Annotated in this window: 52 protein-coding genes; 44 read left to right on the top strand and 8 right to left on the bottom strand. The window is 55.0% G+C overall.

The window, feature by feature from the left end:
• The 6 genes from GFC01_RS10630 to rsmI all read left to right on the top strand — a co-directional run.
• Window positions 1–297 (top strand): Orn/Lys/Arg family decarboxylase (locus tag GFC01_RS10630; RefSeq protein ID WP_479723383.1); only part of this gene is annotated, 297 nt, incomplete at its 5' end.
• Window positions 294–908: a dTMP kinase gene (gene tmk / locus GFC01_RS10635; protein WP_341473905.1), complete on the top strand. Its 615-nt coding sequence runs from the start codon at window positions 294–296 to the stop codon at window positions 906–908. The genes GFC01_RS10630 and tmk, both read left to right, overlap by 4 nt.
• Window positions 905–1,927 (top strand): DNA polymerase III subunit delta', encoded by a 1,023-nt coding sequence (holB, locus tag GFC01_RS10640; protein WP_152947047.1) that lies wholly within the window; start codon window positions 905–907, stop codon window positions 1,925–1,927. The genes tmk and holB overlap by 4 nt, the downstream gene beginning before the upstream one ends.
• A gap of 29 nt (window positions 1,928–1,956) precedes the next feature.
• The gene (locus tag GFC01_RS10645) at window positions 1,957–2,835 is read left to right on the top strand and encodes a PSP1 domain-containing protein (protein ID WP_152947049.1); all 879 of its coding nucleotides are present in this window, start codon (window positions 1,957–1,959) and stop codon (window positions 2,833–2,835) included.
• Window positions 2,774–3,079 (top strand): initiation control protein YabA, encoded by a 306-nt coding sequence (locus GFC01_RS10650; RefSeq protein WP_152947051.1) that lies wholly within the window; start codon window positions 2,774–2,776, stop codon window positions 3,077–3,079. The genes GFC01_RS10645 and GFC01_RS10650 overlap by 62 nt, the downstream gene beginning before the upstream one ends.
• Window positions 3,076–3,936 carry a 16S rRNA (cytidine(1402)-2'-O)-methyltransferase gene (gene rsmI / locus GFC01_RS10655; protein WP_341473906.1) on the top strand — a complete coding sequence of 287 codons (861 nt, stop codon included), beginning with the start codon at window positions 3,076–3,078 and terminating at the stop codon, window positions 3,934–3,936. The genes GFC01_RS10650 and rsmI overlap by 4 nt, the downstream gene beginning before the upstream one ends.
• Before the next feature lie 89 nt (window positions 3,937–4,025).
• Here the strand turns inward: rsmI and GFC01_RS10660 are convergent, their stop codons facing one another.
• Window positions 4,026–4,280: an AbrB/MazE/SpoVT family DNA-binding domain-containing protein gene (locus GFC01_RS10660; protein ID WP_066666429.1), complete on the bottom strand. Its 255-nt coding sequence runs from the start codon at window positions 4,278–4,280 to the stop codon at window positions 4,026–4,028.
• Between the two features lie 168 nt (window positions 4,281–4,448).
• On the opposite strand from GFC01_RS10660, the gene metG reads away from it, so the two are divergent.
• The 3 genes from metG to GFC01_RS10675 all read left to right on the top strand — a co-directional run bounded on the left by metG (window position 4,449) and on the right by GFC01_RS10675 (window position 7,389).
• Window positions 4,449–5,990 (top strand): methionine--tRNA ligase, encoded by a 1,542-nt coding sequence (gene metG / locus GFC01_RS10665; protein ID WP_152947055.1) that lies wholly within the window; start codon window positions 4,449–4,451, stop codon window positions 5,988–5,990.
• Between the two features lie 585 nt (window positions 5,991–6,575).
• Entirely contained in the window at window positions 6,576–6,803 is a 228-nt protein-coding gene (locus GFC01_RS10670) for a hypothetical protein (protein WP_152947057.1), read from the top strand.
• Window positions 6,796–7,389: a DUF6036 family nucleotidyltransferase gene (locus GFC01_RS10675; RefSeq protein WP_152947059.1), complete on the top strand. Its 594-nt coding sequence runs from the start codon at window positions 6,796–6,798 to the stop codon at window positions 7,387–7,389. Before GFC01_RS10670 ends, GFC01_RS10675 begins: the two co-directional genes overlap by 8 nt.
• Before the next feature lie 150 nt (window positions 7,390–7,539).
• On the opposite strand, the gene GFC01_RS10680 is transcribed toward GFC01_RS10675, so the two are convergent.
• Complete coding sequence (locus GFC01_RS10680) at window positions 7,540–7,989, bottom strand: plasmid pRiA4b ORF-3 family protein (protein ID WP_207707614.1); 450 nt, start codon at window positions 7,987–7,989, stop codon at window positions 7,540–7,542.
• Between the two features lie 656 nt (window positions 7,990–8,645).
• Here GFC01_RS10680 and GFC01_RS10685 point away from each other — a divergent pair.
• The 3 genes from GFC01_RS10685 (at window position 8,646) to GFC01_RS10695 (ending at window position 10,636) form a co-directional block, all read left to right on the top strand.
• Complete coding sequence (locus GFC01_RS10685) at window positions 8,646–9,440, top strand: TatD family hydrolase (RefSeq protein ID WP_341473907.1); 795 nt, start codon at window positions 8,646–8,648, stop codon at window positions 9,438–9,440.
• Window positions 9,441–9,531: 91 nt separating this feature from the next.
• Complete coding sequence (gene cobO, locus GFC01_RS10690) at window positions 9,532–10,065, top strand: cob(I)yrinic acid a,c-diamide adenosyltransferase (protein ID WP_243137464.1); 534 nt, start codon at window positions 9,532–9,534, stop codon at window positions 10,063–10,065.
• Window positions 10,055–10,636 carry a hypothetical protein gene (locus GFC01_RS10695; RefSeq protein WP_152947065.1) on the top strand — a complete coding sequence of 194 codons (582 nt, stop codon included), beginning with the start codon at window positions 10,055–10,057 and terminating at the stop codon, window positions 10,634–10,636. The genes cobO and GFC01_RS10695 overlap by 11 nt, the downstream gene beginning before the upstream one ends.
• Here the strand turns inward: GFC01_RS10695 and GFC01_RS10700 are convergent.
• From GFC01_RS10700 to GFC01_RS10725, 6 genes are all read right to left on the bottom strand, one after another.
• The gene (locus tag GFC01_RS10700; RefSeq protein ID WP_243137466.1) at window positions 10,547–10,819 is read right to left on the bottom strand and encodes an ABC transporter permease; all 273 of its coding nucleotides are present in this window, start codon (window positions 10,817–10,819) and stop codon (window positions 10,547–10,549) included. The two genes, GFC01_RS10695 and GFC01_RS10700, sit on opposite strands and share 90 nt — an antisense overlap.
• Window positions 10,820–10,884: 65 nt before the next feature.
• Window positions 10,885–12,252 (bottom strand): sensor histidine kinase, encoded by a 1,368-nt coding sequence (locus GFC01_RS10705; RefSeq protein WP_152947067.1) that lies wholly within the window; start codon window positions 12,250–12,252, stop codon window positions 10,885–10,887.
• 363 nt (window positions 12,253–12,615) lie between these two features.
• Complete coding sequence (locus GFC01_RS10710) at window positions 12,616–13,278, bottom strand: response regulator transcription factor (protein WP_152947069.1); 663 nt, start codon at window positions 13,276–13,278, stop codon at window positions 12,616–12,618.
• Window positions 13,279–13,832: 554 nt separating this feature from the next.
• Complete coding sequence (locus GFC01_RS10715; protein WP_207707615.1) at window positions 13,833–14,327, bottom strand: GtrA family protein; 495 nt, start codon at window positions 14,325–14,327, stop codon at window positions 13,833–13,835.
• A complete protein-coding gene (locus GFC01_RS10720) occupies window positions 14,314–15,291 on the bottom strand; it encodes a glycosyltransferase family 2 protein (RefSeq protein WP_152947071.1) in 978 nt (325 codons plus the stop codon). Before GFC01_RS10720 ends, GFC01_RS10715 begins: the two co-directional genes overlap by 14 nt.
• A gap of 28 nt (window positions 15,292–15,319) precedes the next feature.
• A complete protein-coding gene (locus GFC01_RS10725) occupies window positions 15,320–17,440 on the bottom strand; it encodes a glycosyltransferase family 39 protein (RefSeq protein ID WP_341473908.1) in 2,121 nt (706 codons plus the stop codon).
• Between the two features lie 1,069 nt (window positions 17,441–18,509).
• Between GFC01_RS10725 and GFC01_RS10730 the strand changes: the two genes are divergently transcribed.
• The 32 genes from GFC01_RS10730 to GFC01_RS10885 form a co-directional block, all read left to right on the top strand.
• Window positions 18,510–19,709, top strand: coding sequence for an MFS transporter (locus GFC01_RS10730; RefSeq protein WP_152947075.1), 1,200 nt, complete (start codon window positions 18,510–18,512; stop codon window positions 19,707–19,709).
• Window positions 19,710–19,858: 149 nt separating this feature from the next.
• Window positions 19,859–21,223, top strand: coding sequence for a uroporphyrinogen decarboxylase family protein (locus tag GFC01_RS10735; RefSeq protein WP_152947077.1), 1,365 nt, complete (start codon window positions 19,859–19,861; stop codon window positions 21,221–21,223).
• Window positions 21,224–21,293: 70 nt separating this feature from the next.
• Entirely contained in the window at window positions 21,294–21,917 is a 624-nt protein-coding gene (locus tag GFC01_RS10740) for a cobalamin B12-binding domain-containing protein (protein WP_152947079.1), read from the top strand.
• A 65-nt stretch (window positions 21,918–21,982) separates the two neighbouring features.
• On the top strand, window positions 21,983–22,783 hold the full coding sequence (locus tag GFC01_RS10745) for a dihydropteroate synthase (protein WP_152947081.1): 801 nt from the start codon (window positions 21,983–21,985) through the stop codon (window positions 22,781–22,783).
• A 55-nt stretch (window positions 22,784–22,838) separates the two neighbouring features.
• Entirely contained in the window at window positions 22,839–23,546 is a 708-nt protein-coding gene (locus GFC01_RS10750) for a Vitamin B12 dependent methionine synthase activation subunit (RefSeq protein ID WP_152947083.1), read from the top strand.
• A gap of 77 nt (window positions 23,547–23,623) precedes the next feature.
• Window positions 23,624–24,376, top strand: coding sequence for a GntR family transcriptional regulator (locus GFC01_RS10755; protein WP_152947085.1), 753 nt, complete (start codon window positions 23,624–23,626; stop codon window positions 24,374–24,376).
• Window position 24,377: 1 nt separating this feature from the next.
• Window positions 24,378–25,004, top strand: coding sequence for a cobalamin B12-binding domain-containing protein (locus GFC01_RS10760; RefSeq protein WP_152947087.1), 627 nt, complete (start codon window positions 24,378–24,380; stop codon window positions 25,002–25,004).
• Complete coding sequence (locus tag GFC01_RS10765; RefSeq protein ID WP_152947089.1) at window positions 25,005–26,891, top strand: ASKHA domain-containing protein; 1,887 nt, start codon at window positions 25,005–25,007, stop codon at window positions 26,889–26,891.
• Between the two features lie 147 nt (window positions 26,892–27,038).
• Complete coding sequence (locus GFC01_RS10770) at window positions 27,039–27,998, top strand: uroporphyrinogen decarboxylase family protein (RefSeq protein WP_194174902.1); 960 nt, start codon at window positions 27,039–27,041, stop codon at window positions 27,996–27,998.
• Between the two features lie 187 nt (window positions 27,999–28,185).
• Entirely contained in the window at window positions 28,186–29,253 is a 1,068-nt protein-coding gene (locus tag GFC01_RS10775; protein WP_194174903.1) for a CobW family GTP-binding protein, read from the top strand.
• A 35-nt stretch (window positions 29,254–29,288) separates the two neighbouring features.
• Complete coding sequence (locus tag GFC01_RS10780) at window positions 29,289–29,474, top strand: hypothetical protein (protein WP_152947095.1); 186 nt, start codon at window positions 29,289–29,291, stop codon at window positions 29,472–29,474.
• A 162-nt stretch (window positions 29,475–29,636) separates the two neighbouring features.
• Window positions 29,637–30,404 (top strand): helix-turn-helix domain-containing protein, encoded by a 768-nt coding sequence (locus tag GFC01_RS10785; RefSeq protein ID WP_152947097.1) that lies wholly within the window; start codon window positions 29,637–29,639, stop codon window positions 30,402–30,404.
• A 120-nt stretch (window positions 30,405–30,524) separates the two neighbouring features.
• Complete coding sequence (locus tag GFC01_RS10790; RefSeq protein ID WP_341473909.1) at window positions 30,525–31,208, top strand: corrinoid protein; 684 nt, start codon at window positions 30,525–30,527, stop codon at window positions 31,206–31,208.
• A gap of 102 nt (window positions 31,209–31,310) precedes the next feature.
• A complete protein-coding gene (locus GFC01_RS10795; protein WP_152947139.1) occupies window positions 31,311–31,991 on the top strand; it encodes a cobalamin B12-binding domain-containing protein in 681 nt (226 codons plus the stop codon).
• A 403-nt stretch (window positions 31,992–32,394) separates the two neighbouring features.
• The gene (locus tag GFC01_RS10800) at window positions 32,395–33,330 is read left to right on the top strand and encodes a uroporphyrinogen decarboxylase family protein (RefSeq protein ID WP_152947101.1); all 936 of its coding nucleotides are present in this window, start codon (window positions 32,395–32,397) and stop codon (window positions 33,328–33,330) included.
• Window positions 33,331–33,445: 115 nt separating this feature from the next.
• Window positions 33,446–33,850 carry a hypothetical protein gene (locus GFC01_RS10805; RefSeq protein ID WP_152947103.1) on the top strand — a complete coding sequence of 135 codons (405 nt, stop codon included), beginning with the start codon at window positions 33,446–33,448 and terminating at the stop codon, window positions 33,848–33,850.
• Window positions 33,847–34,176 carry a hypothetical protein gene (locus tag GFC01_RS10810; protein WP_152947105.1) on the top strand — a complete coding sequence of 110 codons (330 nt, stop codon included), beginning with the start codon at window positions 33,847–33,849 and terminating at the stop codon, window positions 34,174–34,176. The genes GFC01_RS10805 and GFC01_RS10810 overlap by 4 nt, the downstream gene beginning before the upstream one ends.
• Window positions 34,173–35,012: an MIP/aquaporin family protein gene (locus tag GFC01_RS10815; protein ID WP_152947107.1), complete on the top strand. Its 840-nt coding sequence runs from the start codon at window positions 34,173–34,175 to the stop codon at window positions 35,010–35,012. Before GFC01_RS10810 ends, GFC01_RS10815 begins: the two co-directional genes overlap by 4 nt.
• Window positions 35,013–35,093: 81 nt before the next feature.
• Window positions 35,094–35,363 carry a thioredoxin family protein gene (locus GFC01_RS10820; protein WP_152947109.1) on the top strand — a complete coding sequence of 90 codons (270 nt, stop codon included), beginning with the start codon at window positions 35,094–35,096 and terminating at the stop codon, window positions 35,361–35,363.
• A gap of 1 nt (window position 35,364) precedes the next feature.
• On the top strand, window positions 35,365–35,637 hold the full coding sequence (locus GFC01_RS10825; protein ID WP_152947112.1) for a thioredoxin family protein: 273 nt from the start codon (window positions 35,365–35,367) through the stop codon (window positions 35,635–35,637).
• Window positions 35,625–35,888, top strand: coding sequence for a hypothetical protein (locus GFC01_RS10830; RefSeq protein WP_152947114.1), 264 nt, complete (start codon window positions 35,625–35,627; stop codon window positions 35,886–35,888). The genes GFC01_RS10825 and GFC01_RS10830 overlap by 13 nt, the downstream gene beginning before the upstream one ends.
• 22 nt (window positions 35,889–35,910) lie before the next feature.
• A complete protein-coding gene (locus tag GFC01_RS10835) occupies window positions 35,911–36,204 on the top strand; it encodes an HUIPC motif thioredoxin-like (seleno)protein (RefSeq protein WP_152947116.1) in 294 nt (97 codons plus the stop codon).
• 2 nt (window positions 36,205–36,206) lie between these two features.
• Window positions 36,207–37,082 (top strand): TIGR03905 family TSCPD domain-containing protein, encoded by an 876-nt coding sequence (locus GFC01_RS10840; RefSeq protein ID WP_152947118.1) that lies wholly within the window; start codon window positions 36,207–36,209, stop codon window positions 37,080–37,082.
• A gap of 121 nt (window positions 37,083–37,203) precedes the next feature.
• Window positions 37,204–37,416, top strand: a complete 213-nt coding sequence (locus GFC01_RS10845; protein WP_152947120.1) for a thioredoxin domain-containing protein — start codon at window positions 37,204–37,206, stop codon at window positions 37,414–37,416.
• 150 nt (window positions 37,417–37,566) lie between these two features.
• Window positions 37,567–37,782, top strand: coding sequence for a hypothetical protein (locus GFC01_RS10850; protein WP_152947122.1), 216 nt, complete (start codon window positions 37,567–37,569; stop codon window positions 37,780–37,782).
• Between the two features lie 62 nt (window positions 37,783–37,844).
• Window positions 37,845–38,816 (top strand): AAA family ATPase, encoded by a 972-nt coding sequence (locus tag GFC01_RS10855; RefSeq protein WP_194174904.1) that lies wholly within the window; start codon window positions 37,845–37,847, stop codon window positions 38,814–38,816.
• Window positions 38,817–39,045: 229 nt separating this feature from the next.
• Window positions 39,046–39,339: a hypothetical protein gene (locus GFC01_RS10860; RefSeq protein WP_152947126.1), complete on the top strand. Its 294-nt coding sequence runs from the start codon at window positions 39,046–39,048 to the stop codon at window positions 39,337–39,339.
• A 16-nt stretch (window positions 39,340–39,355) separates the two neighbouring features.
• Window positions 39,356–40,375, top strand: a complete 1,020-nt coding sequence (locus GFC01_RS10865; RefSeq protein ID WP_152947128.1) for a CobW family GTP-binding protein — start codon at window positions 39,356–39,358, stop codon at window positions 40,373–40,375.
• A 36-nt stretch (window positions 40,376–40,411) separates the two neighbouring features.
• Window positions 40,412–40,819 (top strand): (2Fe-2S)-binding protein, encoded by a 408-nt coding sequence (locus GFC01_RS10870; protein ID WP_341473910.1) that lies wholly within the window; start codon window positions 40,412–40,414, stop codon window positions 40,817–40,819.
• Window positions 40,820–41,023: 204 nt separating this feature from the next.
• Window positions 41,024–41,854 (top strand): ABC transporter substrate-binding protein, encoded by an 831-nt coding sequence (locus GFC01_RS10875; protein ID WP_194174905.1) that lies wholly within the window; start codon window positions 41,024–41,026, stop codon window positions 41,852–41,854.
• 328 nt (window positions 41,855–42,182) lie between these two features.
• Window positions 42,183–42,851 carry a corrinoid protein gene (locus GFC01_RS10880; protein WP_152947132.1) on the top strand — a complete coding sequence of 223 codons (669 nt, stop codon included), beginning with the start codon at window positions 42,183–42,185 and terminating at the stop codon, window positions 42,849–42,851.
• A gap of 111 nt (window positions 42,852–42,962) precedes the next feature.
• The coding region (locus tag GFC01_RS10885; RefSeq protein ID WP_341473911.1) for an ASKHA domain-containing protein at window positions 42,963–44,865 on the top strand (1,903 nt) is incomplete at its 3' end.

Here is a 44,865-nt window from a genome sequence, read left to right on the forward strand (position 1 = left end):
GGCCGGGCGGGCAGGACCCCGCTTCCCCTGCCCCCGCCGCCTCCTTCCACCGTGGGACGCCTGAGCCCCCGGGAAGCCTGGCTGGCCCCAGCCCGGCCGGTTCCTTTGGACCGGTGCGCCGGTGAGATTAGCGCCGAATGGGTGAGCATTTCCCCGCCGGGTATTCCTTTGCTTTATCCCGGGGAGGAAATTGCGCCGGAGACGGTGGAATATTTGCAATGGGTCAAGACCCTGGGATCGGCCGTCCAGGGTCCGGCCGATCCCGGGCTGGAAACCCTGCGGGTGGTGGTGGGGTGAAGGGTTTTTTCATTGTTTTTGAAGGTATGGACGGGGTGGGGAAAACCACCCAGGTGCAACTTCTGGCGGAATCGCTGCAAAAAAAGGGATGGGCGGTAACGGTGACCCGGGAACCGGGGGGCACGCCGGCCGGGGAGAGGATACGCGGGCTTTTGCTGGACCCGGCCCTGGCCGGATTGACTCCCCTGGCGGAGGTGCTGCTTTACGCCGCCGCCCGGGCGGAGCATGTGGCCCGTAAAATCATCCCGCACCTGGAAGCGGGCCGGGTGGTGATCAGCGACCGGTTTGTAGACTCCACCCTGGCCTACCAGGGTTACGGCCGGGGCCTGGACCTGCCGACATTGTCCGGCATCAACCGCCTGGCCGCCGGATCCCTGGTTCCCGCCCTTACCGTGTTGCTGGACATGCCCGTGGAAGAGGCCCTGGCCCGCCTGCCAGCCAGGGCGGACCGGCTGGAAAGGGAAAGCGGGGTATTTTTCCAGCGGGTGCGCCGGGGTTTCCTGGAGCTCCGTCTCCGGGACCCGCAGCGCTACCTGCTCCTGGACGGCCGTTTACCGCCCCTGGAACTGCACGCGCGCATATTAAGGGTGGTGGAGGAAAGGTTAAAGTGAAGCTGGAAAGGATTATCGGGCATGAACATATTGTCACCGCCCTCCGGCGGATGGTGGAGGAGGAACGGGTGGCCCACGCCTATTTGTTCGCCGGCCCCTCCGGGGTGGGCAAGGCCACCGTGGCCGGGGCCTTTGCGGCCGCCCTGCTCTGCCGCCAACCCCGGTCGGGAGATGCCTGTGGCCAGTGCCGGGATTGCCTCCAGGTGGCCGGAGAAAACCACCCGGACCTGCACCGGATTCTTCCGGATGGTTCTTCCATCAAAATTGAACAGGTGCGGGAAATGCTGCGCCGGCTGGTGCTCCGGCCCTATCAGGGGGAGCGCCAGGTGCATCTGGTGATGGACGCGGATTTGATGACCGCCGGGGCGGCCAACTGCCTGCTAAAGACCCTGGAAGAACCTCCGCCGGGGGCGGTTTTGATTTTAATCACCGCCCGTCCCCAGGCTTTATTGCCCACGGTGGTTTCCCGCTGTCAGGTATTTACCTTCCACCCCCTGTCCGTGGCTGCGGTGGCCGCCATCCTGGACAGGGAGCTATCCCTGCCCCCGGCGGAAGCGCAAACGCTGGCCCGGCTGTCCGGCGGTTGCCCGGGACGGGCGTTGCAGATGGCTGCGGTGGAGGGAGGATATGGGGCGGAAAGGGAAAAGGTGCTGGAACTGGCCGTTATGATGGGCCGGGCGACCGGTGGTGAGGCCCTTTCCCTGGCCGCCTCCTGGGCGGAGGATAAACAAAGGGCTCTGGCGGGCCTGGAATTACTGCAAATGTGGTACAGGGACCTGCTGGTCTGGAGGGAAACCGGGGACGGGGAAATGCTCATTAACCGGGACCGGCGGGAGGCCATTGCCCGGGAGGCCGCCCGTTACGACCGCGGCGGGCTGCTGTCCCGCATCAGAGCCATCGAGGAAACCAGAAACTCCCTGGCAGTGAATGTGAATACCAGGCTGGCTCTGGAAATGCTATTCCTGGGTCTTGCCGGAACCGGCTCGCCGGCGGTTGCCGCCGGCGCGGCCCTCGGGTGAGGTGCCCGGTGTGGAATGGAGGGAATGAAATGTCCTGCCGTGTTGTAGGAGTACGTTTCAGGCAGGCAGGTAAGATTTATTATTTTGACCCCGGGGAGTATAACCTGTCCAGGGGGGATACGGTTATAGTGGAAACGGCCCGGGGTATAGAGCACGGCCAGGTGGTCATAGTGCCCACGGAAGTGCCCGACGAAGAAGTGGTGGCTCCTTTGAAAAAGGTGATCCGGCCGGCCACCCAGGATGACTGGAAAAAAATAGTAGCCAACCGGGAGAAGGAAAAACGGGCCTTCCAAATCGGACTGGAAAAGATTGCCGCCCACGGACTGCCCATGAAACTGGTGGATGTGGAACAAACCTTTGACGGCAACAAGATCATCTTTTACTTTACCGCCGACGGGCGCATCGATTTCCGCGAACTGGTGCGGGATCTGGCGGCGGTGTTCCGCACCCGAATCGAGTTGCGGCAGATTGGCGTGCGGGACGAAGCCAAGATGATGGGCGGGCTGGGTTGTTGTGGCCGGGAGTTGTGTTGCAGTACCTGGCTGTGTGATTTTGCGTCGGTTTCCATACGTATGGCCAAGGACCAGAATCTGTCATTAAATCCCACCAAGATATCGGGTATCTGTGGCCGGCTCATGTGCTGTCTGAAGTATGAGAACGATCTGTATGAACAGGCCAGGGAAGAGCACCCGGAAATTGGCGCCCGGGTGGATACCCCGGACGGGGAAGGGAAGGTCACCGGGGTAAACATTTTTAAAAAGACGTTGACGGTGGAACTCAAGGAAAGCCGCTTGATTAAGGAGTACCCCTTTGCGGAGGTAACCCCAAAAACCAGAGGTGAGCACTGTGCAAACCCTCACCGCCATGATCAGGGAACTGGAGACCAGGATGCAGGGGCTCCTCAATGACCTGCAAAAAATAAAGAAACAGGCCCGTTTGCTGGCGGAGGAAAACGATAAATTGCGGGAGGAGCTGGCCAGGTTTTACGGTAAACCTTTGGAGGAAAACCCGGCCGGGGAGGGGCTGAAAGAGCTGCGGGATCTTTATAACCGGGGTTTTCATATCTGCCATGGGCATTTCGGCCGGACCCGCACGGGGGACTGCCTTTTTTGCGAGGCCTTCTGGAGCAGGGAACGGGAGGGTTCCATGTGAAACCGGGCACCCTGTATCTTTGCGCCACGCCCATCGGCAACCTGGAGGATATTACTTTGCGGGTATTGCGGGTGTTACGGGAAGTGGATCTCATCGCCGCCGAAGATACCCGGCATACCCGCAAGTTGCTGGCCCACTATGATATTCATACGCCCCTGATCAGCTTTCACGAACACAATCGCCTGAAGCAGGGCGCTTATCTCCTGGAACAGCTTCAATCCGGGCGGAATGTGGCCCTGGTTTCCGATGCCGGGATGCCGGGCATATCCGATCCGGGGGAGGATCTGGTAAGTGGAGCCATTGCCCGCGGGATCACGGTGGTACCCTGTCCCGGCCCCAGCGCGGCCCTGACCGCCCTGGTGGCATCGGGCTTACCAGCTTCTTCCTTTTGCTTCGAAGGCTTTTTACCGGCTGTTGCCCCCGCCCGCCGCCGCAGGCTGGAGAAGCTGAAGGGGGAGGAGCGGACCATGATTTTTTACGAAGCTCCCCACCGTTTGTTAAAGACCCTGGCCGACATGGTGGAAGTGCTGGGGGACCGGCCGGTGACCGTGGCCCGGGAACTGACCAAGCTCCATGAAGAATTCTGGCGCGGCACCCTGTCCGGAGCCGGGGAATATTTCAGCGGTCGTCCGTTAAAGGGGGAATTTACCCTGGTGGTGGCGGGGAGGACCGGCAGTAACGGCGGTGGGGCACGACCGGAGCCGTGGGAAAAGCTCACCCCCGCCGAACACGTGCATATGCTCTGTGCCCGGGGAATGCCCAAAAAGGAGGCCATCAAGGAGGTGGCCCGCCTGCGGGGATTGCCCCGGCGGGAGGTATATAATCATATGGTAAAGGTGGATATGGGGGAAAGCTGAGTGGCATGCGGGTTGGCCCGGGGGACAGCAAAAGGGCCGGCTGGTGGATTGCCCCATCAATACCGGCCCCGGCCTTAAAAATTATTCCATTACATGGCCTTGGCGTTTTCAAACATGGCCAGGGCACATTCCCGGCAGACCAGTTTGCCGCGGTAATGCTGTACGTCGGAGGCATTGCCGCAGAAAACGCAGGCAGGTTCATACTTTTTCAAGATGATTTTCTCATTGTCCACGTAGATTTCCAGGGCGTCCTTTTCGTCAATGCCTAGGGTCCGGCGCAGTTCAATGGGAATAACCACCCTGCCCAGCTCGTCCACCTTTCTGACAATACCCGTGGATTTCACGTTCTGTCCCTCCCCTTTCATTTTACTTTGTTCGACATGAAAACTAAATATTATACAAGTAAATGGTACCAGGTGTCCCAGTAAAAGTCAATAGGTTTTTGGATTATTTTGTATAAATTTCTTTTGCCGGGGGAAAACTTGACGATTATTTTGAGGAGGGAGTAATTCTTGCGTAAAACCTTTTACATCACCACGCCCATTTACTACCCCAGCGATAACCTGCATATCGGCCACGCCTATACCACCGTGGCCGCCGACGCCATGGCCCGCTTCAAGCGTCTCACCGGCTGCGACGTCTGGTTTTTGACCGGGTCCGACGAGCACGGCCAGAAAATCGAGCGCACCGCCCGGGCCAGGGGGCAGACCCCCAGGGAATATGTGGATAAAATTGTGGCCGGTTTCCAGCACCTGTGGAAGAGGCTGGACATCAGCAACGACGATTTTATCCGCACCACCGAGGAAAGGCACAAAAGGGTGGTGCAGGCCATTTTCCAGAAGCTGTACGACCAGGGGGACATCTACAAGGCCAGCTACCAGGGCTGGTACTGCACCCCCTGCGAAGCCTTCTGGACGGAAAGCCGCCTGGAGGAAGGGAACTGCCCGGACTGTGGGCGGCCGGTGGAACTGGTGGAAGAGGAGAGCTATTTCTTCCGCATGTCCAAATATGCCGATCGCCTGCTCCAGTATATCGAGGAAAACCCGGAATTCATCCAGCCCACCTCCCGGCGCAATGAAATGATCAGCTTTATCAAAAGCGGGCTGGAGGATCTATGTATTTCCCGCACCACCTTTGACTGGGGCATCCCGGTGCCCTTTGATCCCAAACACGTGATTTACGTCTGGGTGGATGCCCTGACCAACTATATCTCCGCCCTGGGCTACGGCAGTGAGGACGACGGCCTGTTCCGCAAATTCTGGCCGGCCGATGTACACCTGGTGGGCAAGGACATCGTCCGCTTCCACAGCATCATCTGGCCCATCATCCTCATGGCCGCCGGCATCGAACTGCCCCGGCAGGTGGTGGGCCACGGCTGGCTGTTGCTGGAGAGCGGCAAAATGAGCAAGTCCAGGGGCAACGTGGTGGACCCCCTGGTGCTCATCGATAAATACGGCGTGGATGCCATCCGCTACTACCTGCTGCGGGAACTGCCCTTCGGTGCCGACGGCTATTATTCCGAGGAGTCGCTGATCCACCGCATCAACACCGACCTGGCCAACGACCTGGGCAACCTGGTCAGCCGCACCCTGGGCATGATCGAAAAGTATGCCGGCGGCGTGTTAAACGCACCCGGGCCGGAGGAAGGGCCGGACCGGGAATTGATTGACCTGGCGGAACAGACCCCGGCGGCGGTGGAGGAGCTGATGGACCGGCGGGAGCTGTCCAACGCCCTGGCGGCCATCTGGAAACTGGTGGGGAGGGCCAATAAATACGTGGACGAGACCGAGCCCTGGGTTTTAAACAAGTCCCCCGAAAGGCGGGAGCGGCTGCATACGGTGCTCTACAACCTGGCGGAGAGCGTGCGCTTCATCGGTGTGCTGGTCACACCCTTCCTGCCCAATACCCCACCCCGCATCTGGCCGCAGCTGGCCATCGCGGACCGGCCGGATCTGCACACCTGGGAGTCCCTCACCTGGGGCCGCCTGCCCGCCGGTCTGCAGGTGAAACGGGGCGAAGCCCTCTTCCCCCGCATTGATGTAAAGGGCCGCTGAACAGGCAAAGACCCGCTTAAAGCCCCGCCCGGACCGGCCGGTTAAAGACCGGCCCCGGTCCAGGCGGCATACCGCAGAAAATTTCTGCCGGGAGAAAAATTTTTTGATCTCCCGGAAACTGCCCTGCCCGGTGGTATTGCCGGAAAAGGTTCAACCGGTGCTTCTGGCTGCCGTGCAGACCCGCGCCACCCATTTAATTACAGGGGATCTACAGCATTTTAATGCTTACCGGGGGAAAAGTATCCAGGGCGTTCTTATTTGTACGCCCAGGGATTACTTCAGAGCCCGACACCGGTCGATTTGAAGCAAGGGGGTTTCCTCCATAAGGACTTGAACGATCTGGATCTGTTCAATATCTGTAGGTGCCACCGTGGGTGGAGCTGATATGAAAATATGCAAGTGATCCGGCATGACTGGTGTTCCCGCTGCCGCAAGGGCAGGGATCGTTTCAGAGAAAGGCCAGCAGTTTTAGGGGGGTTCGGGTATACTTAAAAGGGCGACTTTGCCAGTAAATGGAAAATATTGCTTGCCTTTTTTCCCCGCCAAATTTATAATCAAGGAAAAAAAGTCCGGAGGCTATGGTAAATGCGCAAAATATCCTATGATGAATACATCCAGGAATTACGCAGGAGGTCACTGCAGCTGTACACCCGGTGGGCAGCTAAAAAGGGACGGACCTTACCTTCCTCCAGGCCCCGGGATCCCGGGAAGGATATCACCCTGTTTCTGCTGGACCGTAAACGCTGGGAGCAGGCCCTGGCCAGCGGTCGGATCGAAAAATTGGGGCCCCGGAGGTACAGGTGGAATGGATGAAAGCTTAAAGAAAAAATTGCGCGCTTCAATCCATGAGAAAGATCCTTTGAAGAAGGCCCTGAATGTACTGGCCATCCTTACGGCAGCGCTCAAATCCATGGACATCAAACCCATCCTGGTAGGCGGTCGGGCTCTGGAATTTTATACTTTAGGCGGTTATGCCACCAAAGACATGGATCTGGTCGTTAACGGTAGGGAGCAGGCCAGGGCCATCCTGGCCGAAATGGGTTTTATCCGCCGAACCGGTGAACGACACTGGTATCATGAAGAGCTGGACCTGGCTCTGGAGATACCGGATGAACTTCTGGCCGGATCTCTGGATAAACTGGTTACGGTAGATATAAACGGACTGGAAGTTTTTATTATCGGTATAGAGGATCTGATAATCGACCGCCTCGCGGCAGCTAAGTTCTGGAATAGCCCGGCCGATGCCCAATGGGCGGCAAAATTAATAGCGTTGCATAAAGGGGATATCGACATGGATTATTTGCAAAAAGCTGCCCGCAATGCACGGGTTGAAGACCTTTTAGAGCGAATCGTTAAACATAGTTATAGATACCTGTGCGAAGCCGACGCAGAAAAATGATTTTACGGAGGCGGAAAACATGCTCGATCTGGAACAGTTTGCCGGTTACGCAAATGCACCCGGTTAAAATATTGCCGGACAATGTTAACGCCGGCTAACCCCCTCCTTGCTCTACATTCCCCCGATTTCGGCAGGTTATACGCCTGCTTTTTACTTTATCTTCGCCAATGCCCGGTTTACCTCGTTGATGTAGAAATACTCCGGATCAAACTTTCTGCCGCCTGTATCCTTTTCGGCCCAAACCAGATAGTTGTTGTACTCCGGGTGTTGCGGATCACCGATAACTTTCAGAAATTCTTCGTATCCTGGAACACCGCCCACATCTTCCGGTGGCCTGTGACGGGCACCGGCAATACACACGGGGTAATGCCGGCCTTCTTCAGCGGGCAGTATTTCCTCCAGGACAACCTCATGCTCCCAGTTATCCCCAAAATCATAGGTATAGATGCACTTTCTGCGCTCAACAAGAAGATCGTCAATTTTCGTTCTTTTGGCATTCAGTTCTTTTATGCCTCCGTGTAATTCTCCTGGAGCATATTCAGGATCTGGAATATGGACCGCTACATCGCCGAAGTGAAAATCAAACAGGTGATAATCCACACATATACACTATAGCTCATTTATTGCATGATGGCAATATCAGGTGCAACACCTTCTGGGTTGCCGGATGTCGTACCGGTTCGGCGGTCACTGTTTCGGGCGGGACTCCAGGATCCCGTGGTCCGCCTGCCCCGCCAGCCGGGCGGGTGGGGATACCCGGCCCCTCGGAGAGCGTGAACTTTCGGCCTGCTTTTGCTGTCAGGTTGCTATCTATATGATAATACTGCCCTGAAAATACATTTTCGTTCCTCTGTTGGTGCCGCCGCAGGCGACATGGGGGTCTTGATAGCAAAAATGAAACAGAAGAATATTGTGCCCCAAGTAAGTGTGTGGTACACTATTTCACGTGGGGAGGCCCGGGTTATTGATGATTTATCCCAGTGGAAGATGCATGTGCCCGGCGTATCCGGTTTGCTGGAATCAATTAACATTCACCGGCGGCATAAGATATCTATCCGGGATGCACTGATTATCTGCAATGCAAAAGAACCGGGCTGCCCGGTCCTCTGGACGGAAGATATGAACCATGGTCAGTGTTTGGAAGGGGTAAAAATAAATACAAAACCCGTTCGCCATCGCCAATAATTGAAATGAAATATGGTCCCCTGCCGGCGAACCCGGCGGGAAAGGGCCAAACAGACAGAAAGGGGAATCCGGTGATTAAGCTGATCGACAGTCACGCCCACCTGGACGACGGGCAGTTTGACGCCGACCGGGATCAAATGCTGGTCCGGGCGCAACAGGCGGGTGTGGTGCAAATCATCAATGCGGCCTATGATCTGCCTTCGTCGGCCCGGTCGGTGGACCTGGCCCGGCACTATTCTTTTGTTTTTGCGGCGGTGGGTGTTCACCCCCACGATGCGGAAGGTTTGCCGGCGGATTACCTGGAGCAGCTGCGGGAGATGGCCCGCCTGCCTGAGGTGGTGGCCATCGGGGAGATGGGCCTGGACTACTACCGGGATTTAAGCCCCCGGGAGGTGCAGCAAAGGGTCTTCCGGGAACAGCTGGCCCTGGCCCGGGAATTGAACCTGCCGGTAATCATCCACGACCGGGACGCCCATGCCGATACCCTGGACATCCTGCGCAAAGACGGCGTAAGCCCGGCCGGGGGAGTGATGCACTGCTTTTCCGGCAGCCGGGAAATGGCCGAAGCCTGCCTGGCCCTGGGTTTTTATATTTCCTTTGCCGGGCCGGTAACCTATCCCAACGCCCGCCGGCCCAAGGAAGTGGCTGCGTGGGTTCCCCTGGACCGCCTGCTGGTGGAGACGGACTGTCCCTATCTAACTCCCCAGGCCCGCCGGGGCAGGCGTAATGAACCGGCCTGCGTCCGTTACGTAGCGGAGGAAATAGCGGCGTTAAGGGGTATTCCCGTGGAGGAAGTGGCCCGGGCCACCACGGAAAACGCCCGGCGGCTCTTTGGCCTGCCCGTGTGTCAGGGGACGGTTCTTTGACACGTTTTTCGATTGCTTGTGTAATCTGTTTTAAGGCCACGGGCAGTGCTATAATGGAATAATGGAGAAAAGATATAGGGAGAGGAAAAGGATGAGCGAAACCAAAGGGTTGATCCTGGTCTTTACCGGTAACGGTAAGGGTAAAACCACCGCCGCCCTGGGTATGGGCCTGCGGGCCTGGGGCCAGGGGATGCGGGTGCTGGTGCTGCAATTCATTAAAGGGGGCTGGCGGTACGGTGAACTGAACGCCACCGAACGGCTGGGGGGCCGTTTTGCAATCCGCCAGCTGGGGGAAGGGTTTACCCGGGCGGATAACGGCAAAACCATGGGGGACCACCGGGAGGCGGCCAGGCACGCCCTGGAGGAAGCCAACAAAGAAATAAACGCCGGCAATTTTGACCTGATCATCCTGGACGAAATTCTCTACGCCTTAAAGTTCGGCCTGATCGACATGGAGGAGGTTTTGGCCCTGCTGGATAAAAAGCCGCCCCACCTGCACCTGGTGCTCACCGGCCGGGACGCTCCCCCGGAAATCATCGACCGGGCCGACCTGGTGACGGAAATGAGGGAAATAAAGCACCACTATAAAAAAGGGATTAAGGCCCAGCGGGGGGTTGAGTTTTAAAGCTCGTGCGGAATATGGAAGAAGTCCTTTTATCTTATTTGCTGGACTATTTTCTGGTACGATAATGCTGGTGATCTGGATGAACGGCGGCCTGCCAAAGGACAAATACGATACCACCATAAAAGAACTCTTTGCCGACAGCGAAGAGGACCTGATCCGTTTTTTTCGGCCAGATGCAAACCCGGGTAATCCGGCAATTGAATATCGAGTTTCCCCTTGTGAAGAAAAAAAGAAAGCGGAGCAGGTCATTGAAATGATTTTCCGGAAGGGGGATATCACCCTGTTTCTGCTGGACCGTAAGCGTTGGGTGCAGGCCCTGGCCAGCGGTCGGATCGAAAAATTGGGGCCCCGGCGGTACAGGTGGAATGGATCTGGAAGTCTGCCGGTTGCGCAAATGCAGCCGGTTAAAATATTGCCTCCCTTGAGATGTTGCTTCCCGGACAGTCGAGGTATAACTTTACCTCTATTTTCGGAACATTTTCTATCTCTCGAAGCGGAGTGCTTCGATGGGGTCCAGCCCCGCCGCCTTTCTGGCAGGGTAATACCCGAAGAAAATGCCAACCACTGCTGAAAAACCCGCGGACAACAATATGGAAGGCACTGTAACAAACGTCGGCCATCCGAAAGCTTTTGAAATAATCCTGGAGCCAGTGATTCCAACGATAATTCCCACAACTCCCCCTATCAAGCAGAGAATCAGGGCTTCTACCAGGAACTGGTTACGGATATTGCCTTCGGTGGCCCCCACGGCCATGCGCAGGCCAATCTCTCTTGTTCTCTCCGTAACGGAAACTCCTCGTATTCCAGTTGGCAACCGGTTTAAATAACGTCCCCTGATGGGATTTTAACCGTCGAAGATACACCGCCCCTCTCATTTTTCAGGTTGATCGCTCCCCGGTACATTTTTACGATCCGCTGCACTATAGTCAACCCAAGCCCGAATTTGCCCTCCCGGCCCTTATGGAAAGGCTGGAACAGCTGGTCGAGGATGTGGGGCTCAATCCTGGAACCGTCATTCCAGAAACAGAGGACTATCTCCCTTTTTTCATCGCTTAGCCCGAGGCTGATCTCAAGGCGAGAAAGCGCATAACGAAGGTGATTTTCCAGCAGGTTCTCAATCATCACCCGGAGGACTTCTTCATTCCCTGAAATACTCACCGGCTTTAAATCCAGCAGGCATGCTATTTCCGGCCGTTGCGGGCACAGGCGCTGAACTACATTTTCAACCAATCTGTCCAATTTCACCTCTTTTTGAACCTGATCCCTGGTCGCCAGGTAATCAAGCCGTGTCAGGTAAAGCAACTGCTTGACCAGTTTTTCCAGGCGCGCACCTTCCTCGTCGATCACCTGGATGCTGCCGTCCAGATCGCCTTTGGGGTAGACCCCGTCCTGGATGGCCTGGGCATAGCTGCGGATTACCATGACGGGCGTTTTCAACTCGTGGGAGATATTTTGCAACATCGATTGCTGCATCTCGTCCTGGCGAACAAGCTGCCGGCGCATAATCTCGATGGAGCGGGCCAGCCGTCCAATTTCATCGCCACGCTTCACATCCAGGGGTTCATGCCAGTTGCGGCCGGCAATTCGCTTAACATGCTTTTCCATTTGAAGCAGCGGCCGGGTCAGGTAACGGGCAATAAAAAGGGAAGCAAACCAGCTGATTATCAAGGCGATACCGGTGAATACCATAAAGTTAAACAATAATGATTTTATAAACCTGTCCTCTTCCGATTTTCTTATAAGGGCAACCTGATAGAGGGGGCGCCCGTAGGCCTCCTCTTTTCTTATGACATAGCGCATCTTTTCCTGGCCACCGTTATATTCATAAAGATTGGTGGATGTCTTCTGGGACATTGCGTTTTGCAGGATTTCCTGGATAAACGCAGATGAAAACATTTGTTTGGCCTCTGCGGGTATGGTTGTCCCGTCAGCTAAAACTATAAAATCACGAATCCGGAAGTCCGGCCTGCCCAGAACAGGGGGTCCGGGCGGTGGTCCGGGGGGCATCATTCCCCCCCCGGCACTTTTTTCAGGCGGTTTTTCCGGCGGTGGCTGAGGCCCCATCATGCTGGCTGTAAAAAAGTTGCGGATCAGAAAGGGCATGATTAGTATGACAATCACATACACCAGCAGGCTGACCAGCGAAAGGGCCAGCCACATTTTTACCGTCAGCGAGATTTTTTTCATCGGGTTATCATCCCTGAACAGAAGCAGAAGTCGCAGAATGCCGGTACCGGCGTAAAAACAGTACAGGTCAAGGAACGGCCCTCCTCGCAAACCACGCAAAACATTGGAAATTGATTAAAGTTGCTTTCTTTTGAATAAAAGGCAAAAATACATATAGAACCCGGTCGATGTAGTAATAATCAATGCCAGTGCCGTGAAATCGCAAATAATGGTAGACAGGCCGGCATATTTTCCCGTGTGCAAACGCATCCACAAGCGTCCGGTTCGGTTTGCCGGGCCATCCTGGTTTTCTGGTTCAGGCCGATCTTGGTCACTGGTATCGGAGTGGGGATTATATCCGGTGCCCTGGTCCGGGATCACACATTAAACCGTCATCCTGTATCCAAAACCATATATGGTTTCAATGCGGAGGTCCGGCATTTTTTTCCGCAGACGCCGCACCAGATCGTCTACGGACCGGTCGCTGCCGACGTGATCCACGCCCCAAACGTGGTTGATAATCTGATCCCTTGAAAGGGCCTGCCCCTTTCTCCTGGCAAAAAATAGCAGCAGGTCAAATTCCTTGGATGTTAATTCAATCATTTCCTGCCCCCTAAGAACCATCCGCCTGTCTTCATCCAGAACATAGGGATACAGGTTGAACAGGGAACTTCCCGGCGTTGATTTGTAAACCCGTTCCAGGAGCCGGTGAACGCGGATAACCAGTTCCCGGGGCGAAAAAGGTTTTGCCAGGTAGTCGTCACTTCCCATCTCCAGCCCTATAATTCGATCCAGATCGGCATCCCGGGCCGATATATAGATAATCGGGACGTCCGGCGACACCTCTTTGATGCTGCGCAGGAGCTGGTACCCGTCGATATCGGGAAGCATGATGTCCAGTATCCACAGGTGGGGACGCTCTCCCATGGCCTGCAGGGCCGATTGCCCGTCATAGAAGGACCGCACTTCCCAGCCCTCTTTTTCCAGGTAGGAAACCAGTATTTTACTCAAGTTTACTTCGTCTTCAACCAGGTATACACGGTACAAGCGCCAGCCCCCCCTCTCTTTTTCTGTATTATACCACGTATTATATCAAAAGCCGGGCCAGAACGCTCCCCCCTGACCGTCGGTCAGGCATTATCTGGCAAGCTTCCACCCACCAATCCGGGGCGCGCCCCGCCGGCAAAAAACAGCTCTGCAGGTCCAAGAATAATCCCCGTCCCGAACATTTACCCCCGGCCAGGAGAACCGGTCAATTATGTAGCTTGCGAAGCGGGGGTGGGGCGGTCCTCTTCCGTCGCGCCGCCACCGTTATTCCGGGGTGGTTTTCCTTCCGGCATGATCCGTAGATTGCTTCCAACAAACCCCTTATGTTACTTGATGCAACTTGTTCTTCATTTGTTTCATACACACCCCTTTCTGTAAATATTTAGCATTTAGGTGGCGCCACACTTAAATACATATATACAGGTGGAATACGGAAAAATTATCAAGGAAATATGGGAAATTGTAAAAACGTTTAAAGTCCGGGCAATAGCTGCCTTATCACCAGGAGGATTCCGGTGTTGCATAATCTTTACCGAATACCGATAATTTTTTCCTCAGTCATGGTAACCTCTCCCTGCAAACGGAAGTGCGAGTATTGAATGGTCATGACACACTTCCTTCAGCGCATCTGTCACCTGATTCTCTCCGCCTTTTCCAGGGTTTTCTGTAAATACCCAGAATCGACTTCCCGTAAAGTTCACAACGATACCGCACCCTGTGGCCGCAAACTTACTGAGCCAAAGTTGCAGGTGAGTTACATCGTGCAAGATGAAAAGCAAGCCGGATGATATTAGCAGGGAAAGCCCGTTCACGATGATAAACTTCACAACCTCCGGGATGCTCGCTTTGCGCGCAACCCGGAACGTCCATTTTCTATTGAGAAAGAAACTGTTCGCTACACCGGATGAATAGGAGAGTATCTGGGCAAGGAGGTACGGCACCCCGCCCAGAGTCAGAAGAAAAAAGGCGGTAAAGTCTACTACGGTATTTCCCAAACCTACGGTACAAAAACGCAGGAACTGGAGAGCCTTGTGTTTATTTTTGCACACTCCAGCTCACCTCTTCAGGCTTTCGATTTTCAACTTCTTGCTTATTCCGGAGAATGTATAGCGGCCGGTTTTTCGTTTCATCGTAAATTCTGCCGACATACTCTCCCAGGATCCCCAAAATGATGAGGATCACACCATTCAGTAACAGCAGGGAGGCAATTACCGACGCCCACCCGGCAACTGTACTGGCAGTGAATAATCTTTGACCCAAAGAGATCACCAGATAGACAAAACTTGCGAACGAGATCACAAAACCGAGATACGTGGCCAACTTCAACGGTTTATTGGAGAAAGAGGTAATCCCATCCATCGCGAAGCGCAGCATTTTCTTCAGCGGGTATTTGGTTTCTCCGGCCAATCGTTCCTCCCGGACATACTCGACGGCCGCCTGACGGAAGCCCACCCAGCTGACCAGGCCGCGGACATAGCGGTTTTTCTCCCGGATACCGCGCATGGCTTCGCACACTTTCCGGTCGATCAGGCGGAAGTCGCCGGTATCAAGTGGAATGTTGACTTCTGTCAACACGCGCAGTGTGCGATAAAACAGGGATGCGGTCAATTTTTTGAACAGTGTCTCGCCTTTCCGTTTTAAACGCTTGGCATAGACGACTTCATATCCTTTTTGCCATTTCTCAATCATTAGCGGGATCAGCTCGGGCGGATCCTGCAAATCGGCGTCGATAATCACAATGGCGTCCCCGCACGCATAATCCATGCCTGCGGTAATCGCTATTTGATGCCCGAAATTGCGGGAGAAATCAAGCAGGCTTACACAATCGTCCTTTTCCGCAAATCCTTTGATTATTTCTGCCGTCCGATCCTCGCTTCCATCGTTGACAAACAACAATTCATACGGTTCACCGATGGATTGCATGACCTGTGTTAACCGGCGATATGTTTCATGAATAACGGCTTCTTCGTTAAAAACTGGAATGATAATGGAGTAACGGACGTTTCCTTTCATTACACCTCATCCTCATTACGTTTTGGGCTTAGTTGTTGATTTTGTATAAAGTCCTGTCGTTCCCCATTCCCGGAGGACCACCTTGCGGAGCGTTTGATTGCCACTCTTCTTTTGGAACCTCCGTACTGTTTGCCCGGATCCAATCCATCACTTCGTTGTTGCCGCCGCCTCCTCTGGCTCCGAAACCGGAATACGAAGGGATCAGGAAATATTTCACTTCTTTGTCCGCCACCATTTGTTTCAATTTCTCGACCGTGAGAATGGGGTCGGAGCCACTGAACCCGCCCATAGCCATGACAGCTTTTCCGGTTTCAATGATATACGGTGCTGCCGTATTGGCATCGGTAGTGGCAAAAAGGTAAGTTTCCCCCGTATTATTCCTGGTTACATATTCAAGTAATTTCGTATTGATACGGGAGTTTATCCCGCCCCCCATACCCTGTCCCGGACCGAACCCCGGTTGATTGGGACCGGCCTGCGGCAGCATGCTGTTGCCGCCATACAGAAGCGGAGTGGCCGCCCAGTACAATGGCGCCACCAGCAATACCAGCATTCCGGCCATTGCAGCGATCGAAGACAGCTTCTGTTTCTTTGCGGCAAGGAACAATACAAGCGATAACCCGATTCCCGCCGCTCCGATGCCAACCGGCCATCCCATGCCGATTTGCTCCTGGTAGGGCTGCAGCATATACAGTTCAAAAGCTGTAGCAGCCAGAAGGCCCGATGGCAAGAGCCACTTTTTCCAGCCTTCTTTGTCCCGGTACTGGTTCCAGAGCTCCACCCAGCCCGCTCCTGCAAGCGCCGCAACCGGTGGGGCGAGCATGATCAGGTAATAGTGATGGAAGAAGCGCGCTACGCTGAAAAACCCCATCGCCGGGAGCAGCCAGGCCAGCCAGAACAAGGTTTCTTTTTGTTTATCACTGAGCTGCTTTCTTGGGCGAATGCCTGCCAGCAAACCGGCGCAGGCGAACGCTACAAAGGGCAGCAACCAGCTGATTTGTCCGGAGAGTTCACTTTGAAACAGCCGCAGCGGCCCCGGCTGACCGGTACCGAACGCACCGCCGCCCCTTCGCCCCTGCGGCCCGCCCCCGCCAAAGCCGGGCATTGGCCCCTGTCTACCATTTGCGTCCGGGCCGAAGCCTTCAGGCATGAGACTCCCACCCTGCGGCACTTGCTGCGGGCCGGGCATATTGTTTCCACCCTGCGGCGCTTGCTGCGGGCCGGGCATGCTGTTTCCATCCTGTTGCACAAGCTGCTGGCGGGGTACACTGTTTCCGTTCTGCGGTATTTGCCGCTGGACCGGCACGGCTCCCGGGCCCGGCGGCGTTTGTCGCTGGTTTGGCGCTGCGCCGGGACCCATGCCCCCGGTGAGGCGAGATATCCCGTTATAGCCGAAGGCAAGCTCCAGTACGGAGTTCGTTTTACTGCCCCCGATGTATGGCCGGTTTTCCGGTGGGGTCATATCTACGACGACCGCCCAGGACACGGACACCCCGGCCATGATCACCGTTGCCGCCGCAAGGATGGCCATTTTCTTTTTCCACTCGCTTTTGAAGGCAAGCAGGTAAAACACATAAAAAGCCGGCACGACCATGTAAGCCTGAAGCATTTTTACATTAAAACCGACACCGATCACGGCAAAGGCCCCGAGAACCCAGGAAGGCTTCCGGTTGCGAACAGCCCGGAACAACATCCAGGTGGCCACAAGGAGCGTAAACACCAGCAGGCTGTCAATATTGTTCGTCCGGCTCACCGCAACAGCGATCGGTGTGCAGGCCGTAATCAGGCCCGCCAGCCGGGCGGCTGTTTTGCCAAAAGTTGGCTTGACCAGGTGATATACCAGAAAGACAGAACCGACGCCGGCCAGGGCCTGCGGGAGGATTACGCTCCAGCCGTGAACCCCGAAAATCCGGGCGGATGCCGCCTGGACCCAGAGCGCCACCGGCGGTTTGTCCACTGTGACGTATCCCGCCGGATCAAACGAAGCGTAGAAAAAATTGTGAAAGCTCTGCAGCATACTGGTAACCGCCGCCGTGTAATAGGCGTTGGCGTACCGGTCTTCCCAGATGTTGAAAATATTCAAAAAAGCGGACAGCAGGGCGATGCCTATCAGGATCATATCGAAACGTTGACCTTGTTTCGGTCTCACTGTCATGTTCTCCTTTCATTCACCGGCTGATTATCTGAGTAATACCGGTTAAGTTGCAGATCTAATGAGGCATGATGAGCATGACAATCCCATACACCTGCAGCGTGACCAGCGAATCTCGTGGTTCGTTCCCCCAGTACATGTTTTGTGGTTATGTGGCGCCACACTTAAAATATACAGGCGGAATGCGGAAAAATTATCATGGAATTGTGGGAAATAGTAAAATACCGGTGCCCTGCATGCACGGTCAATAATTTTGGGATAAAAATAATCAGTTGTTCTGGACGAGATTTTCAGTCAATGAACACAGCATTGTTTTGGCGGCATGGATGGAGCAGTGGGGCGGCTGGAATACCGCCCAAAGCGACGGCCGGCCTCCTGGCCACTCTGGTCCCACATCCCGGTGGACGTCTTTAATCCGCAGGTGACCGGGCAAGGGACCCACCTTACCCGACACGGCCGCTTCAACCGGTTGAGCAACCCGGGCCGGGAAGTATTCTGCTTTCTATTCACCCCCTGTTAACCGGTAATCATACCTGCCGGTTGAGAAATCTAAGGTGCCTCTTTTCCCGCTCCTGGGAACTAGACGAACCATGAAAAAATTTTTTAAAATTTATTGCATGCAGAAGGAATCTGAAGAAGCCATGTCGAATGCTCAGGTATAGTCGTATATACGTCTATCCCCAACCAGAGTAAGTATGGGTAATTGTGGAGGTGATGGTAGAGCTCTTAATTCGCTGAAATCTTTAATATGACGCTGGAAATATGGGAGGGAGGCCTGCAGTAAGGGAGTCATCGTTACGTCTTAAAAAATTTTCTGCCCCGAAAATAAATCGTCCCAAAATGCAACAGATCACCCAATATCTGTCGTCAACCCAAAAAGGAATAATTCGGTACGAACCTGTTTTCATCCTTTGCTGGTGCCGCTTATAAGCGGCATGGGCGTCTAATGTATAATGGCGAAAAAATGTATTATGGAGAAAAAATGAAAAACGCTTGGAAATGGTTCTCATGGCATTACGACCACAGATCCGGGATGCCACGGGATAGAGTTGGGAGGGATTATATCATGGCAACAACGGTCTCTGCCGGCGCCAAAGAAGCAAGTAAATACCGGTGGGTAATCCTTGCTCTTATGGTCGGCTGTTTTTTGTTTACGTTCATAACCAGGTTCGCCTGGCCGCCCCTGATTCCGGTTGTGGTGCCGGCTCTGGGTATGAAGATGACGCAGGCCGGGGCGTTTATGAGCGCATTTTATTTTGGATACATTATTACCCAGATCCCGGCGGGAGTACTGGCAGACCGTTTCGGGGTCCGGATAATACTGGCAATGAGCCTGATCATTGAAGGTATAAGCACCTTTGCCATGGGTTATATGACCACATTTGACACGGGGTTCTGGCTCAGGGTCATCACCGGTCTGGGCGCGGGAGCCGTATATGCCGCCTGTTCTCGTGCTTTGATGGAATGGTTTCCCGCCAGGGAACGCGGTACTGCCTTTGGGATAATGCTGGCGGCCCCTTCCGGTGGTATCGTCCTGTCAAATTACATTGTACCGGCGCTGAATAAATCGTTCGGCTGGCAGGGCGCATTCCAGGCCATCGGCCTGGCCACAGCCGTGGTGGGTGTTTTAATATTTATTCTGGTTCGTACTTCCGATGAAATTAAAAGCACCGGAAGCATTTTCGGCGGGTTCAAAGTTGTTTTTGGGAGCAAAGACCTGATTCTTACCGCGCTGGCAGGTTTCTGCCTGATGTGGGTGGAGCTGGGCACGGCCACCTGGGCAAACGCCTATGTGAAGAAGCTGGGGTTTTCCGTAGAGGCAGCAGGTCTGGTGATGATCTTTTACGGGATAGGCGGTGCCCTGGCCCCGCTGGTATCCGGCTACATTTCCGACAAAATAGGCCAGAGAAAAAACATCCTCATTGTTTCCTATGCCCTGATCATTCCCCTGACAGTAGCTTTTGGTTACCAGACTTCCATGACCATGCTGTCCATCCTGGGGTTTGCTTTCGGATTCTGTTCCTACCTGGCCAACCCGCATCTTACCGTGATGATTTCCGAGTTTGCCGGCAGGGAATGGGCAGCCACGGCCAACGGAACGGCCAATTTCATTTTCCAGCTGGCGTCCATGATTGGCCCCGTGGTACTCGGCTGGTCAATCGATTTCACGGGCAACTTTGCATCGGTGTGGTGGATTATGGCCGCCGGTCCCCTGGTTGGTATATTGCTACTGCTCCCTGTGAGACCGGAAAATAAACGGTTATAACAAATTTAAATTGGACTGAAAGGAGGTAAATCTTGAAGTGGCTTTTACAGCGACAAGCTTTCTGTAAAAAGGAAAACCTGTGCGTGACCCTGCGGGGGGACAGACCGTATTATGGCTTAATCCAAAATTAATTAATGGGAGGTTCTGCAATGCCGGAAGAGATTAAACAGCTCTACGAAAAAAGGCTTGGTCGCTACCAGGCCACCATTGCCCTGGAAAAGACTGACCGGATGCCCATAGCAACGGGCAGCAACTATTTTGCCGAGGTATATTCGGGAAACACAAAACAGGAGACCATCTATGACAGCGAAAAGTGGCTCCGGGCGGAAGAGGCTTTCATCCGGGACTTTCCTGAAGTTGACGTCCTTCGTGACAACAGGATCTGGGGGCCCCTGTACGATGCAGTGGGTTGCAAAACCTATAAACTTCCCGGGCGCGACCTGCCCCCCGGGACACAGTTTCAATTTGTCGAAGACGAATACATGAAAGCCGATGAGTACGATGTGTTCATAAACAACCCGGTGGAGTTTATGATGGACCGCCTTCTCCCCCGGTTGCTCGGTGAGCTGGCTGAACCAGGTACTATCCGGGCTCGGATGGCTCTTTTAAAAGGCGGCATGGCCCAGGTGATGATGTCCCAGATCATGAGAAACAGATCGGTTTACCTGGAGCAAAAACTGGGCATGCCCCAGCCCATGACCGGATTCTTCCTGGCACCCTTCGATGCCCTGGCCGATGCCATGAGGGGCCTGCGGGGAATACTGCTTGATATTTACCGCCAGCCGGACAGGGTGCTGGAGGCCTGCGATGTTCTGGTCGATGAAATGGTGAACCTTGCCCTGTCAACGGCGGACCCGTTGAAGCGGTATCCCATTTTCGTACCAACCCACAAGGCGTGCTTCCTGTCGCCCAAGCAATTTGATACATTTTACTGGCCCTCGTTTAAGAAAACCATGGAGCGCCTGATCGAAGCGGGATATACCGTCAGGGCGTACCTGGAAGGGGACTGGGGACACCATCTGCATCACATGCTGGAGCTGCCGAAAGGGAAGGTTTTATGTGATATCGACAACCAGGGGGATGTTTTTAAAGCGAAAGAGGTAATAGGAAATCACCAGTGCCTGGCCGGCGGGATACCGGATTCAATGTTCATCCTGGGCACACCGCAGGAAATACGTGAAAGGGTCAAGCTTCTCTGCGAAACAGTGGGCAGGGATGGGGGATTTATCATCAACGGGGGATGCAACATACCCTACGATACAAAGCCGGAGAATTACAGGGCGATGATCGATGCCATAATTGAGTACGGGACGTATGATACGCGCATAACCCCGGCGCCCATGGTTTCGCAACCGGGTGGGTCAAAGGCCCCGGTCAGGCTCAAAATGGTGACCCCATGGGAAGAAAAACTGGCCGAGCTCGGAGGCGTGCTGGGTGATGAGGACCTGATCCGCAAGCCGTGGGAATTGCTGGAGATCATGGGCTATACGTGGATCTGGCAATGGTTGCTCTAATGGGAAAAAGTATTCCGGCCCCTGTAGGGGGGCGGGCAAAATTCAATGATCAATGAGGAGGAAGATAGAAATGTCAGCACTGGCACAAGCACTTAAAGACCTGGATGAAAAAAGTGTTTATCAACTGGTTGAAGATAAAATAAAGAACGGCACATCCCCCCTGGACATAATTGCTGAATGCAATGAAGGGATGGTTGGTGTCGGTGAGCTGTTTTCCTCGGGGGTGTACTTCTTAAGCCAGCTGATATTTTCTGCGGAGATCTTTAAAAATGTCATGAATATGCTGGAGCCCGTTATGCCGAAATCCGGGCCGGGCGTTTCGGTGGGGAAGGTTGTCATAGGTACGGTTAAGGGCGACATTCACGATATAGGCAAAAACATTGTGGCAAATCTCTTGCGCGGTTCCGGTTTTGAGGTCACCGACCTTGGCGTGGACGTGCCTGCGGAAAAATTTGTAGAAGCACTCAAAGAAACCGGGGCCAGGGTCCTTGGCTTGAGCGCCCTGCTCAATTTCACCTACCCCGAGATGAAAACCGTGGTGGAAGCTGTTACCAAAGCCGGCTTAAGGGATAAGGTGACCATCATCATCGGGGGAGCCCCGTGCAATGAGCAGGTCCGGCAGTTTACGGGCGCCGACTATTATGCGGAAGACGCCATGACGGGTGTTAACATTTGTAAGAAGATTTATTCTTAAAACCAAAACACCCCCGGCCGGAGATTGCTCCGGCCGGGGGCGCAATGCCGGGAGGCGGTTATGTTATGTTAATTATCGGCGAGAGAATCAATTCCACCCGTAAAAGCATGGACAGGGCGGTTCGAGCCAAAGATGTCGCATCTATCCGCGAAGAGGTATTAAATCAGGTAAACGCCGGGGCGCACATGCTTGATGTAAACTGCGGCACCCTGGATGCCCGGGAAGAGCCGGCTACCATGGAATGGCTGGTGAAAACCGTCCAGGAAATTGCCGATGTCCCCTTATGCATTGACAGCCCCAATTACAAGGCCCTGGCCGCCGGTTTAAGCGTGCACCGGGGTAAAGCAATGATCAATTCCATCAGCGGGGAAACCGAAAGGTATAAAAAAGTATTACCCCTGGTGAAGGAGTACGGTGCGTCCGTGGTGGCCCTCTGTATGGACGAAAAAGGCATCCCCGCCAATAAAGACCGGGCTCTGGAGGTTGGCGTAAAACTGGTCAACGACCTCCTGGATGCCGGGATACCGGTTGACGATATTTACTTCGACCCCCTGGTGCGCTCCGTGGCCACCAATCCAGAAACGGTGGTGGAGACATTGCGCCTCATGGAAGAAATGTCGTCCAGGTTCAGGGGCCTGCATTTTGTTTCGGGATTGAGCAACGTATCCTTCGGGTTGCCGGAACGCCGGCACCTGAACCGGGCCTACGTGGTGTTGAGTATGGCCAGCGGGCTTGATGCCGTCATCGCCGACCCGCTGGACAGCACCTTGATGGCGCTGGTGTATGCCACGGAAGCGCTGTTGAATAAAGACAGGTTCTGCATGCAGTACATCCGCTGTTACCAGCAGGGAAAGTTAAAGGTATAGAGCTTCTTTTTGCCGTACTTTAACTATTTAACAGGTCAGGAAGAGTAGTTCCGCAATGAATGGTTCGATAGATTATTACGACCTGCATGTGGACATCACCGTAAAGGATATTTATCGCGCCGAAGGGGCCAGTTACCGGCAGGCACCCCCGCCGGCCACCCGGGAACTGCACCTGAAAATGCTGCAGGAAGCGCGGCAGCTGGTCCGTCCCCGGGGGGTGAGCCGGACGGTGGCGGTGGAAGGGGCCGACGGCCGGCAAATCCGCCTGGCCGGCGGCGGTACGCTGACCAGCCGTTTGCTGGCCCGCCTGGCCGGTTCAGCGGAAAGCCTGGTGCTGATCATCTGTACCCTGGGCGAAGAGCTGGACCGGCGGGTGCAGGAGTATACCCGGCAGGGACGGCCGGCGGAGGCCTACGTACTGGATGCCGCCGGCACCGCCTTTATCGATGCCGCCGGGCGCCTTCTGGCCGGCCGGATCGGAGAACAGTTTCACGCCCGGGACCTGCAAACCACCATTCCCCTGGGGCCGGGCCATTCTTACTGGCCGGACCTGCAGGACCAGCGGGTGATCTACGACCTGCTGCAGCCGCAGGCCATGGGCGTGCGCATCCTGGAGAGCGGGCTGATGTTACCGAAAAAAACCGTCAGCCTGGTTATGGGCGTGGGTCGCAGCCTGCCGGAAAGCGCAGATAATCACTGCCATTACTGCAGTTTAAAGCGCAGCTGCCCCCTGAGCCGGGCCGGACCGGGCCAGCCGGGTTGACAGGCGGCGGCCATAATGATTAAGATGGAATAGCTGATTAACTTTCGTAGAATATTGGGGGAGGGCAGGTAAAGTATTTGGCCGGTAACAAGATTGACAAAAACTCTTTTGTACCGCCTTATTACCAGCTGGCCCGCATTCTGGAACGGAAGATACTCTCCGGAGAGCTGAAACCCGGCGATTCTTTGCCTTCGGAAACGGATCTGGGCAGAGAGTACGAATTAAGCCGCATGACGGTGCGTAAGTGTCTTAATGTGCTGGCCGAACGGGGACTGGTTTACGCCCGGCAGGGGCGGGGCACTTTTGTTTCCAGGCCGGCTCTGGACCGGGCCGTTTTTACCATGGAAGAGTTTCACCAGGATATGCACCGCCGCGGCCTGCGGCCGGAAGCCAGGTTGATCGCCGCCCGGGTGCTCCGGGCCACCCGGGAGGTGGCCGCCCGGCTGGCCCTGGCGGAGGGCGAGCGGGTGCTGCACTTCTGCCGGCTGTTATTGGCCGATAAAATTCCCGTGGCCCTGGAGCGTAAATACATGCGCTACAACCGGGGACGCCCCGTGCTGGAAAACGAGCTGCAGTACCGGGCTTTTGCGGAAGTGATTGCCCTGCACAACGAGGTGTTGCCCGTACGCAGCCGGATGATGCTGCAGGCGGGGGTGGCGGCGGAGGAGGATGCCCTTTTGCTCCAGATACCGCCCGGGTCGCCGGTCCTGTGTGTGGAGCAGGTTCTTTTCGCCGCCGATGATAACCCGGTGGGCTATGGTTTCTTTGTCTACCGCGGTGACCGGTATACCCTGGTTTCGGAAGTGCGGCCTTTAACGGGGGGTGATTGAATTGCCGTCGCTGGTCTGGGCCCTCAGCGAGTTAAATGAAAAACTGGCTTTAGAGCTGGTGCGGGATAAGTTGACTGCCGGAGTGCCGCCGCTGGATATTGTGGAGGAGTGTAAAAGCGGTCTGGCCGCGGTGGGTGAACGTTATTCCCGGGGGGAGTATTTCCTGGGAGATCTGGTATTATCGGGGGAAATCTTTCAGGAAATTATGCACATTCTGAATCCCGTTCTGGCGGGTGGGGAAAAACCGGCCACGGCGGGTAAAATAGTCTTCGGTACGGTGGAAGGGGATATTCACGATATCGGCAAGAATATAACCATTTCCCTTTTGCGCTGCCACGGTTTCGAGGTTTACGACCTGGGGGTGAATGTGCCGCCGGACAAGTTTATTTACTGGCTGAACAAAACCGGCTCCCAGATCCTCTGCCTGTCCACCCTGCTCACCTCCTGCTTTGACGTTTTGAAGCGCACGGTGCGCCTGGTGCGGATGATTGAACGGGAGCAGCGGGTACGGGTGCTTATCGGCGGCCTGGTCAATGAACGGGTGCGGGCCTACGCCGGGGCGGACCAGTGGGTGACCGACGCCCGCCGGGGTGTGGAATTGTGTTTGCAGTGGAATGGGGTGCAGTAATTGCCGTTTACAGTTGACTTTGAGCCCGTGGGCCGCCGGGTGCGGGTGGAAGAAGGGCAAACCATCCTGGAAGCGGCCCGGGGTATGGACCTGTTTGGTGACGGCGGTATGGTTGCCCCCTGCGGCGGCAAAGGGCTCTGCGGCCGCTGCCGGGTAAGGGTGCCGGAAGGATTATTATCCCCCGTTACTGAGTCCGAAAAGAGGCTGTTGAAAAAAGAGGAACTGGCGGCCGGCTACCGCCTGGCCTGCCAGGCGGCGGTGCTGGGACCGGTGAAGGTGGAGTTGCCGGCCGAATCCCTCACCGGCCGGCAGGAATTGCAGCTGGAAGGAACGGATATTACCGTTGTTCCCGATCCAAACATCAGGCGTCACAGGCTGGAGTTGCAGGCTACCACCATCAATTATCCCCGGCCCGTCTGGCAGCAGGTGGAACGCTCCCTGAGGGAAGACTACGGTCTGCCGGAGGTGCGGGTGGACGGGGATTTGATACGCCTGACTCCTTCCCTGGCGGAAGAAGGGGTGGCCACTGTGACCGTCCGGGGGCGGGAGGTAGTAAACATTTTTTTCACCGGTGCACCCACCGCCCCTCTGGGACTGGCTGTGGACCTGGGGACCACCAAGGTGGCCGGTTTTCTGGTGGATCTGGAAAGGGGGGCCACCCTGGCCGGTGAAGGGATTTTAAATCCCCAGATCGCCTACGGGGAAGATGTGATGAGCCGCCTGGCCTATGTCATGGAAGGGGCGGAGAATTACCGCCGTATTACGCAGGTAATCCGGGACGGGCTCAACCGCCTGCTGCACACCCTGGCCGCAAAGGCCGGGGTCTTACTGCAGGCGGTGGAAGAGGCGGTGATTGTGGGCAATACGGCCATGCACCACCTGCTCCTGGGCCTGCCCGTGGAGCAACTGGCCCGGGCGCCCTACGTGCCTGCGGCCACGGTGCCGGTGGAGGTGAAGGCCCGGGAGCTGGGTCTGGACATGGCCCCCGGTGCGGTGGTTTACCTGATGCCGCCCATTGCCGGTTTTGTGGGCGGCGATCACGTGGCCATGATCCTGGGCAGCCGCATCGATGAGGCGGGTCCGGTCACCCTGGGGCTGGACATCGGCACCAATACGGAAATTGTGCTCGCCCGGGGTGGGGAGATGATCTCCTGTTCCTGTGCCTCCGGCCCGGCCTTTGAAGGGGCGCACATCCAGCAGGGTATGCGGGCGGTGGACGGCGCCATCAGCCAGGTGCGCCTGTCCGGCGCAGGCATGCAGGTATTCTGGGAGACCATCGGCGGGAAGCCTCCCCTGGGCATTTGTGGTTCCGGGGTGCTGGACGCCGTGGCCGAACTGTACCGGGAAGGGGTGATCAACGACAACGGCCGTCTGGATCGCAGCCATCCCCGGGTGCGCCTGGCCGGTGAGAAAGGGATTGCCGAATACCTGCTGGTGCCGGCGGCGGAAAGCGGCGCCGGTCACGACCTGGTAATCACCCAGAAGGATATCAACGAAATCCAGCTGGCCAAGGCGGCCATCGCCAGCGGAACGAAACTTTTGCTGCAGGAGGCCGGTTTAAAAGAAGATGATATCGAACAGGTGGTGGTGGCCGGCGCCTTCGGCACCCACCTGCAGTTGAGCAGCGCCCTGGCCATCGGCATGTTTCCCGGCCTGCCCCCGGAGCGTTTCCGCCAGGTGGGCAACGCCGCCGGCACCGGCGCCCGGCTGGCCCTGCTCTCCCTGTCCGAACGCCGGCGGGCGGAAGATGTGGCCCGGCGGGTCAAATACCTGGAACTTACGGCGGCGCCGGCCTTTAACGATACCTTTTTGTCCGAACTGATCTTTCCCCCGCTGGTGGCGGAGCAAAACAATGCCGGCAGTTTTGCACAGGTCCGGGGGATTTGAAACTGTTAATCCTTTAAATGTACATGATCTCGCCTATCAAATATTCGGGCCTCAAAGGGATTTGAAACCTTTAAAAGTAAAATGCCCGTAAATCAAGGCTTCGAGGCCTGTGCAGCGGGACGTACCACTACAATGCGGGGGCATTTTATGCACGGGAAAGAAAGGGTGGCCCTGGCCATTGCCCACCGGGTACCCGACCGGGTGCCCCGGGGCGAGTTATACATTGACGATGCCGTGGTGCGGCGCCTTCTGGGCTGCCCCGCGGTGGGATTCGAGGAGCGCCGGGAATTTGCCCGGCGCCTGGAACTGGACATCATCTGCCTGTCCCCGGTTTATCCCCTTGAGGCGGCCGGCGGTGGGATGCCCCCAGCGGCGGCAGTGTCCTGGCCGGATCTGGACCGGTGGGTGCGGCAGACCGACCTTTTTGTCTTCGTCCTGCTGGAGGGGGCCTTCGGCTGGGGATGCAGGCTGTGGGGCTACGAACGGTTTTTTTGCGCCGTGGCCCGTGAGTCCACGGAACTGGCGGACCTGATCTGCATGGTGGAAAAATATAACCTGGAGCTGGTGGAGCGGGCTGCCGGTATGGGGGCCATGGGCGTGCTCATTGCCGATGACATGGCCTACCGGCGGGGCCCGGTGGCCCACCCGGCCGTCCTGCGCCGGCATTTTTTCCCTTCCCTGGTCCGGCAGGTATCCCGGGCGGCTGCCCTGGGGGTACCGGTTTTCTTTCACTCCGACGGCAATCTGAATGATCTGCTGGAGGACATCGTTCAAACCGGCTTTCACGGCCTGCAGTGCCTGGAACCGGCGGCCGGCATGGACATCGGCCGGATCAAACGGCTATATGGTGACCGCCTGTGCCTGTGGGGCAACCTGGATCCGGAGGAGTTGATCCTGCCCCGCAGCCCCCGGGAGCTGCAACAAAAGGTTCATTCACTGCTTGCCGCCGCCGCCCCCGGCGGAGGGTTCATCTTCGGCACCTGCAGCGGCCTGATTGACGGGATGAGGGTGGAAAATATTCTGGCCGCCTATGGGGCGGCCGACATGAAGCCTGAAGATTGCGTCGGCTTCCACCTGCCGGAAACTCCGACCGTTGGCGGAAAATAGCTTTACAGGCGGTATATATTTGCAGTAAAATAAAGTACAAAAATTTAACCAGGTAAATCCGCCCCGGTATTTGGCCGAAAAGGGGGTGTGGCTTCCCCCGGTATTTTCCCATTCCGTTTAATTTACATTACGCTTATTTCTAACGGCGGCCTTTACGGCCAGAACGAACGGACAGGGTGTTATGCGTATGCTAGTGAATATTGTAACAGGTTATCTGGGCAGTGGAAAAACATCCTTCATCCAGCATCTGGTGAGGGAACTGACCCCCCGGGAACGGGTGGTCGTTCTGGTGGGTGAATTTGGAGAGGTGGGTATCGATGGTGCCCTGCTGGCCCAGGATACTCCCGATGTACTGGAACTGGGCAGCGAATGCATTTACTGCACTTTGAGCGCCGACCTGGCCAGGCAAATTCCCCTGGTGGCCAGATCCCTGGCCCCGGACAGGCTTATTATCGAATACCCGGGGACCGCCGCGGTACAGGGCCTGCTGGCGGCCATCCGGATTCTGGGTCGCCCTTTGACCAATTATCGGATCAATATTACCCACTTGATTGACGCCCGCGCCTTCGATGATCTCTATAACCAGTACCCTTATTTTTTGTGCTCCCAGATCAGCCGGGCTGATGTGCTTGTTTTAAATAAATGCGATTTGCTGCCGCGGGAAAAGGTGCTGGATATAACCGGGAGGTTGCAGGCCGTCAATCCGGGGGCACCATGTCTTTGTGCCAGTTACGGGCAGGTGGATCAGGCGGAATTGCAGGTAGTTATTGAAAAGAGTCGTTTGGCCGCTAAAAAGCCCTTCAAGGGTATTGGGCCCCAGAATGCCGGGGATATACCCAGCTACTACAGTTTTTCCCGCAAGTTTCACGGCCTTTTTTCGCAAAAGAAACTCTTACGCCTTACGGAGGATTTTTCCGGGCCGGACATGGGTCAGGTGGCCCGGGCCAAGGGCATTTTCTACTGCAAAGAGGGGTGGGTGCGTTTGGATTACCTTCCCTCCGGCGCTGTTCTTTCCCCGGTTAACGGCCGGTTTTGTGAAAGCAAGGTGCTGGTCATTGGCTCCGACCTGGCGGTGGGCCGGATTTCCGCCGCCCTGCTGGATTGCCTGCATGTGGATGAGCCCCGCTCCATCGGCGGCGCCGGAAAAAGGAGCAGTTCCCGTTTCCATGGTGGTGATCGCCGCATGGTGTTCGGATACCGGGTCTGCGACGACATGCCGGATGTTGACTGGAATGCCACTTCTAAAAGGGTGTGATGGGGAGTGGCCATCCCAATATTGGAGTCTCCAGAATGTCTTTTGGTTTAGTAACAGCGCAATATTGGAAATCTATTTGCTCAAACGGGCCCGGCACCTTCATTGCCGGCAGGGATTTCGAAATATTTTTCTTTCCCGCCTGTGGATTTTGGCTGCACCATAATCCGCCGGCGGTTTTGTTATTACTATTGCTGGTGCGATTTGAAGAGGATTGTTTCTGAAATGGTATCGCTTCAAGGTTTTAATGCCGGTCATGTACGATTCATACCGCCGGTTCATAATGGAATTCGGGAAGGCCTCTTGATCCCATTCCGGTGCTGTGCTATGATGGCATCAACACAAGAACCCGGTGACAAAACCGTTTAATGAAAAGGGTGGGCGGGATGAGTCTGGGGCAGAAAATCAGGGATTTCCGCCGGGAGCGGGGCATTACGCTGACCGAGTTGGCCCGGCAGTTAAATATATCCCCTTCTTATTTGAGCGCTGTGGAAAGGGAAATCCGCAAGCCGTCCATCCCCATGTTAAACAAAATTAGCGAGGCTCTTAATGTTTCGGTATCATACCTGGTCGGCGACAATGATGATGCCCTTACGGGAGATAAACTGCGATTTATCCGGGAGAGCAGGGGATTGTCCATCGATGATCTGGCGGAAATAAGCGAATTGCCGGTTTCGCTTTTGGAAAAGTTTGAAAACGGCCAGGCCTCTCCCGATCTGGAGGATTTAAAGAAGCTTTCCGCCGCATTGAACATCAGCCTGCGCTACTTTCTGGAACAAACCGACCGCTCCCATAGTTTGGGCTACCGTTTGCGCCGGTTGCGACAAAAGCAGGGATTGACAGTGGCAGCCTTAGCAGATAAGGCAGGAGTCTCCCCCGGTTTGTTAAGCCAGATTGAAAACGGACAAACCACTCCCCTGCTGGATACTCTGGAGAGCATTGCCAGGGCGTTGCATACTTCAGTCAGTTATTTTTTAACCAAACAGGATGACGTGGAAGACCTGCTGGCCACCATGAACCCCGACGTTCTGGAAACCCTGGGGGACCCCAATGTGCAGGCCGTTTTGCGGGCGGTAAGGGATTTTGAAGCCAATGAAATGAAATATATACTCAATTTTATACAGTTTTTTAAACAGAATCGCCAGCTGCTTTAAACCAGCATGCCGGCCGGCAACCTCTCGGGGTTAAATTTAGGCCGTTGATGGTTCGGCTATTGTCAGTGGGTGCTTTTACCCTTTACGATCAGGATGTAAGGGATCCGGAGGTGGGGGTGGGTGTTGGATCCGGAACAAGAAGAAAAGCTGCTATCCCGTTTAAAAGAAGCAGTGGTGGATTATAACGAAGAAGAGCTGGTGGCTGCCATTGAAGAGGCCTTTCGCCATGGCCTGGATGTCCAAAAGGCTATCTTCGAAGGACTGGCCCCCGGCATACAGGAGGTAAGCCGCCTCTACGAGGAGCAGGTTTATTTTATTCCGGAGCTCCTCCTCTGTGCCGAGGTTTTATACCGGGGGCTGGCTATTTTTAAGGAACACATGGGAAAAAAGGATCTCGGCGTGAGGGGTACGGTTATTATCGGCGTGGTGGAGGGGGACATCCATGATATTGGGAAGAACCTGGTGAAAATGATGTTGGAAGGGGCCGGTTTCGAGGTCATCGATCTGGGGCGGGACGTGCCTCTACAGCGGTTTCTGTCCGAGCACCGCAAGGTGCGTCCGGATATAGTCTGTCTTTCCACCATGATGACCACCACCCTGGCCGAAATGAAAAAGGTGGTTAAAGTGCTGCAGGAACGCAACCCGCGGGTGAAGGTGATGGTGGGGGGCGCCCCTTTAAACGAGGATATGGCCAGGCGGTGGGGGGCCTGCGGGTATGCGCCCAATGCCCACCAGGCCTTAAAAAAGGCCGTGGAAATCATTCTTTCTGTCAAAAATGCCGCTGATGCATCCTGGTGCCCGTAGAAGATACTGGCAGGAGCGTTTTGAGCCGTATTCAAAATATTCTGGCTTGACCATTATTGCCCAAAAGGACCATAAAAATTCGGGATGGGGGTAGGTAGCGTGATGTGTCAGCGAAGGGAAAAGGAGTTGCTCGCCGACCTGCGGGATGCGGTGATTAATTTTGATGAAGAAGGTGTGGTTCGGGCGGCACGGGAATGTATTGAAACAGGAGTGGATGCGGCTCGGGCCATTTTTGAAGGCCTGGTTCCGGGTATCGAAGAAGTGGGCCGGCTTTATGAAGAGCAAGTTTACTTTATTCCCGAGATGATTCTGTGTGCCGATGTCCTCTATAAAGGGCTGGAATTGCTGAAAAAACATGTGGAAAAAAAAGATGTGGGTATAAAGGGAAGGGTGCTGATGGGTGTAGTGGAGGGGGATATCCATGATATCGGCAAAAATATCGTCAAAATGATGTTTGAGGTTTCCAGTTTCGAGGTTTACGACCTGGGGCGGGACGTACCTCTGGATACTTTTCTTCGGGAATACCGGCGTTTAAAACCCGATCTGGTCTGCCTTTCCACCATGATGACCACCACCATGCTGGAAATGAGACGGGTTATTGCCAGGCTAAAGGAGGATAATCCGGGGGTGCAGGTGATGGTAGGTGGGGCACCGCTGACGGAAAAAATAGCCGCCCGCTGGGGGGCCAATGGTTACGCTCCCAACGCTTCCCGGGCTTTGAAGGCGGCCATCGATCTCCTGGTGTCCATAAAAAACAACCCGGCCGTTTATAGTGCCGGCTAGGGGTGGCGACCATTGGGGGAGGATTTTTAACCTTTGGGTGTCTATAAATGCCCATTCATGGGAGAAAAATTTACATGGCCGGCTATTCCTTATAAAATAACCTTATATAAAAGCAGCTTCGAAAAGGTTTTCTTTTTGCTCAAAGTTTAGTCAGAGAGCAAATTAGTTAAACGTTTTGAAATAATAATAATAATCCTTTTATAAATGTCTTTGGTAAACTTTCTAGTATGGGATTTCACTCCGGATCAGGGGTGAAGGGAGCCCGGGCTTAAAGGTCCGGGTGGGCAGCATAAGAAGGTTTCCCACATGGCGGCTCAGCGGGGGGTGAAAAAACAAAAAAGTCGAAATTGCCAGAAACGAGGACAAGGGAAAAATGTTCAAAACGGTTAAGGGGGGGTAAAATGTGGCCAAGCAAATATTGATTGACGCCATCCGGGGCAAAAGGACCGCCAAGCCGCCCTGGGTGCCCTATTCCGGCGTGCACAGCGCCTTTGTCATTAATGAACCGGCCGACAAATTTTTAAAGGATCCCCAATTGTTGGCCAAAGGGGTGGTGGAAACCGCCAGGAAATATAAGGCCGACGGTATACCCCTGGTTTTCGACCTTTCAGTGGAATCTGAATCCATGGGCCTGGAAATCAAATACTGGAAGGATAACGTACCGTCGGTGCAGTCCCACCCTCTTTCCGATAAAACCGTGGAAGAGGCCGGTTTAAAAGTGCCCGGTCCCGGTGACGGCCGGTGGCCCGTCCTGTTTGAAGCGGCCAAAATAGCCAAACCCCAGCTGGACGAACTGGATTGCGCCTTGATGGGCCTGGCCTGCGGGCCCCTGACCCTGGCCAGCCACCTGGCCGGTGTGCGCATCTTTACCGATGTGGTGAAAAACAAGGAAAAGGCCCATCATGTTTTGGATTTTTGTTCCCGGGTTGTGACCAAGTCGGTGGAAATGTACTGTGACATGGACTGTGATATCATCGCCATTGTGGACCCGGTGGCTTCACAGATCCGGGACGCCACGTTCAAAGAGTTTGTCACCCCCTACTGTCAGGATGCCATCAAGATCATTCATGACCGGGGGAAAACTTCCACCTTCTTTATCTGTGGCGACGCCACAAAAGTGCTGGAGTCGGTTTGCCAGATCGGCACCCACGGCTTTGCCATTGACGAGCAACTGAACTTGACCTTTGTGCGGGACCTGGCCCGGAAGTACGGTGTGGGTTTCGGCGGCAACCTCAAGCTGACCCTGGCCCTTTCCCTGGGTATTATTTCCCCCCGGGAGGACGCAATTGTCAGCCTGGCTGCCGGCGGTACCCACGGTTACGTCTTCGCCCCCGGGTGAGACATGCCCTATGATGTTCCGGCGGAACACATGGAGCAGGTGCTGGAAGCCAGGGAATGGTTTGAAAAGTACTATGCCAAGTATCCCGAATCCTGGTAAAAAAGGGGGGTAAAACGTGTCCGAGCGGAAAATCAAGATTGATGTGCTTACCCTGGACAGCGTGCAGTGCGCCGCCTGTGGCTACATGATGGAGTCCATTGCGGCCATGCCCCCCGACGTGCAGGAGATGATTGAATACAAGGAATGGTCCATCAAGAACCAGTCGGGCATTGAAAAATTCCTGGAGCTGCAGGGGCGGGTGTTGCCCACCATCTGCATTGAAGGTGATCTGGTCTTTGAAAGTGTCATTCCCCAGTACGAAGAACTGATTGACGAACTGGCCAAAAGAGCCCCCACACCGGAAATGAAGGACCGGATCATGTCCTTACGGGATGTGGGCTTCGATTTCGACAGAATTAAGGAGAACCTGGAAAAAGCGGGTGCCGGTCAGCATACCAGAAGGGATTCCAAAGTGGAATGAAGCCCTTGCGCCTGGAAGTAATTTATGCTGGGGATCACAACCTTTCCTGCTATTATGCCGCAAAGGTGGTGGAGGCTGTGGTCCCCCTTTTCCCCCGCCAGGTGGAATGGGAAAAGATTTATATCTTGCAAAAAGACGGCGCCCGGCGTTTTTATGAACTTTCCGTTTCCCTGTACGGGGAGGAGGATGTGAGAAAGCTCCACTGTCACGCACCCATTCCGTCGATTTTTATTAACGGTGAGATGGTATTTGACCGCATACCTTCAGTGGAGGAACTGGCGCAGAGCATCGAAGATTTCATTTGCCGCGGGGGGAACGGAAAATGACGGGGGATTACGGGCACAGTTTCGCCGGTGAATTGCTGGGCACCTTTATGCTGGTGTTTTTCGGGTGCAGCACGGTGGCCGTAACGGTGCTTTTTGCGGCCCACACCGGACTTTTGCAGGTGGCCGTGGTTTGGGGGATTGGGGTGACCCTGGCCATTTATGCCACCCGGCATCTTTCCTGCGCCCATTTAAATCCGGCCGTCAGTCTGGCCATGGTTATTGCCGGGCGTATGGACGTGCGCAAACTGCCCGTATACTGGCTGGCCCAGTTAACCGGTGGTTTTCTTGCCGGAGCCGCCGTTTACGCCGTTTTTTCCCCTTCCATGGCCGCTGTGGAGACGGCCCGGCATATTGTGCGCGGTGCTCCCGAATCTGTGCTCACCGCCATGCTTTTCGGCGAATATTACCCCAATCCTTCTTCTCCCGTGACCTGTTCCGTTTCGCTGGGGGGTGCCTTTGGGGTGGAAGCCCTGGGTACCTTCTGGTTGGTGTTGGTTATTTTCGCCCTGACGGAAGGATGCAATGTGGGTCGGCCCTCCAGCGACGTGGCGCCCATTTTAATCGGATTAACCGTAACTGTTTTGATCAGCATTTTTGCTCCCCTGACCATGGCCGGGTTTAACCCGGCCCGGGATTTCGGCCCCCGGCTGTTTGCCTTTCTGGCCGGTTGGGGGCAGGTGGCCATTCCCGGTCCCCGGGGCGGTTTTTTTACCGTTTATATACTTGCTCCCCTGGTGGGGGGGTCCCTGGCGGCCCTGTTGTTCCACAGGCTGCTGGAGCCCTTGATGCGCGGTAAGGCTGGCAACTGCAGTTGCAAGGATCATTTTCCCCTGTGACATAGGTACGGGTGTGATTCCGGTGATGTTTGATAATGTGTGCTAACTCAGATAATACGACGCCGTAAAGGAAGAGGATATATGGGAAAAAGGGTGAATATACTGATTTTTGGCACCACGCCACCATGCCAGAAATGCCTGCAGGCCGAAAAAGAGGCCCGGCAGGCGGCGGCCCGTTTTCCCCCGGGAGAGGTGGCGGTGGAAAAGCAGGACGCCCTTTCGGAAACAGGGCAGAAATACGGTATTGTGATTACTCCCGCCGTGGTGATGAATGGCAGGGTGGTATCTGCCGGCAGGCTGCTTAAAGAACCGGAACTGGTGGAGCTGATCAGGAAGGAAATGGGGGATTGACGTGTCCGTTAAAATGGAGGTCTTCAGCGGTAATCCTCCCTGTCCCGGTTGCCTGGAGATTTTAAAACTTTGTGAGGCGGTGGCCGGTGAGTATGGTGGAGAAATAGATTTTAAAAAGTATGTGGGTGAAGAGGGGCTGGAGAAGTTTAACGAATATAATATGTTCTGCGTTCCGGCGGTGGTGATTAACGGTTATATCAAAATCGAAGGGGTTGTGCCCACCCGTTCTACCCTGCTTAACGCCTTGAGGGAGGGTGGATTATGTCTAAAGTAAGTATTGAGGCCTTCCTGTCCGTACCCCCCTGTTCCGGTGGCATTGCTCTGTCCCGGTTGCTGGAGGGTATCCAGGGGGAATTTGGCGAAAAGGTGGACATAACTATTCACAGGGGGCCGGCCTCCCGCCTGGAGGAACTGAAAATTTCCGCCACCCCGGCTGTAATTGTGGGCGATCTGGTGAGAATCATGGGCGTGTGCCCCGACAGGGAAACCCTGGTCAGCGCCCTGCAGGAATGCGGAATGATCTAAAAAGCGGTCCGGGGGGATAAAATTGCAAAGCGTACTGCTGGAAATTATCTATGAGGGCGACCACTGCATCCCCTGCGTCTACATGCTGGAAACCGCCGAAGAGGCGGTGGCCGGCTTCGGTGATCAGGTGAAAATCCAGCTGGTTTACCTGCGGCGGGAAGAGGGGGGGCGGCGCTACCGGGAGCTGTCAAAACAGCTGGGAAAACCCGCCCCCATCCCGTCCATTTTCTTAAACGGCCGGCTTTATTTTAACATTACCCCGCCGGTGGAAGAATTGCAAAAGGCCATTCAAGATATTTTACAGTCAGGTGGCTAGTTATGTATATATACAGGACAAAGGGCATCTGCCCTCCTGAAATTCACTTTGACTTATCCGGCAATATTTTAACCAGCGTGCGTTTTGTGGGCGGCGGGTGCCGGGGCAATGCCCGGCTGATCAGCCGGCTGCTGGAAGGGCAGGAGATCGAAAAGGTTTTGCCGTTGATGAAGGGTATTCAGTGCCGCAATGACACTTCCTGTCCGGATCAGCTCTACCGGGCCGTGCAGATGGCCCTGGCCGGGGAATTGAAAGAAGAATCCATAAGGGTTTACGATGCGCCCGGGACATACCAGCGGGTGGTGGTATGCGCCGATATCAATGGAAGTGTAAAGGCACTGCAGGCCTTGCTTTCCCGGCCGGCGGACGGCGTCTTTTGTCTGGGCAACCTCACCGGGCCGGACGGGGAAAACGACCGGGTGGTGGAACTGGCCCGCGGGGAGAAAATGGTTTCCCTGCTGGGCCCCTTTGACCGCACCCTGTTCTGCGCCGACCCCAAAAATCAGGATTACCTCCTGCAGGCCCCCCTGTACCTGCGCCTTCAACTGGGTGGGCGACGTGTCCTGGGCTTTTACGGCGGCTTCATCCAGGAGTTGAGCGGTTTTTCCGATTTCGCCCCCTATTCCCTGGAATTGCTCATGGTGGCCAATTTGTCGGACTATTTGCGCAACGAAACGGTTTATCCGGCGCTGACCACCATGACCGAACAGTTTTCCGTGGATACGTTGTTGTTTGCCTCTACCGGTTTATGGAAGCATGAGCGTTTGGGAAAGGTGGATTTTATCAACGTAGGGCCCGTGGCCGGTAACGGAGGTTATCAATATGCCCTGCTGGCCTGGGAGAATGAACAGCTGAAGGTATCTTTTGAAATGGTTTAGCTGGTGGGCATGGAGAATAGGATTCCTTTGAGGTAACGGCCCGTAAGGGGGGAGAAGGATGGGCAGGGTACTGGTGGATGTACTGCTGACTGATTTTCGTCAATGAGCGGCCTGTGTCTATATGGCGGAAGCGGTAAAGGTTTTACCGCCGGAGATACAGGATATAATCGAGGTACGTGAGTGGGATATGCGTACCAGGGAAGGGATAAAGCGTTTTATGGAACTGAAGGCCAGATCCCTGCCCAGCATCGCCCTGAACAATGAACTGGTTTTTGAAGCGGAAATACCTCTCCAGGAAGATTTGATTGCCGCCATCAAAGAACGACATAAGTAAAATCCGGTAAAGCCAAGTATGGCCGGGATGGGATGTCCCTTCGGGGCAGCTGGATCTGCTATGATCGTTTCATCAAGACTGGAGGTAAACTGTATGGCCAGGGTGACAGTAGACATTTTATTAACCGACCAGTGAGCATCGGGAGCCTACATGGCGGAAGCGGTAAAGGCTTTACCGCAGGAAATTCAGGATCTCATTGAAGCGCATATTTGGAATGTCAAAACCCGGGAAGGTATCGAGCGCAAGGCGGAGCTAAAAGCAAAGGTCATACCTTCCATTGCCCTTAACGGTGAACTGGTGTATGAGTCCGCCATTCCGCCCCGGGAAGATTTAATTGCCGCAATATTAAAGCGAATATCCAGTTGAAAATTGTTATAGCTGGGGATTGTTTAATGACCAGCGAGTGTGGCTTGGGGAGGGGAAGCCCGGTGTATCTGGAAGAAGTGAAAATTCATGGTTTCAAGTCCTATGCCACGGAGATCGTTATCAACTTTAAACCAGGAATCGGGGTGATCATCGGCAGCAACGGTGTGGGCAAATCCAATATCCTGGATGCCATTGCCTGGGCACTGGGGGAAAGTGACTTGCATCGCCTGCGCTGCCACAGTGACACCGATCTGTTCTTCAGCGGCACCCGGGAATATCCTCCGGCAGAAACGGCAGCCGTAACCCTGGCCCTGAAGCTGGGTCTGGAGAAAAAGGCGCCGGGGATGCAAATGACCCGGCAGAGGGATCGCCTTGGCCGGGAGAGGTTTTTACTTGATGAGGAGGAAATTGCCCAGGTTGACTACCAGCAGCGGATAAAGGAAACCGGGCTGCTCAATGCGAAAAAAACGCTAATCCGCCAGGAGGAAATAAACAACTTTCTCGCCCTTGACCCTGAGGATCGCTTGAAATATTTAGCTGATCTGTTCCACCCCCGCCCGGTCAATGATGATCTGGTGGCAAAACTGAATAACGGGTTTAAACAGATGTTGAAAATGCTAATTCCCGATAGTGATGGGCATCTTTTGCTGGCGGCCACCGGCCGGGGGCCGGGTCTGATCGTGGAAATGGCTTTTCCCGGCAAGGGGATGAGAAACTCCATCCTCCTTTCCGGCGGGGAAAAAACCATCTGTTCGCTGGCTTTGCATCTGGCCTTTTTTGAGGAGCTGCCCAGCCCCTTTTACATGTTCGACGAGGTGGAGCCCTCGCTGGACTGGACCAATCACCACCATATGCAGAAATTATTCAAAAGGCTGGCCGAAAACAGGCAGCTGATCATGATTACCCACCTGCGCAGCACCATTGAACTGGCCGATACCCTGCACGGGATACGCGCCCGTAATGACGGCACGTCCTTTGCCAAGTTTTATTTCCGGATGGATGAAAGGATCTTGAGGGCCTACAAGTGCTGCTGAGAACCTGACGGGCGGGTAAATGTGCAGGATCTTGTCATAGTCACTCCAGGACCACGTCAAAGTCGCCACCGGCAAACACTGGATGTTCGGTGGACAGACGTACTTTGACGATACCCTGGAGTCACCCTTATGTTTTGCCCGGGCCGACAATGATACCGGGACAAAGGTATGACTTTGATGATCTCCCGGGATAAAAGTGACGAACCTGTTGTAAAGGGGTGGAGATGGTATGGATCTCAAAATCATCGAAGACTTTAAAAATTTAATCCTTGATCATGGCCTCCCCGAAACGGATGTGGTTTTGTTTGGCGTCATCTGCCCCTACTGCGGCAAACATGACCGCATCAGACAGCTGGAAGCCCCGCAGGAACTGGCCGGGGCGCTGGACGAAAACGTTTTACACCGTTACCGGGCCATGTGGAACCTGTTGAGCAGAGAAGATCAGGGTATGGCCGTATGCAAGTTCTGTCATAACATTATGGCCTTCGCCGACGACAGTTTTCGGGTGGAAACATTATATTGAACCGGGAGGGTCCCCTATGGCCGAGAGCATAGATGTCTATCTGATCACCGGTTTTCTGGGCAGTGGCAAGACCACCCTTTTAAATCAGATAATCGGCCAGATGCCCAAAGATTATAAACTGATGATTTTAATGAACGAGTTCGGGGAAATCGGCATTGACGGCACCCTGGTGGCAGGGGAAGATCTGGATATCCTGGAGGTAAGCAAGGGGTCCATTTTCTGTGCCTGTGTGAAAACCGACTTCATCAAAGGGCTTTACGAGATCGCCCATAAAATAAAGCCGGATATTTTACTGGTTGAGGCCACGGGTGTGGCCAACCCCGCAGATATGAAAAAGGATCTGGAGTTGTCCGTCTTTCAGGGGATTTTCCGGTTTAAGGAGCAATTTTGTGTAGTGGACGCAGCCAACTTTTTGGACGCCTTTCAGGTCTACGCTTCGGTGGAGCACCAGATCGCTTCATCCACCAGATTTATTATCAACAAAACAGATCTGGCCTCCCGGGAACAAATTGAAGAAATTAAAGAACTAATTGCCCGCTATCACCCGGACCCGCAGTTTATGGAAACCACCTACGCCCGGGTTGACGTACGGGATCTGCTTTCCCTGGAATCCTCCACCACAAAGGAGTGGGCGGTGGTGATTCCACAAATGACCGATGTGGAACTGGAACAGTACGTGGAAGATATGTTATCCGATCCCCGTGCTTCCATCACACCCCCGGATCTGCTCATTTCTGCTTCTTTCTTCTGGAAGGGAGGCCCCCTGTCCGCCATTGAGGATATGAGCGGGCAATTGCCCCCGGGGGTGGTCCGGGCCAAGGGTTTTATTCGGGAGAACGGGAAGACTTATCTTTATAACAATGTAATGGGCCGGTATGTCCTCGAGGAGTACGGGCAGCCCATTAAGGAAAACCAGAGGAACGTGCTGGTGTTTATCGCACCCCCGGAGGTTATGGCCCTGGTGGAAGATGTGATGAAAAATTTTGGCTTTGTCAAAACGGGGGAGGTAAACCGGCAGGCCTATATGAAAACGTAAGTTAGTGTAAAGAAAAATTCCAGAAGGTGATTTAGCGTGTCCAATGATATTTGTGGTTCCGGTCCGTCCGGCGCCGCGGGAGTGTCCTGTCCCCGGTGCCGCCGGCCAGGATTACCGGTGAAACAGGTGACGGTGGCCGCCCTGGTAAAAGATGAATATCTTCCTTTGACCACAGGGGACGGATTTCATCTGTGTATCACACCGCAATGCCCGGTGGCTTACTTTAACGGCGACATTGTGTTTAACGAAAAGGATCTAAAAGTGCCGGTATGGTTCAAGGAGCACACCGGCCCGGTGCCGGTCTGTTACTGTGCCGGGGTGACGGATTGGGAAATAATGAACCACATTCAGCAGGGTTGCTGCTCCTCCCTGATCGACATCCAGAAACATACCGGGGCCAATACGGGTAAACAATGCCTGACCAAAAACCCGACCGGCCGCTGATGTAAACCGGCTGTGCAATCGGTGATTGCACGGGGTTTGGAATTGAAGCAAAAGAAATAAAAGACCTGTTCTGAAAAATAGTTTTTTTCAGCTGAACCGGGTTTTAGTCCTGTGGCTGCGGAACGGGTTTGGGTAATGGGGGCGCTCAGGCGGCCGGTTTCCGCCGCTGCGGCATTCCGTATTTAGGGCAGGTGGTAAATGAAAATGCGCATAGTATCGCTGGTGCCGGCGCACACGGAGATCCTTTTTGCCCTGGGGCTGGGGGAACAGGTGGTGGGGGTGACGGCCCACTGTGACTACCCGCCTCCAGTAGCTGCTAAAGATCGGGTAGGCTTTTTCAACCGTCCGGAGCCGGAAAAAATTATGGCCCTGCGCCCCGACCTGGTCCTGGCCGGGGGGCCCATACATCATGACTGCGGTGAAAAGCTGTTGCAGATGGGGGCAAGGGTTTTTCATTTTGCTCCCCGTACGGTACAGGAGTTGCTCCAGGGGATGGACGACCTGGCGGAAATAACCGGGGCCGGGGAAGAGGGTCACCGGTTGGTGGCCGGACTTAAAGAAAGGGTGGTTCTCCTTCGGGAAAGGGTAAGGGATTTCCCCCGGCCGCGGGTTATGTTTATCATGGGGGAAGAACCCCTGGTTACTCCCGGCCCCGCTTCCATACAATATGATGCCCTGGGCATGGCCGGTGCAGCCCTCATGCCGGCCGGGGAAGATAAATCCGCCATTTTTTTATCCAGGGATGATATTACCGGCTTTGACCCGGAAATCATACTGGCCTGCGGCCAGAACCCATTTGCGCCGCCCCGCAAAAGGTGCCCGGGCTGCACACTGAAAAATCCCCCCTGTATGCGGGATGTGGAAAAGATCAAAAATCATCCCCTTCTGGCTGGGGTCGCTGCGGTGCAGGAGGGAATGGTTTTTACCATCCCGTGCCACTGGCTCTGCCGGCCGGGTCCCCGGCTGATTGAAGGGATGGAAAGGATTTCCCACCTGTGTCAGGAGTTCCGGGGTAAACCATTCGGGATGAAGTAACGACCGTTCGGCATGGGAATTATTCCATTGGGCGATTAAAACTTTTTTCGGGAGCAATGGTGCATTAAAATTTTTGCAACAGCTGTCTCAAAAAGGTGGTTTGCAGATAAAAGTTTAGTAGCAGAGCAATTAATATAAACGCTATAACACAAATTGAACCATTGCTGGAAAGGAGGGGGCAGGAAGAAACAGGCAAAAATAATCGCGGTTATGGCGGAAGAGCGAAAATCTACAGGGAGCAGGCAGCGATCCAGTATTCAGAGAATTTTGTATCGGTTGTAAAGTGCAAAAATTAAACCATAAAAACAAGGGAAAGGGGAATTGCACAATGGCATCGGAAGAAAGGAAAAAAGAGTTGCTGGAACAGCTGGCGGATGGGGTGCTCAATTATGATGAAGACAAGGTCCGGGAGGCGGCCAATGCGGTGCTGGCCGAGGGTATCGACGCCAATGAGGCGGTTTTTGACGGTCTGGTGGCCGGGATGAAAGAGGCGGGTCGCCTGTATGAAATCCAGGAATACTTTGTCCCCGAACTCCTCATGTGCGCCGACGCCCTTTATGCCGGTCTGGATATCCTGCGACCCCACATGAAGTCCACGGGTGAGGAAGGCAAGCCCAAGGGTCAGGTGGTTATGGGTGTGGTGCAGGGCGACGTGCATGATATCGGTAAAAACCTGGTGAAGATCATGTTTGAGGCGGCCGGCTTCGAGGTGCACGACCTGGGGAAAGACGTGCCCCTGGAGAAATTTGTGGAAGAGCAGCTCAGAACCGATTCGGAAATCGTGGCCCTCTCCGCCATGATGACCACCACCATGGTGGGCATGAAAGACATTATCAAGGCCATCAAGGAAAAGAACCCCAAGGCACGCATTATGATTGGCGGTGCCCCGGTGACCGATGAAATCGCCGACCGCTTTGGCGCCGACGGTTACGCCAAGGATGCCAGCAACGCCCTGAAGGAAGCCATCGATATGATTGCCTCATTGAGAGATATGTAAACGGATTGGTTATTTGGCCACTGAAAGCCGGTGGCCCCCTGTGGTTCCCTTCGCTTTAGAAGATGTGGCAGCAAAGGAAGCTAGAGTGTTGTGGGGGAGGATAGAGTAAAAGTGCAGCACCAGGTAATCTTCCAGCCCTCCGGCCGGCGGGGAAAAGTGGAACACGGTTTAACCCTTTTGGAGGCGGCCCGGGAACTGGGCGTGGATATTGAGAGCGTCTGCGGAGGAGTTAAAGTTTGTGGCAAATGCAAGGTAAAGATTGAGGAAGGCTTTTTTGAAAAATTCGGCATTGAGTCCTATATGAGTCACCTGTCCGCCCTGCAGGAGGAAGAAAAGGAATTCCTGACCGAAGGGGAGATAGCGGACAATTACCGCCTGGCCTGCTGCTGCGAAGTGCTGGGCGACGTGCTGGTCTTTGTGCCCGAGGAAAGCCGGGGCGCCAAACAGGTGGTGCTGGAAACGGGCAAGGAGCGCCACTTCAAACTGGACCCGGCCGTGCGCAAGTATTACGTGGAAATGGCCGCGGCCACCCTGGAAGACCACCGGGGGGACTATGAACGGCTGCGGGAGGCCCTGCACGAGAAATACGACCTGCCTGCGGATCTGGAAATAGACTACCATGTGTTGCGGGACCTGCCCGGCGTGGTGCGGGAAGGACAGTGGAAGGTAACCGCCACCGTGTGGAACAACCGGGAAATCATCCGCGTGGAACCCGGCCTTAAGGAGACCCTCATCGGCCTGGCGGTGGATATCGGCACCACCACCGTGGCCGCCTACCTGTGTGACCTGCGCACCGGTGAGGTGCTGGTGGTGGATTCCATGATGAACCCCCAGGTGCGCTACGGGGAAGATGTGCTCTCGCGCATCACCTACTCCATGATGAATGACGACGGTCTGGAAAAAATGCATAAAGCCATCGTGGAAGGGTTGAACACCCTGGCCCAGCGCATGACCGAAAAGATCGGCCTTTCACCGGCCGACATTGCCGACATGACCCTGGTTTTCAACACGGCCATGCAGCACATCGCCCTGTGCATCGATCCCAAATTCCTGGGCCGTTCCCCCTTTGCCCCGGGAACCAAATCCTCCCGGAACATCAAGGCCCGGGACCTGGGTATCAATATCTGCCGGGCGGCCATGGTGCATACCCTGCCGGTGGAATCGGGATTTGTGGGCCCGGACAACGTGGCCGTGCTCATCGCCGAGGAACCCTACCGGGAAAAGGAAAAAATCCGCCTGGTCATTGACATCGGCACCAACGGGGAAATTGACCTGGGCAATGAAAAGCGCCTTTTGTGTACCTCCTGCGCCACCGGCCCGGCGCTGGAAGGGGCGCAGATTAAATTTGGTATGCGTGCCGCTCCGGGAGCCATTGAAAAAATCCGCATCAATCCCGAAACCCTGGATGTTACCTACAAGGTTATCGGCCAGGAACAGTGGTACCCGGAAATCAAGAAAACCGAGGCCAAGGGGATCTGCGGTTCCGGTATCATCGATATTATGGCCCAGCTCTTCCTGTCCGGGGTGATCAATAAGAGCGGCCGCTTTAACATGAAAATTGACCACCCCCGGGTGAGAAAGGGTGAAGACGGCAAGCCAGAATTTGTGGTGGCCTGGGCCGAGGAAACCTCCATCGGTAAAGATATCACCTTCACCCAGGGTGACGTGCGGGCGGTGCAGCTGGCCAAGGCGGCCCTGTATGTGGGCGCCCGGTACCTGATGGAAAGATTGGGCGTGGATAAAGTGGACAGCGTGACCCTGGCCGGGGCCTTCGGCAGCTATATCGACCGGGAAAGCGCCATGGTCATCGGCATGTTCCCGGACTGTGCCCTGGAAGACGTGGTGGCCGTGGGTAACGCGGCCGGCGACGGCGCCAAGCTGGCCCTTCTGGATGTGGGTAAGCGGGAAGAGGCGGCCTGGATTGCCCGGCAGGTGGAGTTTGTGGAAACGGCCATTGAACCGGACTTTCAGAACCGCTTTGCCGCGGCCATGGCCCTGCCCCATTCCACCGACA

Origin of the sequence: Desulfofundulus thermobenzoicus, from assembly GCF_009428905.1 — a bacterium.
Lineage (GTDB): Bacteria > Bacillota > Desulfotomaculia > Desulfotomaculales > Desulfovirgulaceae > Desulfofundulus_A > Desulfofundulus_A thermobenzoicus.

What these genes read in the sequence shown, in the direction of transcription:
- GFC01_RS10770 (WP_194174902.1), top strand. Translation starts at nt 27,039, where the DNA reads ATGCACGGGAAAGAAAGGGTGGCCCTGGCCATTGCCCACCGGGTACCC.
- GFC01_RS10815 (WP_152947107.1), top strand. Translation starts at nt 34,173, where the DNA reads ATGACGGGGGATTACGGGCACAGTTTCGCCGGTGAATTGCTGGGCACC.
- GFC01_RS10780 (WP_152947095.1), top strand. Translation starts at nt 29,289, where the DNA reads ATGTCTTTTGGTTTAGTAACAGCGCAATATTGGAAATCTATTTGCTCA.
- GFC01_RS10735 (WP_152947077.1), top strand. Translation starts at nt 19,859, where the DNA reads ATGCCGGAAGAGATTAAACAGCTCTACGAAAAAAGGCTTGGTCGCTAC.
- GFC01_RS10880 (WP_152947132.1), top strand. Translation starts at nt 42,183, where the DNA reads ATGGCATCGGAAGAAAGGAAAAAAGAGTTGCTGGAACAGCTGGCGGAT.
- GFC01_RS10675 (WP_152947059.1), top strand. Translation starts at nt 6,796, where the DNA reads ATGGATGAAAGCTTAAAGAAAAAATTGCGCGCTTCAATCCATGAGAAA.
- GFC01_RS10795 (WP_152947139.1), top strand. Translation starts at nt 31,311, where the DNA reads ATGTGTCAGCGAAGGGAAAAGGAGTTGCTCGCCGACCTGCGGGATGCG.
- GFC01_RS10645 (WP_152947049.1), top strand. Translation starts at nt 1,957, where the DNA reads ATGTCCTGCCGTGTTGTAGGAGTACGTTTCAGGCAGGCAGGTAAGATT.
- cobO (WP_243137464.1), top strand. Translation starts at nt 9,532, where the DNA reads ATGAGCGAAACCAAAGGGTTGATCCTGGTCTTTACCGGTAACGGTAAG.
- GFC01_RS10810 (WP_152947105.1), top strand. Translation starts at nt 33,847, where the DNA reads ATGAAGCCCTTGCGCCTGGAAGTAATTTATGCTGGGGATCACAACCTT.
- GFC01_RS10775 (WP_194174903.1), top strand. Translation starts at nt 28,186, where the DNA reads ATGCTAGTGAATATTGTAACAGGTTATCTGGGCAGTGGAAAAACATCC.
- GFC01_RS10850 (WP_152947122.1), top strand. Translation starts at nt 37,567, where the DNA reads ATGGCGGAAGCGGTAAAGGCTTTACCGCAGGAAATTCAGGATCTCATT.
- GFC01_RS10720 (WP_152947071.1), bottom strand. Translation starts at nt 15,291, where the DNA reads ATGAAAGGAAACGTCCGTTACTCCATTATCATTCCAGTTTTTAACGAA.
- GFC01_RS10840 (WP_152947118.1), top strand. Translation starts at nt 36,207, where the DNA reads ATGTATATATACAGGACAAAGGGCATCTGCCCTCCTGAAATTCACTTT.
- GFC01_RS10700 (WP_243137466.1), bottom strand. Translation starts at nt 10,819, where the DNA reads ATGGCCGTGGGGGCCACCGAAGGCAATATCCGTAACCAGTTCCTGGTA.
- GFC01_RS10845 (WP_152947120.1), top strand. Translation starts at nt 37,204, where the DNA reads ATGGCGGAAGCGGTAAAGGTTTTACCGCCGGAGATACAGGATATAATC.
- GFC01_RS10740 (WP_152947079.1), top strand. Translation starts at nt 21,294, where the DNA reads ATGTCAGCACTGGCACAAGCACTTAAAGACCTGGATGAAAAAAGTGTT.
- GFC01_RS10670 (WP_152947057.1), top strand. Translation starts at nt 6,576, where the DNA reads ATGCGCAAAATATCCTATGATGAATACATCCAGGAATTACGCAGGAGG.
- GFC01_RS10865 (WP_152947128.1), top strand. Translation starts at nt 39,356, where the DNA reads ATGGCCGAGAGCATAGATGTCTATCTGATCACCGGTTTTCTGGGCAGT.
- GFC01_RS10730 (WP_152947075.1), top strand. Translation starts at nt 18,510, where the DNA reads ATGGCAACAACGGTCTCTGCCGGCGCCAAAGAAGCAAGTAAATACCGG.
- GFC01_RS10830 (WP_152947114.1), top strand. Translation starts at nt 35,625, where the DNA reads ATGTCTAAAGTAAGTATTGAGGCCTTCCTGTCCGTACCCCCCTGTTCC.
- GFC01_RS10785 (WP_152947097.1), top strand. Translation starts at nt 29,637, where the DNA reads ATGAGTCTGGGGCAGAAAATCAGGGATTTCCGCCGGGAGCGGGGCATT.
- GFC01_RS10705 (WP_152947067.1), bottom strand. Translation starts at nt 12,252, where the DNA reads ATGAAAAAAATCTCGCTGACGGTAAAAATGTGGCTGGCCCTTTCGCTG.
- GFC01_RS10875 (WP_194174905.1), top strand. Translation starts at nt 41,024, where the DNA reads ATGCGCATAGTATCGCTGGTGCCGGCGCACACGGAGATCCTTTTTGCC.
- GFC01_RS10745 (WP_152947081.1), top strand. Translation starts at nt 21,983, where the DNA reads ATGTTAATTATCGGCGAGAGAATCAATTCCACCCGTAAAAGCATGGAC.
- GFC01_RS10860 (WP_152947126.1), top strand. Translation starts at nt 39,046, where the DNA reads ATGGATCTCAAAATCATCGAAGACTTTAAAAATTTAATCCTTGATCAT.
- GFC01_RS10820 (WP_152947109.1), top strand. Translation starts at nt 35,094, where the DNA reads ATGGGAAAAAGGGTGAATATACTGATTTTTGGCACCACGCCACCATGC.
- GFC01_RS10750 (WP_152947083.1), top strand. Translation starts at nt 22,839, where the DNA reads ATGAATGGTTCGATAGATTATTACGACCTGCATGTGGACATCACCGTA.